Source organism: Streptomyces sp. bgisy100 (assembly GCF_057709105.1).
In genome coordinates this window covers 57,672-112,560 of sequence record NZ_JBYITE010000013.1, presented here as the reverse complement: position 1 = coordinate 112,560, position 54,889 = coordinate 57,672, and the positions used below count along the sequence as shown (strand labels likewise).

The window sequence follows — 54,889 nt, the reverse complement described above, 5'->3', positions numbered from 1 at the left end:
CGGATGCCATCGAAGATGGCGCTGCGGCGGGCGGACGTCGTTCCCCCTGTGGCAGGGGCGCACGCCGGACACAGCAACGGCTCATTCTTCCACGGCCCCGGGCGCCCGCCAAAATCGGCCGTCCGCCCCCTCCTCCCAGCCGAGCTCGGCCAGGATGCGCCGGTCGTGCTTGTCGAGCGCGGCGGGGTCGCAACGCTCGATCAGGTCGGGCCGGTTGCGGGTGGTCCGGCGGAACGCCTCGTCGCGCCGCCACCGGGCGATCCTGCCGTGGTGCCCGCTGACCAGCACCTCCGGGATGCCCCGGCCGCGCCACTCAGGGGGCTTGGTGTAGACCGGGCCCTCCAGGAGGTCGGCCATCGCGCCCGGGGCGAAGGAGTCGTCCGCGTGCGACGCGGCGTTGCCGAGGACGCCGGGCAGCAGCCGGGCGACCGCCTCGGTGATCACCAGCACGGCCGCCTCGCCGCCGGCGAGCACGTAGTCCCCGATGGACACCTCGTGGACCTCGAGCTTCTCGCCGTACTCCTCGATCACCCGCCGGTCGATGCCCTCGTAGCGGGCCGGGGTGAACACCAGCCAGGGCCGCTCGGAGAGCTCGACGGCCAGCTCCTGGGTGAACGGGCGGCCGCTGGGGGTCGGGACGACGAGCACCGGCGCACCGGCCCCGGACTCCCCGGACTCGATGACCGCGTCCAGCGCCTCGCCCCAGGGGTCGGGCTTCATGACCATGCCGGGGCCGCCGCCGTAGGGGGTGTCGTCGACGGTGTTGTGGCGGTCGTGCGTCCACTCCCGCAGGTCGTGGACCCGGACGTCCAGCTGTCCGCGGGCGCGCGCCTTGCCCACGAGCGAGACGTTCAGCGGCTCCAGGTACTCGGGGAAGATGGTGACGACGTCGATGCGCATCAGCCGCCGTCCTCCGTCTTGCGCTGCTCCTCCGCCCGGCCGGGACCGTCGGCCTGCTCGGAACGGCCGCTCGCCACCTCGGCCTCGGCGCCGTCGATCAGACCCGGCGGCGGGTCGATGACCGCCCGCTGCTCCTCCAGGTCGATCTCGGGGACGATCTCGGCGACGAACGGCACCATCACCTCGCTGCCGTCCGGACGCCGCACGATCAGCAGGTCCTGGTAGGGCAGATGGGAGATCTCGGCGATCCGGCCGACCTCGGTCCCGTCGACGGTGACCACGTCGAGGTCCATCAGCTGGTGGTCGTAGTACTCCTCGGGGTCCTCGGGGACCTCCTCGGGGTCGATCTCAGCGATGAGCAGGGTGTTCCGCAGCGCCTCGGCGGCGGTCCGGTCGGCCACGCCCGCGAACCGCAGCAGCAGCCGGCCGCTGTGCACCCGGCCCGTCTCGATGGTCAGCGGTCCGACCGAGGCCGGGTCCGTGGCCAGGACCGCGCCGGGACCCAGCCGCAGCTCCGGCTCGTCCGTGCGCACCTCGACGGTGACCTCGCCCTTGATGCCGTGGGCCCGGCCGATTCGCGCGACTACCAGCTGCACTGTCGGTTCACTCCTCTTCGCGGCTCGACCGCCGCCCCTCCCGAGGTGATTCCTCGCGTCGAGGTTTCTGCATGAATGGTGGCCGTTGACGTTCTGCCTGCATGGTCGCAGTCGACAAAGGCCGGGGACGGTCCACTGGACCCTCCCCGGCCCGTGCCGGTGTTCAACCGCCTGTCAGTGGACCTGGTCCACGTCGACGAGGTCGACGCGGATACCACGGCCACCGATGGCGCCCACGACGGTGCGCAGGGCACGCGCGGTGCGGCCGTTACGGCCGATCACCTTGCCGAGGTCGTCGGGGTGCACCCGGACCTCCAGCACGCGTCCGCGACGCAGGGTGCGCGAAGCGACCTGCACCTCGTCGGGGTTGTCGACGATGCCCTTCACCAGGTGCTCGAGGGCCTCCTCGAGCATCCTCAGGCCTCGGTCGACTCGGTGGACTCAGCAGCCGGGGCCGCCTCGTCCGACTTCTTGTCGGCCTTCTTCGCCTTGGGGGTGATGGCCTCACCCTTCGGCTCCTCGCCGGAGTCCTTCACAGCGGCCTCGAAGAGGGCGCGCTTGTCGGCCTTCGGCTCGGCGACCTTCATCGGCGGCGGGGCGGGCAGACCCTTGTACTTCTGCCAGTCACCGGTGACCTTGAGGATGGCGAGAACCGGCTCGGTCGGCTGCGCGCCGACACCCAGCCAGTACTGGGCACGCTCGGAGTCGACCTCGATGCGCGAGGGGTTCTGCACCGGGTGGTACAGACCGATCTCCTCGATGGCCCGGCCGTCACGGCGGGTACGGGAGTCGGCGACGACGATGCGGTAGTGCGGCGACCGGATCTTGCCCAGGCGCTTCAGCTTGATCTTGACTGCCACGGGAGTGGTGTCTCCTGCTCTATGACGTGTTTGAACGCACGGCTGCCACGTGGGGTTGTGGGATCCGAGTGCTCGATGGACGCGTCAGCCGAGGGAGAGAGGGGTCCGGACCGGCTGCCGAGTACTCAGCGGTCCATTCTGCCACACCACGGCGGCGTCGCCGTACGGCCCCCGGGCGCCCAGGATCGGGAGCCCGGCGGGCCGTACGGCGACGCCGCCGTGGATCAGGCCGCCGCTGCCGCTTCGGGGATCCGGAACGGTTTGCCGCACCCGCCGCAGACGATCGGCGCCTGCGCCAGGACGGACGGAACGACCCGGACATTGCGCCCGCAGTCGCACACGGCCTTGACCCGCACCCCGCCCCCGGAGGAGCCGTGCCGTGCGGCGGGGCCGCGGAAGCTCCGGGCGGAGTCGGTCGCCGTGGCGGCGGTGTGCGCCTTGAGGGCACGCTGCAGCCGCTCGATGGTCGGGCGGTAGCGCTTGCGCGCCTCGGGACTGAGAACGACCAGCGAGAAGCCGCTGCTGGGGTGCGGCTCCTCGGAGTGGTCCAGCCCCATCTCCTCGGCGATCGCGAGGAATCTGCGGTTGTGGTAGCGGCCGGCCCGCGACGTGTCGCGGATCCCGCGGGCCGCGGCGAGACCATGGACGGCTTCGTGGAGAAGCCGCTCGAAGGAGAGCTCGGCGCCACAGGCGGACGAGGACTCTCCGATCAGTGATTCGGGCGCGGCGAGATCCGGCAGCTCGGGGTGGTGCCGTTGAATGTCGGCCCACGCCTGCGCCAGCTCCGCGGCGAGGACAGGTGGTGTCGTGCTCACGTCGTGACAACGAGCCGGAGTGCCCCGGTGTTCCGATTCCGGGGCATCCCAAATAATTTGCACGTACCAGTCAGTTCACACTCATGCGTCGCGACGAGGGCGGGTGCGCCGATCCATGGAGGAGCTGCGCAGCTCCCACCAAGCCGGTACGTACCATCCCGTACGCCGTGAAGCGTAGGGAATCTCCTCACCCCCGGGGACTGGGCGGTTCCGGGGCCGTCGTCCCTGGTCCGCGCGGTGTCCCGGGACCCGGCGGACCCGGCGTGCGCTCAGTACGAGCGCGCGACGATCGCGAGCGTACCGGGGGCGTCGTCGGAGTCCGGCACCGACCCGTCCTCGGCGACCAGACAGCGCACCGTCACCGCCTGCTCGGCGAGCCGGGCCTCGCCCTCGGGGCCCAGATCGGCCCACGGGATCCGCGCCCAGCCGCCGGCGGTCGCGGCCTCGGCCGCCTCGTCGAGGGTGCGCACGTCGGAGGTCCGGGCCTCGCGGCGCTCGCGGGACTGCCGGAGCAGCAGCGCCTGGTCCTCCTCCAGGACCTTCGGCAGCAGGGTGTCCAGCTCGTCGATCCGCACCGGCTCCTTGCCGCCGGGGCTGTGCTTGCCCAGGATCCGGCGGGCCAGGACGGCGGTGCCGCTCTCCAGGTCACGCGGCCCGACCTCGATCCGGACCGGGACGCCCTTGAGCTCCCAGTCGACGGCCCGGCGGCCGAACGGGGTGTCGGTGCGGTCGTCGACCCGGACCCGGATGCCGGCGGCCTTCAGCCGGTCGCCGATCTCGCGGACCGCCGCGATCACCGCGTCGTCGCCCTTGATGGCCAGGACGACGGCCTGGACCGGTGCCAGGCGCGGCGGCACCCGCAGCCCGTCGTCGTCGCCGTGGGACATGATCAGGCCGCCGACCATCCGCGTCGAGGCGCCCCAGGAGGTCTGCCAGACCAGCTCCTGCTTGCCGTCCCGGGAGAGGTACCGGGTGCCGAACGCCTTGGCGAAGTTCTGTCCGAGTTCGTGGCTGGTGCCCATCTGCAGGGCCTTGCCGTCGCCCATCATCCCCTCGAGGGTGAGGGTGTTGATGGCTCCGGCGAAGCGCTCCTCGGGCGTCTTGCGGCCGAGCACCACGTCGATCCCGAGGACATCGGTCATGAAGTCCGCGTAGACGTTGCGGTGGATGTGAGCGGCGTAGTCCCGGGCGTCCTCGTAGGTGGCGTGGGCGGTGTGGCCCTCCTGCCAGAGGAATTCGGTGGTGCGGAGGAAGACGCGCGGGCGCATCTCCCAGCGGACCACGTTCGCCCACTGGTTGATCAGCAGCGGGAGGTCGCGGTAGCTCTGCACCCACTTCGAGAAGTACTCGTTGATGATCGTCTCGGAGGTGGGCCGGACCACGACCGGCTCGTCGAGTTCCTTGCCGCCGCCGTGGGTGACCACCGCGAGCTCCGGGGCGAAACCCTCGACGTGCTCCGCCTCGCGGGTCAGGTACGACTGCGGGATGAAGAGCGGGAAGTACGCGTTGGCGGCCCCCGCCTCCTTGATCCGGGCGTCCAGCTCCTGCTGCATCCGCTCCCAGAGGCCGTACCCGTACGGTCGGATGACCATGGTGCCGCGCACCGGACCGTTGTCGGCCAGTTCGGCCTTGTTGATCAGGTCCTGGTACCAGCGCGGGAAGTCGTCCGCCCGGGGAGTGAGTACGGGAGCCTTTGCCATGGCGGAGATGGTACGGCGGTGCCACCCTGAAAGCTGAATCGGCCGGGCGCGCAGGTGGCGACGGGGGCGCACAAAGGGGGCACGCAAGCATTGCGGCACGCCCCCTGGACTCGGGAAGGGATGCGGAGTTCCCTGGCATACGGGGGAGCGGAGCAGCGCGGTCACGGGGGCGGGTCAACCAGACGGAACGGCTCTCGGCGGATTGGGGCGCATCCATGACACCCACGCTCGTACGGCAGCACCACGTCCACCCGGCGTCCCCGCCTCGTCCGGAGGGCAGCGCGCGCGCCCGCGACTGGGCGGAGATCCAGGAGCGCATGCTGGTGCCGCTCTACGAAGCGGTCTACGAGCGGCTGGAGACCGGTCCCGGCACCCGGCTGCTGGGACTGGGGTGCGGCTCGGGCCTGGCCCTGCTCATGGCGGCGGCGCGAGGGGCGCGGGTGGCCGGCACGGAGCGGGATCCGCGGCGACTGGACCTGGCCCGGGAGCGGCTGCTGCCGCCGTACGACGAGGGCGGGCCGGCAGGGGGCGCGCCCCGGCTGGGCCGCGGGCCGGAGGACGTGGCGGACCCGGGCGGACGGGCGTTCACCCTGGTGACGGCCTTCGACCCGCAGACGTACGCCGGGGGCGACCCGGTGCCGCTGCTCGCCGCGGCGGGCGCGGCGGCGGAGCGGGGCAGCCCGGTGGTGCTCGCCGGCTGGGGCCCCGCCGAACGGTGCGCCACCTCGGCGGTGCTGCGGGTGGCCTCCCGGCCGGCCGACGGCCCGCCCGACGGCGACGGCACGCCGGGCGGCTGGCGCCCCGGCGGCCGCGACGACCTGGAGGACCTCGCGCACCGCGCGGGCCTGCGGCCCGACGGATCGGGGCGGGTGGCCTGCCCGTTCGGCTACGCCGGGATGGAGAGCGCGCTGCGGGGCCTGATGTCGACCGGACTGTTCGACGCCGCGGTGGCGGCGACCGACCCGGAACAGGTCGAGAAGGAACTGACCGAGGCGCTGCACCCACATCTGCGCGCCGACGGCACGGTCTGGATGCCGAACGTCTTCCGTTACCTCATCGCCCGGGTGTGAGGCGCCCCGCCCGGAGGCGGGGCTCCGCGCCCCGGGGCGTGGAGCCGGCGCACCGCCCGGAGGCGTGCCACCGGCACCACGATGCCCGCGGCGTACGCGTCACTTGCCGTCCGGCGGCAGCATGTCGCGGAACTCCTTGGGGAGTTCGAAGGAGCCCGGGCCCTGGTCTGCGCCCGGCGCGCCGAACGCGTTGCCCGCGGACGCCGCCCGGCGCTCTGCCGCCGCCTGCTCCTCGGCCTTGCGCTTCATCGGGTTGCCGCTCTTGCGCTTGCCCTTGGCCTGCTTCTGCTGCTTCTTCTGCCGGCCGGGGCCGCCGCCCATGCCCGGAACCCCCGGCATGCCGGGCATACCGCCGCCCTGCGCCATCCGCGACATCATCTTGCGCGCCTCGAAGAACCGCTCCACGAGGTTCTTCACCGCGCTGACGTCGACACCCGAGCCCTTGGCGATGCGGGCGCGGCGGGAGCCGTTGATGATGTGCGGGTCGTGCCGCTCACCGGGCGTCATCGACTTGATGATCGCGGCGGTGCGGTCCACGTCCCGCTCGTCGAGGTTGTTGATCTGGTCCTTCATCTGCCCCATGCCCGGGAGCATGCCGAGCAGCTTGGAGATGGAGCCCATCTTCCGGACCTGTTCCATCTGGGCCAGGAAGTCGTCGAGGGTGAACTCCTTGGGGCCCTTCGCCAGCTTCTGGGCCATCTTCTCGGCCTCTTGCTGGCTGAAGGTCTGCTCGGCCTTCTCGATCAGGCTGAGCATGTCGCCCATGCCCAGGATGCGGGAGGCCATGCGGTCCGGGTGGAACGCGTCGAAGTCGTCCAGCTTCTCGCCGTTGGAGGCGAACATGATCTGGCGGCCGGTGACGTGCGCGATCGAGAGCGCGGCACCGCCGCGGGCATCGCCGTCGAGCTTGGAGAGGACCACGCCGTCGAAGCCGACGCCGTCCCGGAAGGCCTCGGCGGTGTTGACCGCGTCCTGACCGATCATGGCGTCGACCACGAACAGGACCTCGTCCGGGCTGACCGCGTCGCGGATGTCCGCGGCCTGCTGCATCAGCTCCTGGTCGATGCCGAGACGGCCGGCGGTGTCGACGATGACCACGTCGTGCTGCTTGCCGCGGGCGAACTCGATCGAGTCCTTCGCGACCTGCACCGGGTCGCCCACGCCGTTGCCCGGCTGCGGGGCGTAGACCGCGACGCCGGCGCGGTCGGCCACCACGGCGAGCTGGTTGACGGCGTTGGGGCGCTGGAGGTCGCAGGCCACGAGCAGCGGGGTGTGCCCCTGGCCCTTGAGCCACTGGCCGAGCTTTCCGGCGAGGGTGGTCTTACCGGCGCCCTGGAGACCGGCGAGCATGATCACGGTCGGCGGGTTCTTGGCGAACCGCAGACGGCGGGTCTCGCCGCCGAGGATGCCGATCAGCTCCTCGTTGACGATCTTGATGACCTGCTGCGCGGGGTTCAGCGCCTGGGAGACCTCGGCCCCGAGCGCGCGCTCCTTGACCTGCTTGATGAAGGCCCGGACGACCGGCAGCGCGACATCCGCCTCGAGGAGCGCGATACGGATCTCGCGCGCGGTGGCGTCGATGTCCGCTTCGGACAGGCGGCCCTTGCCCCGGAGGTTCTTGAACGTCGCTGCGAGGCGGTCGGAAAGAGTGTCGAACACGGCGGTCGCGAATCCTCGGATCGGGGGCGGTCTCGGACCTCCCCGGTGGAGCGGGGAAGAGTGCCCCCCAGCGTATCCGTCCGGCCCGGGTACGGTCTGCCCCGCACCCGGGCGGTCCCGCGCCGGCGGGTCAGCGCAGCGCCTCCTCGACGGTCCGCGCCACCTTCCCGGCCTGGGTACCGTCCAGCGGGGAGCCCGCGGCGTCCGTGACGTAGAACGCATCCACGGCGTTCGCGCCGAGCGTGCTGACGTGGGCGCTGCGCACCCGGACGCCGGCCCCGTCCAGGGCCCGGCCGATGCGGTGCAGCAGTCCGGGGACGTCCCTGGCGCGCACCTCGATGACGGTGGCGCGGCGGGAGCCCTCCGGGGCGACGGTCACCCGCGGCGGCGGAGCCGGCACACCGCGGCGGCGCGGATGGGCCGCCTCGCGCTCCGCGAGCCGGCCCGGGATGTCGAGCGATCCGTCCAGGGCACGGACCAGGTCGCTGCGCAGCCGGGCGGCCTGTGGCAGCGAGCCGTACTCGGCGGCCACCCGCCAGGTGAGCAGCAGCACACCGCCGGTCCGGTCGTCGGCGTCCGTGGCCCCCGCCGTGCCCGTCGGCCGGTGCCCTGCGACGCCGTCGGGCAGATCGACGGCGCGCAGGTCGGCGGCGCGCACGGTGAGCCGGTGCATGGCCAGCACCCCGGCCACCGCGGGCAGCACGCCGGCCTGGTCGGGGACGGCGATGAGCAGTTCGACGCCGACCGGCTCGGGGCCGCGGTCGTCCGTGCCGGCCCTCGGCGGCTCCGCGTCCGGCGCGGTGCGCTCCTCCCCCGGCGGCTGCGGCTCGGTCCGGGTGTGCAGCGCCAGCACCGGGCCGCCGGTGCGCCAGGACTCCAGCGCGAGCCGCTCCTGCTCCGCGGTGGGCTCACCGGGGTCGGTCAGATCCTCCACCGGCTCGCCGGCGAGCACCGCGGCGACCCGCTGGACCAGGTCGGTGACGAGCGAGCCGCGCCAGCCGCTCCACGCCGCGGGACCGGTGGCCAGGGCGTCGGCCTCGGTGAGCGCGTGCAGCAGTTCGAGGGTGCTGCCGCTGCCCACCGCGTCGGCGACGGACCGGACGGTCTCGGGGTCGTCCAGGTCGCGCCGGGTGGCGGTCTCCACCAGCAGCAGGTGGTGCCGGACGAGCGTGGCGAGCACGGCCGCGTCGGCCCGGTCGAAGCCGAGCCGTCCGGCCACGTCCCGGGCGATGACCTCGCCCGCGACGGAGTGGTCACCGGGCCAGCCCTTGCCGATGTCGTGCAGCAGCGCGGCCATGAGGAGCAGGTCGGGGCGGCCGACGCGGCGGGTCAGGCCGGAGGCGCGGACGGCGGTCTCCACCAGGTGCCGGTCGACGGTCCAGCGGTGGACGGGGTTGCGCTGCGGACGGCACCGCACCCGCTCCCAGTCCGGCAGCAGCCGGGTGATCAGGCCCTCGGCCTCCAGCGCCTCCCAGACGGCCACCGTGGAGACCCCGGCGCCCAGCAGGGTGACGAGCTGTTCGCGGGCCTCGGCGGGCCAGGGCTCGGGTAGCGGGCGTACGGCCGCCGCCAGGCGCCGTACGGCGTGCCGGGAGAGCGGCAGTCCCGCCTGGGCCGCGGCGGCGGCCGCCCGCAGGGGGAGCACGGGGTCCCGCTCGGGGCGCGCGGTACGGACGAGCACCACCTCGCCGTCCTGCTCCACGACGCCCTCGGCGAGCGGGGTGCGCTCGCCGTACTCCCCAGGCGCGCGGCTGCCGGAACGCGCCCCGCGGCCGCCCAGCAGCCCCCGGAACCGGGGCCTGGCGGCGCGCGACCGGAGCACCCGGCCCACCTCGCGCCAGGTCACGTCCCCCGCGTACGACACGGTGCGCGCGGCCTCGTAGACCTGCCGCAGCAGGGCGTCGCCGTCCAGCAGGCCGAGATCGGCGGCGACCTGGTCCTGTTCCTGGAGGGCCAGCCGGTCGGTGGCCCGTCCGGTGGCCAGATGCAGGGCGTCCCGGGTGTCCAGCAGCCGGCGGCGGGCCTCCTCCAGGCCCTCCCGCGGGGCGTCGGCCAGCCAGGACGCGGCGACGGCCCGCAGGGCGGTCAGGTCGCGCAGCCCGCCGCGGGCCTCCTTGAGGTCCGGCTCCAGCAGGAACTGCAGTTCGCCCTGGCGATGGGCGCGCTCCCGGGTCAGTTCGTGCAGCTCGGGCAGCCGCCGCGGCGCCTGGTTGCGCCAGTCGGCGAGCACCGCGGTGCGCAGCCCGGCGGTGAGCCCGGCGTCGCCCGCGACATGCCGCGCGTCCAGCAGTCCGAGCTGCACCTTCAGGTCCTCGCCCGCGGTACTGCGCGCCTCGGCCGGGGTGCGGACGGAGTGGTCGAGGGCGAGCCCGAGGTCCCAGACCGGGTACCAGATCCGGTCCGCGATCGCCGCCACGGCTCCGGCGTCCGCGGTCCCGTCGTGCAGGAGCAGCAGGTCGAGGTCGCTGCGCGGCGACAGCTCGCCGCGGCCGTAGCCGCCGACGGCCACCAGCGACACCCCCCGCGGCCGGTCGGCGTCGGTCGCCCCGTTCAGCAGCGCGGCCAGCCACTCGTCGGTGAGCGCGGCCAGCCCGGCACGGCGCGGCGGCCCGGACCGCGCCCCCTCCTGGAGGAGGCGCAGCCGGGCCGCCGCATATCCGCCGGGCCCCGAGCCGGCCGGTTCCATCCGCTCTCCGATGCTCTCCGCAGTCACTCGGGCTCCCTGCCGTGGGTCGTGGGTCGTCCGCTCAGGGGTTCTTGCCCTCAGAGCGCGTCCGGGCCGCGCTCGCCGGTCCGGACCCGGACCGCCGACTCGACCGGGACGCTCCACACCTTGCCGTCGCCGATCTTGCCCGTGCGGGCCGCCTTCACGACGAGCTCGATCAGCTCCTCCGCGTCGGCGTCCTCGACCAGCACCTCGATGCGGATCTTGGGCACCAGGTCGACGGTGTACTCCGCGCCCCGGTACACCTCCGTGTGCCCGCGCTGGCGCCCGTAACCACTGGCCTCGGTGACGGTCAGACCATGGACGCCGAAGGACTGCAGCGCCTCCTTGATCTCGTCGAGCCGGTGCGGCTTCACGACCGCGGTGATGAGCTTCATGCGTCCACCTTCTTGTTCTTCCGGTCCTTCTCCACCTGGTGCTGCGCGGCTGCCGGGGCGCTCTCCCTGCCGAGGGCGGGCACCGTACTACGGCCCACCGGCGAGCCCCCGACCGCGCTGAAGTCGTAGGCGGTCTCGGCGTGGAAGGCCTGGTCGACACCGGAGGTCTCGTCGTCCTCGCTCGCCCGGAAGCCGATGGTGGCGTCGACGAACTTGGCGAGGAGCCAGGACACCACGAAGGAGAACGCCATCACCGAGAAGGCTCCGACCGCCTGCTTGCCGAGCTGGGTCAGGCCGCCGACCCCGTCGGTGGCCAGCAGGCCCACCAGCAGGGTGCCGAGGACACCGCCGACGAGGTGGACGCCGACGACGTCGAGGGAGTCGTCGAAGCCCAGCTTGTACTTGAGGCTGACCGCCCAGGAGCAGACCGCGCCGGCGACCAGACCGATGGCGATGGCGCCGAAGGCGTTCACCGCGGCACCGGACGGGGTGATCGCGACGAGGCCCGCGACGGCGCCGGAGGCGGCGCCCAGCGTGGTGAACGCGCCGTGCCGGATCCGCTCGTAGATCAGCCAGCCGAGCATGGCGGCACCGGTCGCGACCTGCGTGTTCAGCGCCATGTTGGCGGCGGTTCCGTCGGCGGCGAGGGCCGAGCCGGCGTTGAAGCCGAACCAGCCGAACCACAGCAGTCCGGCGCCCAGCATCACCAGGGGGAGGCTGTGCGGCCGCATCGGCTCCTTCTTGAAGCCGATGCGCTTGCCGACGACGAGCACCGCGGCCAGCGCGCCGATACCGGCGTTGATGTGCACCGCCGTGCCGCCGGCGAAGTCGATCACTTCGAGCTTGAACAGCCAGCCGTCGGCCTGCCACACCCAGTGCGCGACCGGGAAGTAGACGATGCTGACCCAGAGGGTGATGAAGAGCGCCCAGGCGCTGAACTTCACCCGGTCCGCGAGCGCGCCGCTCATCAGCGCCGGGGTGATGATCGCGAACATCAGCTGGAACAGCGCGAAGGCGAAGACCGGAATGCCTTCCTTGCCGTCGGTCAGCGTCTCGGGGCTGATGCCCTTCAGGCCGATGTGATCGAGATTGCCGATCAGTCCCACGCCGGTGTCATCGCCGAAGGCCAGCGTGTAGCCGAACAGCACCCACAGCACGCTGACGATGCCGAGGGAGATGAAGGACATCATGAGCATGTTGAGGGCACTCTTCACCCGCACCATGCCGCCGTAGAAGAAGGCCAGTCCCGGTGTCATCAGCATGACGAGCGCGGCACTGATCAATACGAATGCGGTATCTGCAGCATTCAATGTCGACGTCTCCTCGTTGCGACGGCCCGTGCGGGCAAGGAACTGCTGTGGGCCGGTTTTCGCCACGAGATTGACTCAGGCCGGTTTCCGTCGATGCCGCACGGTGTTTCGCCGCAGTGACGAAGCGCGGCGGGATGTTACGCACGGGTGAACTGCGCGCGTGCTCCGCGCCGCCCGGTTACGCTCCCGCGATCACGCGGACCGGCCGCGGCCGCCATCCGGATGACCTGGCATGAGGGGAGCCGAGTCGGGCTTCACGGGATGGCCGCCGCGGCCGGGGTCGATGGGCCGCGCACGTCGGTGACCAGGGGTTTTCCCAAGGAACGTCTGGGGCGACTCGCCTCAGACCGCCTGGGCGACCTCCGGGGTGTCGGGCAGGTGGGTGGCGAGCTGCTCGGTGAGCCGGATGACCTCGGCCACCCCGGAGAAGTCCCGCGCGGCGCTGTCCACGGTCTTGCGCAACCGGGTGTTCACCCGCTCCGAGCGGACCTTCCGGGCGATGTCGAGAGCCTTTCCCGCCTGATCGGCGGAGTGCTCCGGCTCCTTCTTGAGCAGGTGGACGGTGGCCATCCCGATCAGATTCAGCGCATAGGACCGCAGGTGCTCCGGGTCCTCGCGGAAGAGCTCCACGGCCTTGCGCATCACCGGCTCGGCGAGCGAGGCATAGGTCGGGCTGCGGCCCGCCACATACGCCAGGTCACGGTAGGAGTGGGCGTTCTCCCCGTTGAGCTCGGCCTCGGAGAAGAAGCGGATCCAGTCCGGGTCGCCGTCCTTCGGCGAGGCGTCGCCGAAGGCATCCTCGGCCATCCGGACCGCGCGGTGGCACTTGTTGGGCTGGCCCATGTTGGCGTACGCCCGGGCCTCCACCGCATACAGCATCGCCTGGGTCCGCGCGGTGGAGCAGTCCCGGCTGCCGTACTGGGCGAGATGGATCAGCTCCAGGGCGTCGTCCGGCCGCCCGAGGTGGATCATCTGCCGGCCCATGTTGGACAGGATGTACGAGCCGAGCGGCTTGTCTCCGGCCTCCTTCGCGGCGTGCAGCGCCAGGACGAAGTACTTCTGGGCGGTGGGCTGGAGCCCGATGTCGTAGCTCATCCACCCGGCCAGCTCGGCGAGCTCCGCTGCGATCTTGAACAGCCGCTGCGACACCGCCGACGGATGCGGCTCCTGCAACAGGTCGGTGACCTCGTGCAACTGGCCGACAACCGCCTTGCGGCGCAGCCCGCCACCGCACTGGGCGTCCCACTGCCGGAACATCACCGTGGTGGACTCCAGCAGGTCCAGCTCCGGCCCGGACAGCCGGGCCGACCGCCGGGGGCCGCCCTGCGCGGGCACCGCGGGCGCGTCCGGCAGGCCGGAGGCCGGGGCGGGGACCAGCCACCGCTGCAGCGGCTCGACGAGGGCCGGGCCGGCGGCGAGCGCCAGCGACGTCCCGAGGAAGCCGCGCCGCGCCAGCATGAGGTCGCTGCGCGAGAAGTCACTGAGCAGCTCGACGGTCTGCGGGCCCGCCCAGGGGAGGTCGACCCCGGACACCGACGGCGACTGGTGCGCGGTGCGCAGGCCGAGGTCCTCGATCGCCACGACACAGCCGAACCGCTCCGAGAACAACTCCGAGAGGATCCGCGGGATCGGCTCACGCGGCTGCTCGCCGTCGAGCCAGCGGCGCACCCGGGAGGTGTCGGTGCTGATGTGGTGGGCGCCCATCTGGCGGGCGCGGCGGTTCACTTGGCGCGCCAGCTCGCCCTTGGACCAGCCGCTGCGCACGAACCACGAACCCAGCTGATCGTTGGGGCGCTTGTCGGCGCTCGTGCCGCCACCGCCACTGCCGCCCACCGAATACGCCCCCATCCCGGCTCAGCCGTTCCGTCCCGACCGCCTCCGGGGTGCCGCCCGCTGCGGCTTCCTGATCCCGGGAAGTGCCCCTCCGGCCGCATGAGCAGACGGGCTGTCATGGCTCCGGCACACCCAACAGAGGGCGCGCTCCCGGCGGTTCGTGCACCGAAAGTAATCCTACGATCACTGCTCCCGCGAGGCGGTTCGCGGAAACGCCACCATTCGCCACCCCTTGGAATGAACTCGGCTGCGGCTCTTCACGCTTCACTTGACACCGGACGATCAGCGAACGGTGGAGCGGTGTGCGCAGAGGCGCACGCGCCGCCGTGCACCACCCGGCGTGCCCCACCACGCCGCCCGCCGCATGGGGTGGAACCGGAGTCACGACGGACGGTGATGGCGAGACTCCATGACGTAACCATCGGCGACTGCGACCCGTTGGAGGGAGCATGGGCTTCACGATCGGCGGCATCCTCGACATGCGGTCCGGCTCGCGGCGGCGCAGCCGCGCGTCCGAGTCCACGGCGGTGGCGGAGTACACCGGCCTGTGGGGGTGGGACGTCGCCCCCGGTGCCCGGGCCAAGCGGCCCGGTGACGGCGGTCCCGCCGAGTGTTCCTGCGGGGAGCCGGACTGCCCCGCCCCCGGGGCCCATCCCCTGGTCTTCGCCCCCGAGGTGAAGGCCGGCGCCACGCTGGAGGAGGTGCTGGCCGCCTGGCGCGAGGTGCCGGGCGCCGCGGTGCTGCTGCCCGTGGGCCGGTCCTTCGACGTCATCGAGGTGGCCGAACCGGTCGGCCGGCACGCCCTGGTCCGCCTGGAGCGGATGGGGCTCCCCGTCGGCCCCGTGGCCGTCACCCCGCACCGGCGCGCGCAGTTCTTCGTCGCCCCCGGGGCCGCGGCCGAGCTCCCCGCGCTGCTCTACCGGATGGGCTGGGACGACGCCGCGGAGCTGGACCTGCGCGGGCTCGGCACCGGCGGCCACATCACCGCTCCGCCGTCCGACCTGGCCGGGCTCGGCCCGGTGCGCTGGCTCCGCCCGCCGACGCTGGACACCGCGGGCCGCCCCCCGGAGGCGCGGATCCTGCTGGGCACCCTGGCGTACTGCTGCCACCGCTCGGCGTTCTACGCCTGAGTCGGCGCGGGCCTCCGCACATGGCCACTGCCGCGGGCCGCCCACGGCTCGTCGCGGACACGAGGCCCAAGGAGTCCTACGGGAATTCGGCCCACAGCACGACGGGGCCCGTGGTCAGCCCACTCACGTGAGTAGGCTGACCACGGGCCCCGTCCGGTCCGTCCGTCAGTCGCCGATCAGCGCGTCGACGAAGGCCTCGGGCTCGAACGGCGCCAGGTCGTCCGGCCCCTCGCCGAGGCCGATCAGCTTGACCGGCACGCCCAGCTCGCGCTGCACGGCGACCACGATGCCGCCCTTGGCGGTGCCGTCCAGCTTGGTCAGCACGATGCCGGTGATGTCCACGACCTCGGCGAAGACCCGCGCCTGCACCAGGCCGTTCTGCCCGGTCGTCGCGTCCAGCACGAGCAGCACCTCGTCCAGCGGACCGTGCTTCTCCACGACCCGCTTGACCTTGCCGAGCTCGTCCATCAGCCCGGACTTGGTGTGCAGCCGGCCGGCGGTGTCGATGAGGACGACGTCCGCGCTCTCGGCGATGCCCTCCTTGACCGCGTCGAAGGCGATCGACGCCGGGTCGCCGCCCTCCGGACCGCGGACCGTACGGGCTCCGACCCGCTCGCCCCAGGTCTGGAGCTGATCGGCGGCGGCGGCCCGGAAGGTGTCGGCCGCGCCGAGCACCACGCTGCGGCCGTCGGCGACGAGCACCCGGGCCAGCTTGCCGGTGGTGGTGGTCTTGCCGGTGCCGTTGACGCCGACGACCATGACCACGCCGGGGACCTCTTCGCCGCCGTCGGTCCGCACCGAGCGGTCGGCCTCCGTGCCGATCAGCTCCAGCAGCTCCTCGCGCAGCAGACCGCGCAGCCCCTCGGGCGTTCGGGTGCCGAGGACCTTCACGCGCTCCCGCAGCCGCTCGACGAGCTCCTGGGTGGGGGTGACGCCGACATCGGCGGTGAGCAGGGTGTCCTCGATCTCCTCCCAGGTGTCCTCGTCCAGATGTTCCCGGGAGAGCAGGGTCAGCAGCCCCTTGCCCAGGGTGCTCTGGGAGCGGGAGAGCCGGGAGCGCAGCCGGACGAGGCGGCCGGCCGTGGGCTCGGGGACCTCGACCGGCGGGACCGGCTCGGTGACGACCGGCGCCTCCGGCGCCGTCGGGGCCTGCGCCTCGGGAAGGCCGACCTCCTCGATGGTGCGGCGCGGTTCGTCGCGCGGCGTCTCGGCTTCCTCGCCGACGTGCGGCTCGGCGGGCGGAGCGGTGATGGTCGGCGTGCTCGACGGCCCGGAGGGCGGCAGCTGCTTCTTCCGGCGGCTGCTGACCACGAGACCGCTGATCGCGCCGATCGCGACCAGGGCGATGACTACAGCAAGGATGACGATTTCCATAACGCACCCAGTATCAGTCACCCTGTGGGTTCTTCCATGTCTCCCCCCTCGGAGTTTTCCGCATGCCCCACACCTCCGACGGCACCGCCGGTGCCGCGAAAGGCGCTATAGAGACCCGCGGTATCGAGCCGGTCCCGGACAGCGAACGGCACGGCCGGGTCAGGGAACTCTTTCCGACCTGGGTCGCCGCGAATATCAGCGTGCTGCTGCTCACGATGGGCGCGGGCCTGGTGGTCTTCAACGGCCTCAACCTCTGGCAGGTCCTGCTGGTGGGGATCTGCGCGGCAGGCGTGTCGTACGGCCTGGTGGGGGCGCTGTCGGTGGCGGGCAAGTGGGGCGGCGCGCCCGGCCTGACGCTGTCCCGCGCGACCTTCGGAGTCCGCGGAAACCTTTTCCCCGGCATGATCATCTGGATCGCCCGGTTCGGCTGGGAAACGATCAACGCCGTGACCGGGGCGTACGCCATTCTGACCGTGCTGGATCTGCTCTTCGCGATCAAGAGCAACACCGTGCTGATCGTGGTCACGCTCTTCGCATTCGTCGGTTGCACCTTCCTGGTCAGCGGGATGGGCCGCACGGTGCTCCAGGTGTGCAACACCTGGTCGACGTATCTCTTCGGCGCCTTCAGCGTGCTGGTGCTGGGCTACCTGGTCACCAACACCGACTGGGACAGCGTCTTCTCCAGGCCCGCGGGCAGCACCGCCACGCTGATCGCCGGGATCGGCACCATCGCGGCCGGCGGCATCAGCTGGGTGCCGTCCGGGCCGGACTTCGCCCGGTATCTGCCGCACCGCGCCTCGGGGCGGCGGATCGTGGCCGCGACGGCCTCCGGCGCCGGCCTCGTGGTGGTGCCGATGGTGCTGATGGGCGCGGTGATGGCGGTGAGCGTGCCGGATCTCGCCAAGGCCACCGACCCCGTCTCCTTCCTGGGCGACGTGCTGCCGATCTGGCTGGCCGTGCCGTATCTCCTCACCGCGCTGGTGGGCATGCTGCTGATCAACAGCCTGTCGATGTACTCGGCCGGCTTCACCGCCCAGACCATGGGCGTGCGGCTGCCGCGGTCCCTGGCGGTCAGCGTCAACGCCGTCATCAGCCTGGTCGGCGGGCTGCTGCTGATGCTCGTGGCCAAGAGCTTCTTCGGCTCCTTCATCACCTTCCTGACCCTGCTGGCCGTCTCCTTCTCGGCCTGGATCGGCGTCTTCGCGGTGGACATGGCCCGCCGACGGAAGCGGGCGGTCCGGTACGACGGGGACGGGCTGCTGGACACCGGCCGGACCAGCCGCTACTGGTACGCGGGCGGCTTCGCCTGGCAGGCGATGCTCGCCTGGGGTGTCGCGCTGGTCGCGGGGCTCTGCTTCACCAAGGTCGACTGGTACAGCGGACCGCTGGCGACGACCTGGATCGGCGCCAACGGCCTGGGCTGGGCGGCGACCATCCTGATCGCGGCGGCGGCGTTCGCGGCGCTGCCGGAGCCCCGGGAGAACGTCCCGGCCGCCGAGCCCGAGGCGGCCGGCGCGGAGGGCATCCCGCAGCAGGTGCACTGACCTGTTCAACTGACGGTACGTCAGCTAACCTCCCCTTCGCCCACCGCTGGTGAACCGTTTCCCCGGTCCGCCCGCGCCCCGGCGAAGGGGAGGTCAGGCATGCCCGTCACGGTCCTCCGGTTCAACCTCGTCGACCCGGCCGCGACGCCGGAGTCCCTGTCGCACCGCTACCGGTCCGCGCTGGAGATGGCCGCCTACGCCGACGACCGCGGTGTGTCCACCGTGCAGACCGAGGAGCACCACGGCGCGGGGAACGGCTGGCTGCCGTCGCCCCTGGTCTTCGCCGGCGCCGTCCTCGGCGGCACCCGGCGGATCTCCGTCACCGTCTCCGCGCTGATCGCGCCGCTGTACGACCCGCTGCGGCTGGCCGAGGACCTGGCCGTCCTGGACCTGGCGAGCGGCGGCCGGCTGGTGACGGTGGCCGGCCTGGGGTACCGCCCCGAGGAGTACGCCGCGCACGGCCGGGACTGGCAGCGGCGCGGCCGGCTCCAGGACGAGGCGCTGGAGACCCTGCTGAAGGCCTGGACGGGTGAGCCGTTCGACCACCGGGGCCGCACCGTACGGGTCATGCCGCGCCCGTTCACCCGCCCGCATCCGCCGCTGTTGGTGGGCGGCGGTTCACGGCCCGCCGCGCGCCGCGCCGCCCGGCTCGGGCTGCCCTTCTTCCCCAGCGCCCACCTGCCGGAGCTGGAGGCGTACTACCTGGCGCGATGCCGGGAGTACGGCACCGCGGGGTGGTGCACCATGCCGTCCGCCGGGACCTCCCTGCTGCATCTGTCCGAGGATCCGGACCGCGCCTGGGCGCTGTACGGCGGACACCTGCTGCACGAGGCGCGCACCTACGCCTCCTGGCAGGCGGGCCCGGGCGCCCGGTCCGCGGTCCGGTCCCGCGCCGCCGACGTGGCGGAACTGCGCCGGGAGGGCGTGTACCGCATCGTCACCCCCGAGGAGTGCCTGGCGCTCGCGGAGCCGGCGGGCGGGGACGCGCTGGTGCTGCATCCGCTGTGCGGCGGCCTGCCCGTGGACGAGGGATGGCGCAGCCTCCATCTGTTCGGCGAACAGGTACTGCCCCGGCTCAACGGATGAGCCGGGGCAGTACCTGTCGTGAGGAGAGGGGCAGCGGGGTTTAGCCCATCTCCTCCAACGCCTTGCCCTTGGTCTCCGGCACCCACTTGAGGATGAAGGGGATCGAGAGCACGGCGAAGACCGTGTAGATCACGTAGGCGCCGGACAGGTTCCAGTCCGAGAGGGACGGGAACGACACGGTGATCACCCAGTTGGCCACCCACTGGGCGGAGGCGGCGACACCGAGGGCCGCGGCACGGATCTTGTTGGGGAACATCTCACCGAGCAGCACCCAGACGACCACACCCCACGAGAGGGCGAAGAAGAGCACGAAGGCGTGGGCGGCGACCAGGGCCACGGTGCCCTGCAGGTCGGGCATGGTGATGTCGGTGCCGGTGCCGGTCTTGAACGAGAAGGCCCAGGCGGCAAGGCCGAGCGAGACCGCCATACCGGCGGAGCCGATCAGCGCGAGCGGCTTGCGGCCGATGCGGTCGACGAAGATCATCGCGATCACGGTGCCGACGATGTTGATGATCGACGTCGTGAAGGAGTACAGGAACGAGCTGCTCGGGTCGATGCCCACGGACTGCCACAGCGACGACGAGTAGTAGAAGATCACGTTGATGCCGACGAGCTGCTGGAAGACCGACAGGCCGATACCGATCCAGACGATCGGAAGCAGGCCGAGACGGCCGCCGAGGAGGTCCTTGAAGGTGGACTTCTCCTCGCTGTGCATCGCGGTCTCGATCTCGTCGACGCGGACGTCGAGATCGACGTTCTTGCCCTCGACCTCCGCCAGGACCTTGCGGGCCGCGTCGTGGCGCCCGGCCGCGATCAGGAAGCGCGGCGACTCGGGGATCACGAAGGAGAGCAGCCCGTAGACGACCGCCGGGACGACCATCACGCCGAGCATCCACTGCCAGGCCTCGAGGCCGGCTATCTCACCGCGCTGGTCACCGTCGGCCGAGTTGAGGATGGCCCAGTTCACCAGCTGGGAGACGGCGATGCCGATGACGATGGCGGCCTGCTGGAACGAGGCGAGCCGGCCGCGGTAGGCAGGCGGGGCGACCTCGGCGATGTAGGCCGGGCCGATGACGGACGCCATGCCGATGGCGACGCCGCCCAGGACGCGCCACAGGGCGAGGTCCCAGAGGCCGGTCGGCACGGCCGAGCCCACGGCGCTCACGGTGAACAGGAGGGCCGCGATCTGCATGACGCGGATGCGGCCGATGCGGTCGGCGAGGCGGCCCGCGGTGGCGGCACCGGCGGCACAGCCGATCAGCGCGGCCGCGATGACCTGGGCGAGCGTCGACGAGCCGACGTCGAAGCGGCCGCGGATGGCCTCGACAGCGCCGTTGATCACCGAACTGTCGTACCCGAAGAGGAACCCGCCCATGGCGGCTGCGGCCGTGATGAAGATGACGTGGCCGAGGTGCTCCGGTCGGGCCTTACGGCCTTCTGTCGCAGGTGGCTGCGCGGTGCTGGTCAACGTTTACTCCTGGAGCCCGGCCGCGTCGCCGGGTTTGGGGGGACTTCCAGTGGGGTGCAATCAGGCAACCACCACTTGAAGGTAAAAGGAACGTTGCAGAGACTATTCCTTCAAGTTTCTAAGTCAATAGGTCGTGACCAAGATGTTTCCCCGATGCCCATCGGGGGTCGTGTTCAAGACTTGAAGGTTGGAGTACGGCTTGAAGGTGAGAACGTGAGCACTCAGCGCAATCGCTGACTGATGACCTTCGAGACGCCGTCGCCCTGCATCGAGACTCCGTAGAGGGCGTCCGCGACCTCCATCGTGCGCTTCTGATGGGTGATCACAATCAGCTGGGAGCTCTCCTGGAGCTCCTCCATGATCCGGATCAGCCGCTGCAGATTGGTGTCGTCGAGGGCCGCCTCGACCTCGTCCATCACATAGAACGGGCTGGGCCGGGCCTTGAAGATCGACACCAGCATCGCCACCGCGGTGAGCGACCGCTCCCCGCCGGAGAGCAGCGAGAGCCGCTTCACCTTCTTGCCGGGCGGGCGGGCCTCGACGTCCACCCCGGTGGTCAGCATGTTGTCGGGGTCGGTGAGGATCAACCGCCCGTCGCCGCCCGGGAAGAGGCGGGAGAACACCCCCTCGAACTGGTGGGCGGTGTCCCGGAATGCCTCGGTGAAGACCTGCTCCACCCGCTCGTCGACCTCCTTGACCACCTGCAACAGGTCGGCCCGGGTCTTCTTCAGGTCCTCCAGCTGCTCGGTCAGGAACTTGTGCCGCTCCTCCAGGGCCGCGTACTCCTCCAGGGCCAGCGGGTTCACCTTGCCCAGCTGCTGGTACGCCCGCTCGGCCGCCTTGAGCCGCTTCTCCTGCTGCGCGCGGACGAAGGGCACCGGCCGGTTGCGCGGGTGCTCCGGGTCCTCCGGCAGTTCCTCGCCCTCCGCCGGCGGCGACGGGGGCACGAGCTGGTCCGGCCCGTACTCGGCGACCAGACCGGCCGGTTCGACACCGAGCTCCTCCAGCGCCTTGGTCTCCAGCTGCTCGACGCGCAGCCGCTTCTCCGCCCCCAGCACCTCGCCCCGGTGCACCGAGTCGGTCAGCTTGTCCAGCTCGCCCTTGACCTCGCGGCCCCGGTTGCGCTCGGCGGCCAGCTCGGTCTCGCGCGCCGCCTTGGCCTGCTCGGCGGCCGCCCGCTCCGCCTCCGCCCGGACCAGCGACACCTCGAGGTGCGCGAGCAGTTGGCGGGCCCCGTCCGCGACCGCGGCGGCGACCGAGGCCTCGTGACGGAGGCGGGCGCGCCGCTGCTCGGCCCGCGCCCGCGCCTCGCGCTCGGCGCGCGCGCCCCGGTCGAGCGCGTCGGCCCGCCCCGCAAGCCCCTTGACACGTTCCTCGTGGGTACGGGCCTGGAGGCGCGCCTCCATCTCCGTCTGCCGGGCGTTGGCCCCGTCTGCGGCCAGCCGGTCCCGCACCGAGGTGTCCGGCTCCTCCCCGTCGGCGAGGGAGGACTCCTCCTCGGCCACGGCCAGCCGCTCGCTGAGCTCCTCGGCCTCCTCCCGGGCCCGCAGCAGCGCTTCCTCGGCCTTGGCCGCGGCCGCCGTCATCCGCTCGGCCTCACCGGCGGCGCCCCGCGCCTGCCCGGCCAGCCGGCCCAGCGACTGGGCGACCGTCGACTTCTCCCGGTCCGCCGCGCTGCGCCGGGCGGCCAGCTCCTCCACCGACGCGACGCACCCGGTGCGCCGCTCCTGGGCCCGGTGCTGCTCCGCCGCCAGTTCCTCGCACCGCACCGCCAGTTCCTCGAGCTCGGCCGCGGCCTCGTCGACGGAGGCCTGGACCTCGAGCAGGCTGGGCGCACCGGCGGAGCCGCCGTGCGCGAAGTGCGCGCCGAGCAGGTCGCCCTCCCCGGTCACCGCGATCAGGCCCGGGTGCGCGGCGACCAGGTCCTCGGCGTCCTCCAGGGTTCCGACGACCACGATGTCGCGCAGCATGCGGCGCACCGCGGGCATCAGCCCGGCCGGGCCGCTCACCAGCTCCGCGGCGTACGGGCAGCCGTCGGGCGGACGGGGAGCCTCCGCCGCGCCACCGGCCCCGTCGGGCTCCGCGCCCAGCAGTATGGCCGCCCGGCCCGCGTCCTGCTTGCGGAGCAGCCGCAGGGCCTCGGCCGCCGTCGCGGTGTCGCCGACGGCGACGGCGTCGGCGGCGGCGCCCAGCGCGGCGGCGATCGGCACCTCGTGGCCCGGCGTGACGGTGAGCAGTTCGGCGGCGGGGCCCAGCAGTCCGGTCAGCCGGTCCCGGGCACCGAGCAGCGCGCCGGTGCCGTCCTTGCGGCGCAGTCCCAGCGCCAGGGCCTCGTGGCGGGCGGCGGTCGCGGCGCGCCGGCGCTCGGCCGCGGTGGCCGCCTCACGGGCGGCGCTCAGTGCGGCCTCGGCGGCGGCGAGCTCCTCCTTGGCCTGTTCGTGGCGGGCGGAGAGCTCGGCGTCGTCCGCGTCGAGCCCGTCGACCTCGGCCCGGAGCTGCTCGTACTCCTCCTGTGCGGTGACCGCCCGCTGCCGGGCCTCGTCCCGGGCCAGCGCCAGCCGGTCGATCTCGGCCTGGGCCGATCCGGCGCGGCTCCGGGCCGCGTTGACCTGGCCGTGCAGCCGGGCCAGCCCCTCCCGCCGGTCGGCGATGGCGCGGGCGGCGTCCTTGAGCCGCCGCTCCTCCTGCAGGAGCTCGCGCTCCAGTTCGGCCCGGTGGGCCACGGTGTCGTCGAGCGCCCGGTGGGCGGCCTCCAGCGCCGCCTCCAGTTCCGCCTCCTGCTCACGGATCCGCGCCGCCTCGCGCTCCATGTCCTCCGGGTCACGGCCGCGGCGCTCCTCCGCGGGAGCCGCCGTCGCGCTCTTCACCCGGGCGTCGGCGAGGCTGATCGTGCCGCGGACCCGCTCGGCGAGCTGCTGCATCTCGAACCAGGTCTGCTGCGCCCGCTGGAGCCGCGGCGCGAGCGCGCGGACCTCCTCCTCGAGCGCCGCCTCGCGCTGCTGCGCCGCGCGCAGATCGGCCTCCGCGGCCTCCTTGCGCTCCTTGAGGGCCGCCTCGTCGGCGACCTCGGCGCGCAGCGCCTCCCGGAGGCCGACCAGGTCGTCGGCGAGGAGCCGGAGCCGCGCGTCCCGCAGATCGGCCTGGATGACGACGGCCCGGCGGGCCACCGCGGCCTGCCGGCCGAGCGGCTTGAGCTGGCGGCGCAGTTCGTCGGTCAGGTCCTGCACCCGCGCGAGGTTGCCCTGCATCGCGTCGAGCTTCCGCAGCGCCTTCTCCTTGCGCTTGCGGTGCTTGAGGACCCCCGCGGCCTCCTCGATGAAGGCCCGGCGGCCCATCGGGTCGGCGTGCAGCACGGAGTCGAGCTGGCCCTGGCCGACGATGACGTGCATCTCCCGGCCGATTCCGGAGTCGGAGAGCAGCTCCTGGATGTCCAGCAGCCGGCAGGTGTCCCCGTTGAGCTGGTACTCGCTGCCGCCGTTGCGGAACATGATCCGCGTGATGGTGACCTCGGCGTAGTCGATGGGCAGCGCGCCGTCGGCGTTGTCGATGGTCAGGGACACCTCGGCCCGGCCGAGCGGCGGGCGGCCGGTCGTCCCGGCGAAGATGACGTCCTCCATCTTGCCGCCGCGCAGCGACTTGGCACCCTGCTCGCCCATGACCCAGGACAGCGCGTCCACGACGTTCGATTTGCCGGAGCCGTTGGGGCCCACCACACAGGTGATGCCCGGTTCGAAGCGGAGCGTCGTGGCCGAAGCGAAGGATTTGAATCCGCGCAGGGTCAGGCTCTTCAGGTGCACGCCGTCGGACTCTACCTTCGGGGTCGGGTTTCACCAGGGAGTTTCACCGTGGGAAACGCAGGGCACATCAGTCGAAGAGAGGAAGGCGCCCCCCGGACCGGGCGGAAAAGAAAGAAGGGACGCCTGAGGCGTCCCTTGAAGATTCTTCAAGCGGCTGACGTGCAGCCCGACCGGCCTGGGGCTGAGGTCAGGTGAGCGCAGGCTCCGCCTGGGGTACGTCGATGTCAATGCTGTCGAGCAGCGAGTCACCGTGGTGCGCGGCGGCAGAGAGCGCGTCGTTCTCGGCCTGAATCCGTACGAGCTCGGACTCGAGGTCCTGTACGCGCTGCTGGAGCCGTCGCATCTCGGCGAGGAGTCGCGGGTCGGAGCCGCCGACGTAACCGAGAAGCGCCTTTGCCATGATGGATGGTCCTCCACACTGAGTGACCGACCGTAGCGGTGGTGGGTCGTGAGGGATTCGCACCCGCATGTCCGTCATCAACGCGGATCTCGATGTCAAACAGGTAGGGTGCGCGGGGATTCCAGAGTCTCACCAAATGGTTTGAGGGTCAACACGATCACACCCCGTATCCTCGGGCGGCCTGGGAGCACGCGGCGGGGAAGGCGCGGCGCTGCTCTCTCCAGGGGGCCCGCAGGGCGTGGAGATCAACTCTTGGGACGGCAGCCTTGCACGACCTGGCGTTCTTGGCAACCACCAGGTCATCCGTCCCCTGCGCACATGCCCAGGGCATCTCTCGGGCCGTCGCCGCCCGGCCCGGGAGCGTGGGCCGACGGGGTCTCTCAGCGAATCGCGAAGGTGTCGTAGACGCCCCGGGGTGTGTCCCAGATCTCGGTGACTCCGTCGACCCGGCCGGGCGTGTCGCCGGTGCTGAGCCAGGCGAGCAGCTTCTCGCAGCTGGGCCGGGGGCCCTCGGCGACGACCTGGACCCGCCCGTCGGGGCGGTTCGACGCGAAGCCGCGCAGGTCACCGATCTCCAGGGCGTTGGCACGGGTGAACCAGCGGAAGCCGACGCCCTGGACGCGGCCGCGGACCCATGCGGTGAGGCGGACATCTTCGTTCATGACCGGCACGCTAACCGGCCAATTGCCCGCGGGGCCCGGCGGCCCCATCCCCCATGGCGTACAGTCCCCGGTCAATGAACCTCACCCGGAGGAGTGAGGGACCGGGATCACGTGGAGGAACGCAGCGATGGGCCGCCACCGACGCACCGCCCCCGAGGCGCTGCCCGCCGGGAACCCGGCGCGGCACCGGGGCGGGCAGCGGGTCGCCGCACCGGTACGGACCGGTCTGCTGGGGGTGTCCGCCGCCGTCGCGATGGGGGCCGCGGCCGTGACCTCCGGACTGCTGCCCGGCCAGGGCGGCGAGTACACCGTCGGGAGCGAGACGCCGGGCAGCCGGGTGCGGACCGGGGACCTGCCCGAACAGCAGCCCCGGGACACGCCCGCCACGCGGCCGGCCGGCCGGAGTTCGGCACCCGCGGACCGCGGAAGCGGGCGCAGCGAGGCCCCCGGCGGGCCGTCCTCCCACCCCGGCACCCCGTCCGCGCCGTCCGGGAAGGCGCCCGAGCGGCCCTCCTCGTCCACGCCGGCCGAGGACTCCCCCGCCGCCCCGGCCGAGACCGCCGGCGAGAAGAAGGAGAGGGGGAAGCCCGCTTCCGCCGCGCCGGAGCGTCCGGTCAGCGAGGAGGCGGCCGAGGCCGAGGTGCTGAAGCTGGTCAACCACGAGCGGGCGAAGGCGGGCTGCCGACCGGTGAAGGCCGACCGGAGACTCGGCGGGCTGGCCGACGACTTCAGCGAGGACATGGCGGACCGGGACTTCTTCGACCACACCGACCCGGACGGGGCCACCCCGTGGGACCGGGCCAAGGGGCTGGGCATCGGCGCGCTGCTGGGCGGCGAGAACATCGCGCGCGGGCAGCGGGACGCCGCGGCGGTGATGGACGCCTGGATGGACAGCCCGGGGCACCGCGCCAACATCCTCAACTGCGGCTACCGGACCCTCGGGGTCGGAGCGCACTACGGGGACGGCGGCCCCTGGTGGACCCAGGACTTCGGCTACTGACCGGCCCCTGCCCGCACTGCCGGCCGGCCCTCGCCCGCACTGCGCGGACGCCCTCCGCCGGCCGCCGCCCTCCGGGGTGAGCCGCCGGGCTACGGCACCGTTGCGGGGCGGGCGGACCGGCGGCGCGGGACGGTCGCCCGCCACAGCCGGACGCAGGAGAGCAGCGCGGCCGCCAGGAGCAGCAGGTTCCGCAGGCCCAGTACCGCCACCCCCTGCCAGGAGCTGTTGAGCACCGCGCCGAAGAAGAGCGGGTAGTCGACCGTGGTCAGCGCCGCCACCAGCAGCAGCAGGACGGCGACGGGGCGCTGGGTGGTCCGGCCGACGGTGAGGCAGACCGCGGCGAGGCCGATCAGCCAGATCAGATACTGCGGGCTGATCACCCGGCTGGTGGCGGTGAAGAGCAGGACGGCCGCGAGGGCCGCGTCGTACGGAGTGGCGTCGGTCCAGCGGCGGGCCCGTACCCGCCACAGCAGCAGCCAGCCGAAGGCCACCCCGGTGAGCAGCACCGAGGCCAGGGCGACCGAGGAGACATAGGGCCCGACGAACTCGAACGATCCGTACTGGTGCCGCACCTCACCCGGCCAGCCCAGCACCCGCGCGGCGTGCAGCACGGCGCCGCCCATGGACTCGATCTCCACGCCCCGCTCCTGCTGGGCGAAGAGGAAGTCGAACGCCCCGCGGAAGCCCGCGGCGAGCGCCAGCAGCAGTACCCCGGCGGCAGCGGTGAGCGCCAGCCAGGTCTCCCGGGTGGTCCGGCCGCGCGGGGTGCCGAGCACCGTCAGCACCGGCCACACCTTGATCACGGCGGCCAGACCGGCCAGTACCCCGCCCAGGCGCGGCCGGCCGGCGAGGGCCAGCAGTGCCAGGACGGCGATTCCGGTGACGAGGACGTCGTAGCGGGCGTACGGCAGGCTGAGGAGCAGGGGCAGTCCCAGGACCCAGATCCAGGCGCCGCCCAGGCTGCGTCCGCCGCCGCGGTGCGCGGCCCGTACGAGGGCCAGCCCGACCACGGCGTCGGAGGCCAGCATCAGCAGCACGAAGCCCTGGAGGTAGGTGAGGAGGGGCAGCAGACCGGGGGCGATCATCACCATCGCGGCACCGGGCGGGTACTGCCAGGCGACGTCCCCCACGGGGAACGTGCCGTCCCGGAGCCGGCCGTCCCAGCGCTGGTAGAGCACGTGGACCTCGCCGGCGATGTCGCCGTGGCCCTGCCGGAGCAGGGCGAGCATCACCAGCCGGGACGCCGCCCAGTACCCGGCGAGCAGCAGCCAGTCGCGCGGCCAGGTACGCGGCCGGTGCCAGCGCACGGCCGGCTCCAGGGGTACGGGAGGCGCTGCGGGGTGGCTTCCTCGCGGCGTCGGCGGTGTTTCGCTCGCCGTCCTCGGCTGTTCCGGGCCAACCACCGTGGGAGCGTCCGTCACCATCGCCTCCGCATACGCATATGAGGAATCCCTAAAACGGGACAAACCTCATTGAATATAGGCAATCTGCGACGGTGGTTGGCTCACCCGCGCCGGGACCGGCCCCCGGCCTCAGCGCGGCGGCAGGACGCGGCGCGCCGGAGGCCGCTGGCAGCGGGGGCAGTAGTAGCTGGAGCGGTTCATCCACGGGCGGCGCCGGATGGCCGTACCGCACCGGCGGCAGGGCTCGTCCTCGCGGCCGTACGCGTCGAGGGAGCGGTCGAAGTACCCGGACTCGCCGTTCACATTGACGTAGAGGCTGTCGAAGCTGGTGCCGCCGACGGCGAGAGCCGCGTTCATCACGTCCCGGATGTGCCCCAGCAGTTCGGCGGTGCGGGGCCGGGTCATGCCCGCTGTCGGCCGCTCGTAGTGGAGCTTCGCCCGCCACAGCGCCTCGTCCGCGTAGATGTTGCCGACGCCGCTGATCAGCGACTGGTCGAGCAGGGCCCGCTTCACCGTGGTCCGGCGGCGGCGCAGCGCGGCGTGGAAGGCCGGCTCGTCGAACGCCGGGTCGAGCGGGTCCCGGGCGATGTGCGCGATGGCGTCGGGCAGGCCGTCCGGATCGCCGGGGACCTGGGTGTGCAGCGAGAGCCCGCCGAAGGTGCGCTGGTCGACGAAGCGCAGCTCGGTGGGGTCGTCGTCGGCGAACTGCACCCGGATCCGCAGATGGGTCTCGTCGGGGGCGTCGTGCGGCTGGACGAGCAACTGACCGCTCATCCCGAGGTGGCCCAGGACGGCGGTGCCGGTGTCCTCGACGGGTATCCACAGGTACTTGCCGCGGCGGTGCGCGGGGCCGAGACGGCGGCCCACGAGCCGGTCGGCGAAGTCGGCCGGCCCGGCCAGATGACGCCGGATGGACCGGGCGTGCCGGATCTCGACCGCGGAGACCGTACGGCCGGAGATCCAGCGCTGGAGTCCGCGGCGGACGACCTCGACCTCGGGCAGCTCGGGCACGGGGCGCTCCTCGGGGAAAAAATCGACGGGTGCACGGCGCCGTCCGGCGGGAACGGGCCGGAACGTACGCCGCCCATCCACCCCCTGGGGATGGATGGGCGGTTCACGTCACGGGCCCGGGGGCCCGCACGCGGAGGTCCGCACCCCGCCACAGGGGCGGTGGTGCGGACAGCGGTCCTACTGCGCCTGGCGCGCCGCGCCGGAGCCGGCGGCCTCGCTGTCGGCCGCCTCCCCCGGTGCGCCGGACTCGGCTGCCGCGACGGCCGCCGCGTCGGCCGCCTCGCGGATCGCGAGCCAGGCCGCCTCGGCAGCCTGCTGCTCGGCTTCCTTCTTGCTGCGGCCGGTGCCGGTGCCGTACGCGACACCACCGACGCGGGCAGCAGCCGTGAAGGTCTTCTCGTGGTCGGGTCCGGTCTCGGTGACCAGGTACTCGGGAACGCCCAGCCCCTCGGTGGCGGTGAGTTCCTGGAGACTGGTCTTCCAGTCCAGGCCCGCGCCGAGGTTCGAGGACTTCTCGATCAGCGGGTCGAAGAGCCGGTGCACCAGCTCCCCCGCCGCTTCCAGTCCCTGGTCCAGGTAGACCGCGCCGATCACCGCTTCGAGGGTGTCGGCGAGGATCGACGCCTTGTCCCGGCCACCGGTGCCCTCTTCACCCCGGCCGAGCCGGATGAAGGAACCGAGTTCGAGGCCGCGGCCGACCTCCGCCAGCGCACGCGAGTTGACCACCGCGGCCCGCAGCTTGGCCAGCTGGCCTTCGGGCAGGTCGGGGTGGATGCGGTACAGCGTGTCGGTGACCACCAGGCCGAGCACGGAGTCCCCGAGGAACTCCAGCCGCTCGTTGGTGGGCAGACCGCCGTTCTCGTACGCGTAGGAGCGGTGGGTCAGCGCACGCACCAGAAGGGCGGACTCGAGGTGATACCCGAGCCGCCCTTCCAGAAGCGTGTGGGACGAGGCCGTGTCCGCCTGCTGCGCCGCTGCACCCCCGCGTTTGCGGGGAGGGTTCGGCGAATTGGCGTCTGACATGGAGCCTGTCACCCGCCGATCAGACCTCGAGGACCTGACGACGGTTGTAGGTGCCGCAGCTCGGGCACGCGATGTGCTGCTGCTTCGGCTCGTGGCAGCGCTCGCACGCCACCAGGGTGGGGACCGCAGCCTTCCACTGCGACCGGCGGTGGCGCGTGTTGCTGCGCGACATCTTCCGCTTCGGAACAGCCACGGCTACTTCTCCTGCTTCTCGTCGACGCCCGCTTCGGCGCCGCTCATGTCGTCCTTCTCGCCGCCCTGGATGGTCTCGGCGAGTCCCTGCAGTGCCGCCCAACGGGTGTCGACGGCGTCGTGGTGGTGGTCCGGGTCGTCCGCCAGCCGCGCCCCGCATTCGGGGCACAGACCGGGGCAGTCCTCCCGGCACACCGGCTGCAGCGGCAGTGCGAGCACCACCGCGTCCCGCAGCACGGGCTCGAGGTCGAACAGGCCGTCCTCGAGGAAGAGCATGTCCTCGTCCTCGGCGTCGTCGCCGGACTCCGTCTCGCGGTTCCGGTCATCGGCGTCGGGGTAGGAGAACATTTCCTGGAAGTCCGTCTCGAGCTCACGCTCCAGCGGCTCCAGACACCTTACGCATTCGCCCGTCAGCGGCGCACGGGCGGTACCCGTGACGAGTACCCCCTCCATGACCGACTCGAGGCGGATGTCCAGCTCGACCGTCGCGTCGCCGGGCACTCCGATGACCTCGACACCGAGGTCCGCGGGAGCGTCGACGGAGCGGGAGAGGCGCTGCAACGCACCCGGACGCCGCCCCAGCTCATGTGTGTCGAACACGAGTGGGTTGCGGTGGTCGAGGCGGGCGTTCAGAGCTTCCTGCTTTCTACGCTGCGGTACTGGCGGCCCGATGCCGAGGCAATGCGGGCAGCCGAGATCGCGGACGTACGCGCGACCGAACAGCCAGGATACTGGACGGGCCGCGTGAGGCCCAATCCGCTCCCGGATCCCCGGTCAGCGGCCCTGCTCGTACTCCCGGAGCCGGTCCAGGTCGATCATGCCCGTGTCGAAGAGGCTGGTCTCGTCCAGGGCTCCGGCGGGCTGCTGCTGCTGCTGCGGCTGCCCCGGCTGGGCCGGGTAGCCGGTGTTCGGGTCGTACGCCGGCTGGTAGCCGTAGCCCGGGTCCTGCTGCGGGTAGCCGTAGGCGTCCTGGCCGGCGTAGCCCTGGTACCCGTACGGGTCCTGCTGATAGGCGGCGGCCGGGGTGTAGTAGTCCTGCTCGGGCCGGCCCTGGTGGGGCAGCTGCACCGGCTCCCCGGGCTGCTGCGGGACGCCGGGCTGCTGCGGGACGCCCGGTGCGGGCTGCTGCGCGGGCGGGGCGGCGGGCTGCTGCGGGAAGGGCGCCTGCCCGTCGCCGCCGGCCAGGCCGGCCAGGTAGTCGGCGTCACTGGTCTGCGGCGCCTGGACCATCCCGTCCTGGGCGGCCAGGTGCGCGCCCAGGTCATCGACGGTCTGGCGGCCGTGCAGCTTCTGCCGGCCCCGGCCGACGGCCTCCAGGGTCTTGGCGAGCACGGCCTCGAAGGCACCCAGCTTGGTGTCCACGTAGGCGTCGGCGCGGTCCCGGAGGGTCGCCGGGTCGGCGCTGCGCTCCGGGGCGTCCTCGTCCTCGTAGCCCTGCTCGTCGAGGCCGGGACCGCGGCCCAGGAGCTTCTCCCGGCCGCGGTCGACGGAGCCGATGGTCTTGGTGAGGACGACCTCGAAGTTGGCGAGCTTGCTGTCGACGTAGTCGTCGGCCTCGGCGCGGATCTCCTCGGCCTCGCGGCGCGCGTCGGCGAGGATCCGGTCGGCCTCGCCCTGGGACTGCCGGGCGACCTCGGTGTCGGAGATCAGCGAGCCGCGGTGGGCGTGCGCCGACTCGATGATCCGCTCGGCCTCCCGCTGCGCCTCCTCGACCATCCGGTCACGGCCGCCGATCAGGTCCCGGGCCTCGGCCAGGGAGCCGGGGAGGGCGGCGCGCACCTCTTCGAGCATGGCCAGCAGCTCGGCGCGGTTGACCACACAGGAGGCCGACATGGGCATGGACCGGGCGCTGCCGACGGTCTCGACGATCTCGTCGAGCTTCTTCTGCACGTCCACTGAGGCTGCTCGCAGTCTTGTCTGGCCGGGGTTCCGGGGCGACGGCCGCCGGGCGTGCGCGGTGCCGGCCGGCGGTTCGGGTCCCAACGACTGTACGGCCATGCGCCACCCCGCCGACACCGCTTGAGGGAACGTCAGCGGGGCACAGGTGTCACTTCCGCTCGGCGAGGCGCTCGGTGAGGGCTTCCAGCACCAGCGGCGGCACCAGGTGGGAGACGTCGCCGCCCCAGGCCGCGACCTCCTTGACCAGGCTGGAGGAGAGGAAGCTGTAGGTGGGGTTGGTGGGCACGAACAGCGTCTCGACGCCGGAGAGCCCGTTGTTCATCTGGGCCATCTGGAGTTCGTAGTCGAAGTCGCTCACCGCGCGGAGGCCCTTGACGATGGCCGGGATGTCGCGCTGCTTGCAGAAGTCCACGAGCAGGCCGTGGAAGGCCTCGACCTCGACGTTGCCGTACTCGGCGGTGACCTGGCGGAGCAGGTCGATCCGCTCGTCGACGGTGAACAGGCCCTTCTTGGACTGGTTGATCATCACGGCGACGTGCACCACGTCGTACAGCTTGGAGGCACGGCCGATGATGTCGAGGTGTCCGTTGGTGACGGGGTCGAAGGACCCCGGACAGACTGCGCGGCGCAACAGTGGTTCCTCGCTCTCCGGTCCGTTCATGACACGCTGACGGATGACTGGTCGGTGCGCGTCGGGGCGGCGCGACCGTACCAAAGCGTGCCCTCGCCGTATCGACGGGCCCGTAGCCCCTCGAACCCGGCGGGCCACCGGAATTCGCCGCCCCTGGTGCTGCGCTCCACGGTGGCGAGGGCGTCCTCGGTGAGCCAGCCCCTGTCGCGGAGTGTGATCAGAATCTCGCGGAGATCGTCGTCCGTCACCACGTACGGCGGGTCGAGGAAGACCACGTCGTACGGGATGGCGGGGGCCGGTCCGGCGACGATCTGCTCCGCCTTCCCGGCACGCACCTCCGCGCCCGGCATGGCGATCACGCCGACGTTCTCCCGGATGACGCGGGCGGCACGGGCGTCGGCCTCGACGAGCAGCACATGGCCGGCGCCCCGGGACAGCGCCTCCAGGCCGACGGCTCCCGAACCGCCGTAGAGGTCCAGCACCCGGATGCCGTGCAGATCGCCCAGCAGCGACCCCCAGGTGGAGAACAGCCCCTCGCGCGCCCGGTCGGAGGTGGGCCGGGTTCCGGTGCCCGGGGGTACGGCCAGGCGGCGTCCGCCGGCTTCTCCGGCGATCACGCGGGTCATGGGGTCCGGCCCTTCGTCACGGTGGGTGGAGCTGCTGCCGCGGAGCCTGCGGCTGCTGGCTCCCACGATATGGCGTCGGGTGGGCCGCCGGTGGCGCGCCCGGGCGACAGGGAGGGGTGCGACGGCCGGTCCGGGCGGCGTTCGCGGCCCGGGCGGCGTTCGCGGTCCGGGCGGCGTTCGCGGTCCGGGGCAACGGGGCGGGGTGGCCCGTTGCCGAGGGTGCGCGCGGGGTCGGCGGCGCGGACGGTGGCGGACGGGCGGGCGGAGAACGGGGCGGTGGCGGGCGTTCGGGCGGAGAGCGGGGCGGTGGCGGAGGCTCGGGCGGAGAAGCTGGGCGGAGCAGTGGCGGACGCTCGGGCGGAGAAGCTGGGCGGACGTTCGGGCGGGGCGGGGCGGTGGTGGGCGGGCAGGAGCGGCGAGGTGCGGGCGGCGCCCGGAGGAGCGCGGTTGGGCGGACGGGCGCCCCGGCGTGCCGTCGCGCGGCCACGCCCCCGGCCCAACTCGGCCCGGCCGCCCGCGGATCGGCCCGGGCGCGACGGGGCCCCTCCCCCGGGCGGACGGCGTGCGAGGAGGCCCGGGCGCCCTCAGCCCTTGTCGAGGTACTGCTCCCGCTCGGCGTCCAGCAGGGCGTCCAACGCGGTGCGCAGCTCCGGGAATCCGGTGAGCTCCGGGTCGTCGGCGACGATCGCCACGGCCTCCTCGCGGGCCGCCGCGATCACCTCCTCGTCCTCGATGACCGCGAGCATCCGCAGGGACGAGCGGACCCCGGACTGGGCCTGGCCGAGGACGTCGCCCTCGCGCCGCTGTTCCAGGTCGATCCGGGACAGTTCGAAGCCGTCGAGCGTGCCGGCGACCGCGTCGAGCCGGGCCCGTGCGGGGCTCGCCTCCGGCATCTCCGTGACCAGCAGGCAGAGTCCGGCGGCGCTGCCCCGGCCGACCCGGCCGCGGAGCTGGTGCAGCTGGGAGACGCCGAACCGGTCGGCGTCCATGATGACCATCCCGGTGGCGTTGGGGACGTTCACGCCGACCTCGATGACCGTGGTGGCCACCAGCACGTCCACCGCGCCCGCGGCGAAGCGGCGCATCACGTCGTCCTTGGCGTCGGGGTGCATCCTGCCGTGCAGCACCTCCACCCGCAGTCCGCTCAGCGGGCCCTTCACCAGGCGGTCGGCGACGTCCAGCACGGCCAGCGGCGGCCGGCGCTCGGCGCCGTCCTCGGGGGCCGGGCCGTCCGCGGCGTTCCTGCCCGCCTTCCGGGCCGCCGCGTCGTCCTCCTCGTCGCCGATGCGCGGGCACACGACGTACGCCTGGTGGCCGTTCCCGGCCTCCTCCCGCAGCCGCTCCCAGGTGCGTTCCAAAAAGTGCGGCTTGTCCGCGGCCGGTACGACATGGCTGGCGATCGGCGAGCGGCCGGCCGGCAACTGGTCGAGCACCGAGGTCTCCAGGTCGCCGAAGACCGTCATGGCGACGGTGCGCGGGATCGGGGTCGCGGTCATCACCAGCAGGTGGGGCGGCTGCTTGCCCTTGGAGCGCAGGGCGTCGCGCTGTTCGACGCCGAAGCGGTGCTGCTCGTCGACCACGACCAGGCCCAGGTCGTGGAACTGCACCTTGTCCTCGATCAGCGCGTGGGTGCCGATGACGATCCCGGCCTCGCCGGTGGCCAGGTCGAGCAGCGCCTTGCGGCGGGCGGCGGCGCCCATCGAGCCGGTGAGCAGCACGACCCGGGTGGCCCGGTCGGCCCCGCCCAGCATGCCGCCCTCGGCCAGTTCGCCCATCATCTCCACGACGGACCGGTGGTGCTGCTGGGCCAGGACCTCGGTCGGCGCGAGCATCGCGGCCTGCCCGCCCGCGTCGACGACACCGAGCATCGCCCGCAGCGCGACCATGGTCTTGCCGGAGCCGACCTCGCCCTGGAGCAGCCGGTGCATGGGGTGTTCGGTGGCCAGGTCGCCGAAGATCTCCGCGGAGACCTTCCGCTGGCCGTCGGTGAGGGTGAACGGCAGCTTCGCGTCGAAGGCGTCCAGCAGACCGTCCTCGCGGGGGACCCGGGGCACGGCCGGGGCCTGTGCGTCGGCGTACCGCCGCCGGGCCAGGGCGACCTGGAGGACGAACGCCTCGTCCCACTTCAGCCGGGCGCGGGCATCGGCCAGATCGGCCCTGGTGCGCGGCCGGTGGACCTTGCGGAGGGCGTCGGGAAGGGTGCTCAGGCCCCGGTTCTCCCGGAGCGCGGTGGGCAGCGGATCGGTGAGATCGCGCCAGCCGTCGGCCTCGAAGGTGTCCAGCAGCGCGCCCAGCGACTTGGCGATCCGCCAGGACGGCAATTGCTTGCAGGCCGGGTAGAGCGGCAGCAGCTGGTTGGCGAAGCCCTCGACGGCGTCGGTCCCGCTGTCCCGGTCGAGCAGTTCGTAGTCGGGGTGGGCGAGCTGCCGGGTGCGGTTGAAGACCGAGACCTTGCCCGCGAACATGCCGCGGCGGCCGGGCAGCAGCTCGCGCTCGTGGTGGTGGGCCGCACGGCCGAAGAACACCAGGGTGAGCGAGCCGCTGCCGTCGGTCACCACGACCTCCAGGCGGACGCCCTTGCCGTGGTTGAAGGTCTTCTTCGCGGCCTTGGCGACCTGGGCGACGACGGTGACGTGCTCGTCCAGGGGCAGGTCGGCGAGCCGGGTCAGCTCGCCGCGCTCGGCGTACCGCCGCGGGTAGTGGTGCAGCAGGTCGCCCACGGTGTGCAGGCCGAGCTGGTCGGCCATCACCTTCGCGGTGTTGCCGCCGACCGTCTTCTTCAGGGATTCATCCAGCGCTGGCACGCAGTCCATTGCACACCATCGGTGTGACAGGACGGGCGCCACGACATGGGCGCGGCGGGGAGGGGACGGCCGGGCGCGGGCTCCGCGCACACCGCGCCGGGTCGGTGACCGGCCGCGACGGCCGACTTGCCGACGCGCTGCCGCGGCTCCTCGGGCGGGGTCGGCGCCGGGCGTCCGGACGACGGCAGACACAACAACGGGCCCCTCCGGCGGGCCGGCTTCCGGACCGACGGCTCACACCCCCGCCGGCTGCGCCTCACTCGACGCCGATGAGCAGCGGCACGGTCGGCTGGCCGCCCCGGTAGACCACGGTGTCGACGGCGAGATGGCGCTCGCGGACGTGCGCCTGGAGGCGGTCGGCGAGGTCGTCGGGGATCCCGGAGCCCAGGACGAGGGTCACCATCTCCCCGCCCGCGGCCAGCATCCGGTCCAGTACGGTCGCGGCCGTTCCGGCCAGGTCGGGCCCGATGACCGCCACATCGCCGTCGATCAGGCCGAGGACGTCCCCCGCCTGGCAGACCCCGGCCATCGTCCACGACTGGGCCTCCGCGACGGCCAGTTCGGCGTACCGGGTGGCGCCGGCGGCGGCGGTCATGGCGACGACGTCCTCGTCGAAACGGCGGCCGGGCTGGTGGACGGCGAGGGCGGCGATGCCCTGGACGCTGGAGCGGGTGGGGATCAGCGCCACCCGGACCCCCTCGGCGCGGGCCTGCTCGGCCGCGGCCGCCGCGGTGTGCCGCAGCTCCCCGTCGTTGGGCAGCAGAACGACCTCGTGGGCGTGCGCCCGGCGGATGGCCTGCACGAGTTCGTCCCCGGCGGGGCGCTCCCCGGGGCGGCAGGACACCACGTCCGCGCCGGCCTCACGGCACAGCGCGGCGAGCCCTTCGCCGGGCACGACGGCGACGACCGCGCGCTGTTCCCGTTCCCCGCGCCGCTCCGGGCCGGCAACGGAGCCGGCCGGCGTCGTGCCCGCCGCGGCGTCCGCGGGGCGGGCCGGGGCGGCAGGGGCGAAGTGGGTGATGGCGATCCGGTACGGCCGCCCGGCGACGACTCCGGCCTCGACCGCGGCGCCCGCGTCGTCGACGTGCACATGGACGTTCCACAGTCCGTCACCGCCGACCACGACGAGGGAGTCACCGAGCCCGTCCAGGGTCCCGCGCAGGGTGGCGACGGCCTCGTCGGACGCCTCCAGCAGGTAGATCACCTCGTAGGCGGGCCCCGGGCGGGGTTCCTCACCGGGCCGCCCGGGAACCAGCTGCCCCGGGACGGAGAGCGCGGGACCGCAGGGCACCGCGGGGGCGCCCGGGGCGGGGTGCGGTGCCGCGGGCCGGTGCGCCCGGGTGTGCGGGCCGCCGAGGAGTCCCATCGGCAGCTCTCCGGAGACCGCCTCCGCGAGCGCGCGCAGCACGGCCACCAGGCCGCTGCCACCCGCGTCCACGACGCCCGCGCGCGCCAGCACGTCCAGTTGTCCGGGGGTGGCGTCCAGCGCGGCGCACGCCCCTTCGTACGCCGCGCGCGCCACGGCTCCGGCGCTGCCCTCGGCCCGCCCGGCCGCGTCGGCGGCGGCGGTGGCCACGGTCAGCACGGTGCCCTCCACCGGGTGGGCCACCGCGCGGTAGGCCGACTCCGCGGCCCGCCGGAGCGCGCGGCGCAGGGCGTCCGCGGCGGGGTCCGGTGCCGGGCCCGTCGTGGGAGAGGCGGACGGGCACGTCGTCGGAGAGGCGGCCGGGGCGGCTGCGGCGTCCGGCAGGGTGCCGGTGGTCGGTGCGGGGGCCGCGGTGCCGGGGAGCGAGGCGGCGTCGTCCGTCCTCGTCTCCGGCGGGCTCCCCACGGAGGGGGCGGTTCCGGACTCCGGCCGACGGTCCGCGGAGGGAGCGGCTCCGGACTCCGGCCGACGGTCCGCGCCGGGGTGCCCGTCGGCCAGGACCTCCGCCATCCCCCGCAGCAGCTGCGCGAGAATCGTGCCGGAGTTGCCCCGCGCCCCGATCAGCGCGCCGTGCGCCATCGCCCGGACCGCGTCGGCCAGGGCCGGGCCGGTGCCGTCGGGCGCCGGGTCCCCGGCGGCGAACACCGCGTCCACCGCGCGGGCCGCCGACTCGACGGTCAGATAGAGGTTGGTGCCGGTGTCACCGTCCGCGACCGGATAGACATTGATCGCGTCCAGCCCCTCGCGGGCCTGCCCCAGCTCCTCGAGAGCCAGCTCGCACCACGTGCGCACCGTCGTGGCGTCGAGGGTGTGCGGCACCTGCGTCCTCCTCGGGCCGGGCGGAAGAATTGCCACCGCAGAGTAGTCGCGGGACCGGGGAACGGCCGGGGCGGGGGCCCGGGCCGCCATGGTAGTTTCGTTGTACGGGAGCGGTCGTTGTATGCTGCTCCGGTTGCCCGATGAGAATCGGGCCATTCCCACCCTGGCACCGCCGGTCATCACTGATCTCGGCGCGCCGGGATTCACCGTAAGTGCATCTGAAGTCTTTGGAGTGACCCGTGGCTGCCAACTGCGACGTCTGCGGCAAGGGGCCGGGCTTCGGCAACAACATTTCGCACTCGCACCGCCGCACTCGCCGTCGTTGGAACCCCAACATCCAGACGGTGCGCGCTGTGGTCGGGCGGACGCCGAAGCGGCTCAACGTCTGCACCTCGTGCATCAAGGCCGGCAAGGTCTCGCGCTGACGTTCCCGTCGTAGCGCAGCCTTCGCCGGTTGCCGGAGCCGGTCCACTGAGAAGTGGGCCGGCTCTCTGCTGTGCCCGGGCGGTTCCGTGCCCGTTGCCCCCGGGCACGCGAGGTGTTCCGCGCGCCTCCCGATCGGTCCCGGTCCCTTCGGGCGCGGTCTCCCGCCTCCCTCCGGACCGGCTCCCTGCGGCGGCGCACCCGGATGTACCGCCGTGGGACCCGGGGCCCGTGACCCGGCCCCCGGCCCGTCCAACCCGCCCTCAGCGCCACCGCCAGGCGTGATCCACCGGGCCGATGCCCTCGCCCAGCGGGAAGCCCGCGGCGATCGCGCCCGTCACGTACTCCTTGGCGTCGGCCACCGCCTCCGGCACCGTCCGCCCCGTCGCCAGCCGTGCGGCGACGGCGCTCGCCAGGGTGCAGCCGGTGCCGTGGGTGTGCCGGTTGTCGTGGCGCACGGACCGCAGCCAGTGCTCCTCCGTGCCGTCGGTGAGCAGGTCCACCGCGTCGCCCCCGAGGTGCCCGCCCTTGATCAGCGCCCAGCGCGGCCCGAAGGCGAGGACCGCGTCCGCCGCGCGGCGCAGGTCCGCCTCCGCCTCCACCCGGACTCCGGTGAGCTGGGCGACCTCGTCCAGGTTGGGGGTGGCGACGGTGGCGGCCGGCAGCAGCTTCGTCCGGACCGAGTCGAGCGCCGACGCGGCGAGCAGCGGGTCACCGTGTTTGGAGACCCCGACCGGGTCCACCACGACCGGGACGCCGGCATCGGCGACGAGCCCGGCGACGGTCTCGACGAGTTCGGCCGAGGCGAGCATTCCGGTCTTGACCGCGTCCACCCCGATGTCGTCGACGACGCTGCGGAACTGGGACCGTACGGCGTCGGCGGGCAGCTCCCACGCGCCCTGTACGCCCTGTGAGTTCTGTGCCGTGACCGCGGTGACCACGCTCATGCCGTGCGTGCCGAGGGCGAGCATCGCCTTCAGGTCGGCCTGGATGCCCGCGCCGCCGCCGGAGTCGGATCCGGCGACGGTGAGGACGCGGGGCGGGGTCTTCCGGGGCAGCTGCGGGTCCGTCTCCATGGGCCCGAATCTACTGGGCGTCCTCGATGTCGCCGAAATGGTCCCAGCCGGCCTTGTCCCAGGGCGCCCCGTCCACCGTCACCTGCGGCAGCGCCGAGGGGTTGAGCACCTCACCGATCACCTGCCACCGCGCGGGGAGCTTCACGTCCTGCGGGAAGGTCGCCACGATGGCGTGGTCCTCGCCGCCGCCGAGCACCCAGGTCAGCGGATCCACCCCGACGGCCTGCCCGATGTCGCACATCTGCGTGGGGACGTCGATCGCGGCCGAGCGCAGGTCGATCCGGACCTTGCTGGACTCCGCGATGTGCCCCAGGTCGGCGACCAGGCCGTCGCTGACGTCGGTCATCGCCGTGGCGCCCAGCCCCGCGGCGGCCGGACCGGCGTGGTACGGCGGCTCGGGCCGGCGGTGCGCCTCGACGAAGGCGCGCGGTGAGCGGAATCCCCGGGAGAGCACCGCGTGTCCGGCGGCGGACCAGCCGAGCCAGCCGGTCACCGCGACCACGTCGCCCGGCTGTGCCCCGGCCCGGGTGACCGGCTCGTGGTTGCGCATGTCGCCCAGCGCGGTGATGGCGACGGTGATGGCGTCCCCGCGGACGACGTCACCGCCGACCACGGCCGCGCCCGCCACCTGGCACTCGTCCCGGATGCCGTCCATCAGCTCCACGGGCCAGGTCACCGGGAGTTCGGCGGGGACCACCAGGCCGACGAGCAGGGCGGTGGGGACGGCGCCCATGGCGGCGATGTCGGCGAGGTTCTGGGCCGCGCTCTTGCGGCCGACGTCGTAGGCGGTGGACCAGTCGCGGCGGAAGTGCCGGCCCTCCAGCAGTACGTCGGTGCTGGCCACGACCCGGCGGTCCGGTGCCGCGACCACCGCGGCGTCGTCGCCGGGCCCGAGCCGTACGGCGGGGGTGGTGGTGAGCCGTGAGGTGAGCTCCCTGATGAGCCCGAACTCCCCCAACTCGCCCACGGTGCCCTTCATCGGTGTGCCCCTTCTGCCCCAGTGCGATTGCCCTCGCGGCCCGGCAGTGGTGCCGGGGCCGTCGACCTGTCCTTGCTGTCCACGGCTCCGAGCACGCCGACGGCTGCGCGGGTCTCCCCCTGCCGCTCGGCGACGCGGTACCGTGGCGTCCCTTCTCCCCACATGATCCTCGTGGCCGCCCTGGAGGTTCCGTGGTACAGGCGTACATCCTGATCCAGACCGAGGTCGGCAAGGCGTCGACCGTAGCCGAGACGATCGGTGCGATCCCGGGGGTGATCCAGGCCGAGGACGTGACCGGGCCGTATGACGTCATCGTGCGCGCGCAGGCCGAAACCGTCGATGAACTGGGCCGCATGGTGGTCGCCAAAGTCCAGCAAGTGGACGGCATCACGCGTACGCTGACCTGCCCGGTGGTCCATCTGTAGCCCCCGTCTATGCTCGGCCGGTGAGCGCTTTTTCTCGCCGGATCCTCTGCCTGCCCGCCGCCGCCCTGCTGACCGCCGCCGCCGGCTGTTCCTTCTCCGACAGCGACGGCACCCGTCCGGTTCCCACCCCGGCGGCCGCGGCCGCCGGGATGTGCCGGACGCTCCAGGGGCATCTGCCCGGAACCGTCGACGGGCTCGACCGGAGTTCCACCGGGCCCGATTCGGACTTCGCCGCCGACTGGGGCGACCCCGCGGTGCAACTGCGCTGCGGGGTGGCCCGGCCCACCGTGCTGACGCCCGGGAGCGAACATTACAACCCCACGGCGGACGCGGTGGATGTCAACGGTGTCACCTGGCTGCTGGAGAAGCAGGACGACGGTTACCGGTTCACCACCACCGGGCGCAAGGCCTTCGTCGAGCTGACCGTGCCGGGGAAGTACGCCCCCGAGGTCAATGCGCTGACCGATCTCGCGGGTGCCGTGAAGAAGAGCGTGCCGAGCGAGCTCTAGGCCCGCACCCTCCCGGGCGGGTCGTCCGGGCCGTGCGCGGTGGAACGGCGCGGAACCGGGGGCGGGCGGGGGCACCGTCGCCCACCGCCCGCGCGCGGGTTCAGCGCAGTCCGGTCGGGCGGCGCAGCGCGGCCTGGATGAGCCGGTCCACCAGCTCGGCGTAGCTCACGCCGCTCTCCTGCCACATCCGGGGGTACATCGAGATCGGCGTGAAGCCCGGCATGGTGTTGATCTCGTTGATCACGAACTCCCCGTCGTCCTGCAGGAAGAAGTCCGCGCGGACCAGGCCCTCGCAGGAGACGGCGTCGAAGGCCCGGACGGCGAGCTCCTGGACCCGGGCGGTCTGCTCCTCGGTGAGCGGCGCGGGCACCAGGCCGGTGGCGGAGTCGATGTACTTGGCCTCGAAGTCGTAGAAGTCGTGCGACTCCACCGGCGGGATCTCGGCGGGGACGCTCGCCCGCGGCCCGTCCTCGAACTCCAGGACGCCGCACTCGATCTCCCGGCCGCGCAGCAGCGACTCCACGATGACCTTGGGGTCGTGGCGGCGGGCCTCCTCGATCGCCGCCTCCAGGTCCTCCAGGCGGTCCACCTTGGTGATGCCCATCGAGGAGCCGGCGCGCGCGGGCTTGATGAACAGCGGCCAGCCGTGCTCGGCGGCGAAGTCCACGATCCGCTTCCGGGCGGCGGACGGGTCCTGCTCCCACTCGCGCGGCCGGATCACCTCGTAGGGGCCGACGGGGAGCCCGAAGCCGGTGAACACCCGCTTCATGTACTCCTTGTCCATGCCGACGGCGGACGCGAGGACTCCCGCGCCGACGTAGGGCACCCCGGAGAGCTCCAGCATCCCCTGGAGGGTGCCGTCCTCGCCGTACGGCCCGTGCAGCACCGGGAAGACGACGTCGACCTCGCCCAGCACCTTGGGCACCGCACCGGGCTCGCTGTAGACGACCTCACGGTTGCCCGGGTCGACCGGGAGCAGCACGGCGCCCTCCCCCGGCTCGGTGAGCTGCTGGACGCTCGGCAGCCGCCGCTCGGTGATCGCCATCCGCTCGGGGGCGTCGGCGGTCAGCGCCCAGCGCCCGTCGGTGGTGATGCCGATGGGCAGCACCTCGTACCGGGAGCGGTCGATGGCGCGGAGCACGGCCCCGGCGGTGACCACGGAGATGGCGTGCTCCGAGCTGCGCCCGCCGAACACGACGGCGACGCGCGGCTTGCGGGCGGGGCTGGGGGAAGAGGACTCGCTGCTCATATCGCGTTGAGATTACCTTGCCTGAACTCGATGGTCCGGGGCCGTCCCCCCGGAATGTCGCGGTGGTGCGGGTGGGTGCGATCCGCCGCACCGGGTGCCGTCCGTCCTGCCCGCCCGGAGGGACGGAAGCGATTCCTAGTGCCGTTCCGCCTTGGCGGTGCGGCCCATGAGCTCCTTGAGCGCCACGAGCGGTGCCTTGCCCTCGTGCACGATGCCGACGACGGTCTCGGTGAGGGGCATCTCGACCTCGTGCCGGCGGGCCAGATCGAGTACGGACTGGCAGGACTTGACGCCCTCGGCGGTCTGCGCGGTGGCCGCGATGGTCTCCTCCAGGGTCATGCCCCGGCCGAGGTTGGTGCCGAAGGTGTGGTTGCGGGACAGCGGGGAGGAGCAGGTGGCGACCAGGTCGCCCATGCCCGCCAGGCCCGCGAAGGTGTGGGCGTCGGCGCCCATCGCCAGGCCCAGCCGGGTCGTCTCGGCGAGACCGCGGGTGATCAGCGAGGCCTTGGCGTTGTCGCCCAGGCCCATGCCGTCCGCGATGCCGACGGCGAGCGCGATGACGTTCTTCACGGCGCCGCCCAGCTCGCAGCCGACGACGTCGGTGTTGGTGTAGGGCCGGAAGTAGGGGGTGTGGCAGGCGGTCTGGAGCCGTTTGGCCACCGCCTCGTCGGCGCAGGCGACGACCGCCGCGGCGGGCTGCCGGGCCGCGATCTCCCGGGCGAGGTTGGGGCCGGTGAGCACCGCGACCCGCCGCCGGACGTCCTCGGGGCCGGCGCCGCCGGGCGCCTTGCCGACCACTTCCTCGACGACCTCGCTCATCCGCTTGGCGGTGCCGAGTTCGACGCCCTTCATCAGGCTGACGTAGACGGTGTCGGCGGGGAGCAGCGGCGCCCAGGCCGCGAGGTTCTCGCGGAGGGTCTGGGAGGGCACGGCGAGCACCGTGAACTCGGCGCCGCGGGCGGCCTCGGCGGGGTCGCCGGTGGCCCGGACGGAGGCGGGCAGCACGGCACCGGGCAGGTAGTCGGGGTTGGTGCGGCCGGTGTTGATGGTCTCGGCCAGCTCGGGGCGGCGGCCCCAGAGGGTCACGTCGCAGCCCGCGTCCCCGAGGATCATCGCGAAGGCGGTGCCCCAGGAGCCGGCGCCGTAGACGGCGCAGCGCGTCACGGGGTTCCCCCCTGTTCCTCGGCCTTGAGCTGCCGGGTCTTCTGCCGCTGCTCCGCGCGGGCCGTGCGGTGGTCGTACGCCTCGGCGGGGGCCGGCTCGCCGCGCACCTCGGCGAGCTGCTCGGTGATGGCGGCCATGATCGTGTCGGTGGCGGCACGCAGTACGTCGGCGGTGGGCTCCATGCCGTAGTAGGCGGAGAGGTCCACCGGGGGCCCGGCCTGCACCCGCAGCGTCTTGCGCGGCAGGAGGCGGAGCTTGTCCTCCTTGGCGTACGGCGGCATGGCGTGGTTGGCGCCCCACTGGGCGACCGGGATGACCGGGGCCTTGGTCTCCAGCGCGACGCGGGCCGCGCCGGTCTTGCCCTGCATCGGCCAGTGGTCGGGGTCGCGGGTGAGGGTGCCCTCGGGGTAGAAGGCGACGCACTCCCCGCGGTCGATCGCGTCGATGGCGGCCCGGAAGGCGCTGACGGCGTCGCTGGACTCGCGGTACACGGGGATCTGGCCGGTGCCCCGCAGCATCATGCCGACGAACGGGGTCCGGAAAAGGCCGGCCTTCGCGAGGAATCGCGGGACGCGTCCGGTGTTGTACTGAAAGTGCGCGTAGGAGAGCGGGTCGAGATACGAGTTGTGGTTGACCGCGGTGATGAATCCGCCGTCGGCCGGAATGTGCTCCATTCCACGCCAGTCCCGTTTGAACAGCACCACCAGCGGCGGTTTTGCGATGACCGCGGCCAAGCGGTACCAGAAGCCGATTCTGCGGCGGGACACTCGGACACCCTCCTCGTGGGACCTGCTGAGCTGCGGACGGGCAGCCGCACAAGTGTCGCCCCAGGTCCCCGGTCTGTCGAGAACACCGTAACCCCGGTCCTCCCGGGCGGCCGCGGCAGCAGGCGAGAATGAGGCCGATGCGAAGAATCGGAAAGGGCGTCGCGGGCGGCGCGTGGTCGCTGGTGGTTCCGCTGAAGCCGCTGGCCCGGGCCAAGAGCAGGCTGGCCGGTGCGACGGGCGACGGGCTGCGGCCGGGACTCGCACTGGCCTTCGCGCAGGACACCGTGGCGGCGGCGCTGGCCTGCTCCGAGGTCGGGGATGTGGTGGTCGTCACGGACGATCCGCTGGCGGGGGCGGAGCTGACGGCGCTGGGGGCCCGCACCGTGCCCGACCGGCCCGCCGGCTCGGGCGGGGTGCCGGCGGACGGTCTGAACGCGGCACTCGCCCACGGTGCCCGTACGGCCCGCCGGGTGCGTCCGGCGGCCCCGGTGGCGGCGCTCAACGCGGACCTGCCGGCGCTGCGCCCCGGGGAACTGGCCCGGGTTCTGGCCGCGGCGTCCGCATTTCCCCGGGCATTTCTGGCGGATGCGGCAGGAGTGGGGACGACATTCCTCTCGGCGGCCCCGGGAGTGGAGCTGGAACCGGTATTCGGCGGCCCCTCGCGGGCACGGCACCGGGCGTCGGGGGCGGTGGAAATCACGCTGCCCGGTGTCGATTCCGTACGCCGGGACGTGGACACCGGTGAGGATCTGCGCACGGCGCTGGCGCTGGGGGTGGGTCCGCGTACGGCAGCCGTGGCGGCCGGGCTGCTCATCCCCGAATAACGGACGCCCGGTCCGGGCGGAATGGGCGGCGGAAAGGCGAGGGCGGGCGCGCGCCGCGGGGATTGCCGCCCGGCCCCGACGGGACAGCCCTTAGGCTGGTGCGTATGCAGGCGACCGCTTATACGTACGACTCCGATACCCGCACGGGCAGTGTGCTGCTCGACGACGGCACCCCGGTGCCGTTCGGAGCCGAGGCCTTCGACGCCGGCGGGCTGCTTCTGCTGCGGCCGGGCCAGCGGGTGCGGATCGACGTGGAGGGCGAGGGCGAGGGCCGCCGGATCACCCTGGTGACCCTGCAGACGCTCTGACCACGGGCGCCGCGACCGCGGGCCCTGCGCCAACCCGAACGGGGCGGGGCACCGGGCACCCGGTGCCGCCGGCCGCCCGCCACGGGTGCGGACACACCGCGGGCCGGGCTCCCCGAAGGGAGTCCGGCCCGGCGCGTGAGGTGCTACTTCTTCCTCGCGGTCGTCTTCTTGGCGGTGGTCTTGCGGGCGCTGGCCTTGCGGGCGGGGGCCTTCTTCGCCGTGGCCTTCTTGGCCGGTGCCGTCTTCTTGGCGGTGGCCTTCTTCGCGGTGGTCTTCTTGGCCGCGGTCTTCTTCGCTGCGGTCTTCTTCGCCGTCGTCGTCTTCTTCGCCGCTGCCTTCTTGGCCGCGGTGGTCTTCTTCGCCACGGTCTTCTTGGCCGCCGCGGTCCGCTTCGCCGCCGCCTTCTTGGCCGCCGCCTTCTTGGTGGTGGCCTTCTTGGCGGTAACCCCTCCGCTGAGGCTGCCCTTGGGGGCCTTCTTCACCGAGACCTCGCCGCCCTTGGGCAGCTTCTTCGTCCCGGCCACCAGGTCCTTGAAGCCCTGGCCTGCACGGAAGCGGGGCACCGAGGTCTTCTTGACCCGGACGCGCTCGCCGGTCTGCGGGTTCCGGGCGTACCGGGCGGGGCGGTCCACCTTCTCGAACGATCCGAAGCCGGTGACGGAGACCCGTTCCCCGGCGACAACTGAACGCACCATGGCGTCCAGAACCGCGTCGACAGCATCGGCGGCCTGCTGCCGCCCGCCGAGCTTGTCGGCAATTGCTTCTACGAGCTGCGCCTTGTTCACGTCTTCCCCTTCGGAGACATTGCCGGAACGAAAGTGTTCAAGCTTTTTCGCACGTTAGGCAGATATATACCGCAAATCAAACACGAAACGGGCTAATCACCCTTGTGCCGCAACGAACTCGACCGGCACGGAGTTCCGTCGGCCTCAGCCGCCTTCGGGGAAACGACCTTCGTCGAGGTCCTTCATGAACCGGTCCAGACGGCTTGCCGCTCGGGCGAGATCATGCTTCGCCCCCGCCGTGATGACCAGCAGCTTCCGGGACAGCGCCATCCGTACGCCCTCCGGGACTTGCAGCGAGCGCACCCTGCTGTGCGCTTCCTTGAGTCGGGCGGCGACGGCCTCGTAGAGCTCGAGTTGGCTGTCGCGTTCCATGCACCGATTGTGCCATCTGCGGCGAGTTGTCGCTTGATGGGGCCCCAACAGTGTCCCGGAACGCCGGAGCGCCCCCTGTCGGTCGACAGGGGGCGCTCCGGGGGGTGCCAGGCGGATCAGACCACCACCGTGCGGGGCTTGAACGCGGGCCGCGCGGCCTCGTAGGCGGCGATGTCGGCCTCGTTCTTCAGGGTGAGGCTGATGTCGTCCAGTCCCTCCAGCAGCCGCCAGCGGGCGTTCTCGTCCAGTTCGAACTCCGCGGTCAGCACGGAGCCGTCGGGGCGCGGCGCGCGGACCTGGCGTTCGACCAGGTCGACGGTGATCTCGACCGCCGGGTCGGCCTCGGTCAGCTCCCACAGCCGGTCCACCGTCTCCTGCGGCAGCAGCACGGTGAGCAGGCCGTTCTTGAGCGAGTTGCCGCGGAAGATGTCCGCGAAGCGGGACGAGACGACGGCCTTGAAGCCGAAGTTCTGCAGCGCCCAGACGGCGTGTTCACGGGAGGAGCCGGTGCCGAAGTCGGGGCCCGCGACCAGCACGGACGCCCCCTGCCGCTCGGGCCGGTTCAGCACGAACCCGGGGTCCTTGCGCCAGGCCTCGAACAGCCCGTCCTCGAAGCCGTCCCGGGTGACCTTCTTCAGCCAGTGGGCGGGGATGATCTGGTCGGTGTCGACATTGCTGCGGCGCAGCGGGACGGCCCGGCCGGTGTGCGTGGTGAAAGCTTCCATGGTTTCTCAGGCCCCCACGGGAACGGTTGCGGCGACGTCGGACAGATCGGCCGGGGAGGCGAGGTGCCCCAGGACCGCGGTGGCGGCGGCGACCTGCGGGGAGACCAGATGGGTGCGGCCGCCCTTGCCCTGCCGCCCCTCGAAGTTCCGGTTGGAGGTGGAGGCGGAGCGCTCCCCCGGTGCCAGCTGGTCCGGGTTCATGCCCAGGCACATGGAGCAGCCCGCGTGCCGCCATTCGGCGCCGGCCGCGGTGAACACCTTGTCCAGCCCCTCCTCGACGGCCTGCAGCGCGACCCGCACCGAGCCGGGGACGACCAACATCCGGACGCCCTCGGCGACCTGGCGACCGTCGAGGATCGAGGCGGCGGAGCGCAGGTCCTCGATCCGCCCGTTGGTGCAGGAGCCCACGAACACGGTGTCCACGGAGATCTCGCGCAGCGGCTGACCGGCCGTCAACCCCATGTAGTCCAGGGCCTTTTCGGCGGCGTAGCGCTCCGAGGCGTCCTCGTACGAAGCCGGGTCGGGCACCGCGGCCGACAGCGGCGCGCCCTGGCCCGGGTTGGTGCCCCAGGTGACGAACGGCGCCAGCTCGGTGGCGTCGATGACGACCTCGTGGTCGAAGACGGCGTCCTCGTCGGAGCGCAGCGTCTTCCAGTACGCGACGGCGGCGTCCCAGTCCTCCCCCTGCGGGGCGTGGTCGCGGCCGCGCAGGTAGTCGAAGGTGGTCCCGTCCGGGGCGATCATGCCCGCCCGGGCGCCGGCCTCGATCGACATGTTGCAGATGGTCATCCGGGATTCCATCGAGAGCTTCTCGATGGCGGAGCCGCGGTACTCCAGGACGTAGCCCTGGCCGCCGCCGGTCCCGATGCGGGCGATGATCGCCAGGATGAGGTCCTTGGCGGTGACGCCGTCGGGGAGCTCGCCCTCCACGGTGATCGCCATGGTTTTGAAGGGGGCCAGCGGCAGCGTCTGGGTGGCCAGCACGTGCTCGACCTGGCTGGTCCCGATACCGAAGGCCAGCGCGCCGAACGCGCCGTGCGTGGAGGTGTGGCTGTCGCCGCAGACCACCGTGGTGCCCGGCTGGGTCAGCCCCAGCTGCGGTCCCACGACGTGGACGACACCCTGCTCGACGTCGCCCAGCGGATGCAGCCGTACACCGAAGTCCGCGCAGTTCTTACGCAGCGTCTCCAACTGAGTACGGGAGACCGGGTCGGCGATCGGCTTGTCGATGTCGAGGGTGGGGGTGTTGTGGTCCTCGGTGGCGATGGTGAGGTCGGTGCGGCGCACCCGGCGACCGTTCTTCCGGAGGCCGTCGAAAGCCTGCGGGCTGGTCACCTCGTGCAGCAGGTGCAGATCGATGAAGAGGAGGTCGGGCTCGCCCTCGGCGCGCCGGACGACATGGTCGTCCCAGACCTTCTCCGCCAGTGTCCGTCCCATCGCTTCCCTCCGGCCGGCCGCATTGCCGGCCCCGCTCGATTCCCTGTGCCCCGCCCGAACCCCCAGTGCCGGGTGGGGCGTACGGGTCGTGGTCCACGGCCCGCCATTCCCAGAGTGACGGGTTCCGCAGAAAATTGAACTTGCGTTTCACAGAGTGAGACGCGAATATCGTTGCATGGACAACTCTAGCGGCGTCGGCGTTCTCGACAAGGCAGCGCTGGTACTGAGCGCTCTGGAGTCCGGTCCGGCCACCCTCGCCGGGCTGGTCGCGGCGACCGGTCTCGCGCGCCCCACGGCCCACCGGCTCGCGGTGGCACTGGAACATCACCGGATCGTGGCCAGGGACATGCAGGGCCGGTTCATCCTGGGCCCGCGCCTGGCCGAGCTGGCCGCGGCGGCGGGCGAGGACCGGCTGCTCGCCACGGCCGGACCGGTCCTCACCCACCTGCGGGACGTGACCGGTGAGAGCGCGCAGCTCTACCGGCGCCAGGGCGACATGCGCATCTGTGTGGCGGCGGCCGAGCGGCTGTCCGGACTGCGGGACACCGTGCCGGTCGGCTCCACCCTGCCGATGAAGGCCGGGTCGGCGGCCCAGATCCTGATGGCCTGGGAGGAGCCGGAGCGGCTGCACCGGGGTCTGCAGGGTGCCCGGTTCACCGCGACGGCGCTCTCCGGCGTACGGCGGCGGGGCTGGGCCCAGTCGATCGGCGAGCGGGAGCCGGGCGTGGCCTCGGTCTCCGCGCCGGTGCGCGGGCCGTCGAACCGCGTGGTGGCCTCCGTGTCGGTCTCCGGACCGATCGAGCGGCTGACCCGGCACCCGGGCCGGATGCACGCCCAGGCCGTGATCGACGCGGCGGGCCGGCTGAGCGAGGCCCTGCGCCGCTCGGGCTGAGGCGTCCGGCCGCGCCGCGGCCGGGCCGCACTACGGGGTCCGGGCCGCGCCGGGGCGCGATGACCGGCGGAAACCTCACCGGCGGGGCCGAGGGCTGCCCAGGGGTGCCCGTTCGCGCCGTCCTCCACGTTCGCGCCGTCCTCCACGAGCGCGCCGCCGTCCACGAGCTGCCCTCCACGAGCCGACCGGCCGGCGCCCCGGTCCTCGACCGCCCCGGTCCGTGATACCCAGCGGTACGGCAGCCGGCCCGCCCGGGAGATCCGCCGGAACCGCCCCCGGACACGCGAAAGCCCCTCCGCGAGGAGGGGCTTTCGTTGCGTACCCCCGACCGGATTCGAACCGGCGCTACCGCCTTGAGAGGGCGGCGTGCTAGGCCGCTACACAACGGGGGCTTGAGCTGGGGTACCAGGACTCGAACCTAGACTAACTGAACCAGAATCAGCCGGGCTGCCAATTACCCCATACCCCATGGGGCGCGCAAAAGCCTCCCACAATGATGCGGGAGGCTCCCACGTACCTGTACCCCCGACCGGATTCGAACCGGCGCTACCGCCTTGAGAGGGCGGCGTGCTAGGCCGCTACACAACGGGGGCCCTGGCGATCCTTGTCTCGTCGCCGCCTCCGGGAGCGACCCGGATGGTGACGGAAGGAAAGGATCTGTACCCCCGACCGGATTCGAACCGGCGCTACCGCCTTGAGAGGGCGGCGTGCTAGGCCGCTACACAACGGGGGCTCAGCACTGCTGATCAAGAGATTCGCTGGGCGTATCTCTCGCTGGGGTACCAGGACTCGAACCTAGACTAAGTGAACCAGAATCACTCGTGCTGCCAATTACACCATACCCCACCAAAACGCAACCCCCTGGGGGGCTTTGTTTGGGTTACGCTTCCCGGTCCGGCCTTTTCGGCCCGCTCGGGCGGCGCAGGAAGAACATTACCCGATGGTGGACGGCGCTCCAAAACGCGTATCGCCACGGAGCAGCGCGGGGAGCTGAGCGAGGCCGGTGATCCTCGGGAGCCCGCTCGCGTCGCCGGTGTCCGCGCGGTCCAGCCAGATGCCCAGGAGCCCGGCCTCGGTGGCCCCGCGGGCGTCGACATCGGCCCGGTCACCCACGTACGCCACCTGCTCCGGGGGCAGGCCGAGCGCGTCACAGCCCGCGAGGAACGCCTCGGCCGCGGGCTTGGCGCAGCCCAGTTCGTCGGCGCAGAGCAGCACCTCGAAGCGGTCGCGGAGTCCGAGGATCCGCAGCTTGCGGTCCTGGTTGGGGAGGCTGGAGTTGGAGAGGACGCCGTGCCGGTAGCCGTCGGCCAGGGCGTCGAGCGCGGGGAGGGTGTCGGGGAACAGCGTCCAGGCCGCCTCGTAGTGGGCGATGTACCGGCCGAACCAGGCGTCGGCCTCGTCGTCCGACAGCGGTTCGCCCAGGAAGCCCCGGGCCCGCTCGCGGCGGTGCTCCGGAAAACCGAGCTCCCCGGCGAGGAAGCGGCCGAACGCGCTCTCCATGGCCTCGCCCCAGAGCCGCAGGGCGTCCTCCTCGCTCTCCCGGGCGGTGAGCAGACCCTCGGCCGCCAGGTGCCGGAGCACACCGGTCCGGTCGGATCCCGTGTAGTCGAAGAGGGTGTCGTCGATGTCCCAGAGCACCGCACGGATCGCCATGCGGCCGACGCTACCGCGAGCGGGCGGCCGGCCGTACGGCCCGCGAGGGTGCGCGTTCCGTACGGTCCCGTGCGCGCCGCCGGGGTGAACCCCCGGCCCGGGGCTCAGGGGTTGCCGATCTCGACCGTCCACGCCCCCGTGCCGTCGTAGGCCTCGGGAACGGCGGTCAGCACCTGCCCGCCGGCCGGGTCCGCGACGGCGGCGTACATCGCGTGCGCGAAGGCCCAGTCCGCACCGGCGGACACCGCCTGCTCGACGGCCGTGGCCGCGGCGAAGTCGAGCGGCAGGAACTCCAGGCCGGGCAGCGCGCCGACATGCGCCGCGATACCCGGCAGTTCCAGCCCCGCGGCGACCAGGCAGAGAGCGGGAACGTGCGCCCGCTTCGCCGGATCGTCGACCTCGACCACGGCGATGCCCGCGAGCAACCGGTGCCCCTTGCACAGAGCGATGGCGGCGGTGTGGTCGAGGATGATCACCGCTGCCTCCCGACGCGGCCCTCCGCGATGGCGTTCCGCCACGCCTCGCCCTCGCTCAGATCCTCGTCGGTGAGCCCGACTCCCAGATGGGCCCGGAGGTAGGCGATGCCGCGGGCGGTGCGTTCGGTGCGCTCGGCCTCCGTCGGCGTCGTCTCGGCCAGGCGCTCGACCAAGGCGCGCGTGCTCAGCCCGCGCTCCTCCGCGAGCAGCCGCAGCCGGTCCCGGACTTCCTCGGAGATCTTTATCGTCGTGTCCGCCATGGCGCGAGAATACAACTGAATACACCCCTGACCGGCGGGTTACGGGATCACCTCGGCGCGGACCGTCTTGCCCGGGGCTCCCGGGCGGGGGACGACCTCCCAGCGGGCCGCCAGCCGGGAGACCAGCCACAGTCCGCGGCCGGACTCCGCCTCCGGGCCGGGCTCGGACACCTCGGTGGGCGGCAGGCGGTCGCCGCGCGCGTCGCTCACCTCGATCCGTACGCACTCCGGGCCGGCCGTGAGGACGAGCCGGAAGTCGCGGCCGGGGACGTGGCCGTGCCGGACGGCGTTGCCGGTGAGCTCGGCGGCGATCAGGGTCACGGCGTCGTTCAGCCGGGTGCCGTGCGGATACCCCCAGTCGTCCAGCCGCTGCGCCGCGAGCCGTCGCGCCAGGCGCGCGCCACGGGGCGTGGAGGTGAAGGACATGGCGAAGTGGTGTGAGGGTGTGGGGAATTCGGCGCCCGCTGCGTCGGGGACGCACTCGGACGAGGGAGATCGGGTGGTCATGCCCCCGAGCCTGGCCGGAGACACCTAGCGTCACCAGTGACGACACCCTCACACAGCGTGGCTGTCCAGCGGGGGCCGCCCGCTGTCGGGCACCGAAAGGGGACGCTGATGACACGGATTCCGGAGCAGGCCGGGGCGGGGCAGCGTGAGGACCCGGCCGATGAGCTGCTGCGGTCCTTCGGCCGCCAGTTCAAGATCTTCCGGGAGAAGGCCGGGCTCACCCAGGCCGAGGCGGGCCAGCGGCTGGGGTACGGAGAGGCGCTGATCGCGGCGGTGGAACAGGGCCGCCGGATCGCCCGGCCTGAGCTGATCGAGCTGGCGGACGAGGTACTGGACGCGGGCGGGGTGCTGCTCGCGAGGAAGAAGGAGGTGAGCCGGGCCCGGTATCCGGCGTTCTTCCGGGATGCGGCGCGGATCGAGGAGGAGGCCGTCGAGTTCCATCAGTACGCGCCTCTGGTTGTTCCGGGCATGCTCCAGACCGAGGACTACGCACGGACGATGTTCACTGTGCGTCGCCCTCGGCGCGCCGACGCGGAGATCGAGCAGATGGTGTTGGCTCGGCTGGCCCGTCATGCGCTCTTTGACCGCAAACCCGCACCCACGCTCAGTTTTGTGATCGAGGAAGCAGCGCTCCAGCGACCATTCGGCGGGGTGCAGGTGCTGCGGGGGCAACTGGAACAGCTGCTGCTTGTCGGGGACAACCCGAATGTCGAGATCCAGGTGATGCCGACCCGAGTGACCGATCACGCGGGTGTGGACGGCCCGTTCACCCTGATGACTCCGAAGAGCGAGGAGCAGGTGGGCTACCTGGAGAGCCAAGGCAGCGGACGGGTGATCACTGACCGGGAAACCGTACGCGGGTTCGCGGTGCGGTATGGAATCCTGCGGGCTCAGGCACTGTCCCCACGCGAATCCCTGTGCCACATCGAGAAGTTGCTGCAAGGAGAGCTATGAAGAACGAGCAGTCCATCGGCCGTCCGCTCGCCTGGTTCAAGAGCAGCTACAGCGGCGGAGCGGGCGGCGAGTGCGTCGAGATTGCCGCTGAGTGGGTCAAGAGCAGCTACAGCGGTGGCGCAGGCGGCAACTGTGTCGAGGTCGCCGCCGCGTGGGCCAAGAGCAGCCACAGTGGTGGCGAAGGCGGCGATTGCGTCGAGGTAGCCGCCGCCCCCGCCGCCGTGCACGTCCGGGACTCCAAGGACCCCGACGGCGGGGTTCTGTGCTTCGCCCCGGACGCCTGGTCGGCGTTTGTCGAGTACGCCCGGCACAGCAAGCCGTAATCCAGGGTGGATGCGAGAGGCCCGGAAGCCGTCGGCTTCCGGGCCTCTCGCGTGAGCGGCGGTGCGGTTACGCGGCGAGCTTCGCCAGGGCCGCGTCCACCCGGGCCAGGGTGCGCTCGCGCCCCAGGACCTCCAGGGACTCGAACAGCGGCAGGCCGACCGTACGGCCGGTGACCGCGACGCGGACCGGGGCCTGAGCCTTGCCGAGCTTGAGACCGTGCTCCTCACCTGCGGTGATGACGGCCTGCTTGAGCGCTTCGGCGTTCCAGTCGGCGTCGGCCAGCTTCTCCCGGGCGGTCTTCAGCAGGGCGTCGGCGCCCGGCTTCATGGCCTTGGTCCAGGACGCCTCGTCCTCGACGGGCTCGTCCAGGAAGAGGAAGTCGACGTTGGCCGTGATGTCGGAGAGGACGGTCAGCCGGGTCTGGGCCAGCGGGGCCAGCTCCCCGAAGGCCTTGGCGTCGAACGCCTCGGGCGCCCAGGGGGCGTGCGGGGCCTTCAGCCACGGCTCGCAGGCCGCGACGAAGTCCGCCACGTCCATCATCCGGATGTGGTCGGCGTTGATCGCCTCGGCCTTCTTGAGGTCGAAGCGGGCCGGGTTGGCGTTGACGCCGTCGATGTCGAAGGCGGCGACCATCTCGTCG

52 protein-coding genes, 5 tRNA genes and 1 pseudogene (1 of these 58 running past the window's edge) are annotated in these 54,889 nt (G+C 72.7%); 13 read left to right on the top strand and 45 right to left on the bottom strand.

From position 1 onward, the window contains the following. Positions 1 to 81 precede the first annotated feature (81 nt). The 6 genes from trmD to proS all read right to left on the bottom strand — a co-directional run bounded on the left by trmD (position 82) and on the right by proS (position 4,871). Positions 82 to 900 carry a tRNA (guanosine(37)-N1)-methyltransferase TrmD gene (gene trmD, locus AC3EQ1_RS12155; RefSeq protein ID WP_432094326.1) on the bottom strand — a complete coding sequence of 273 codons (819 nt, stop codon included), beginning with the start codon at positions 898 to 900 and terminating at the stop codon, positions 82 to 84. Next, positions 900 to 1,496, bottom strand: coding sequence for a ribosome maturation factor RimM (gene rimM / locus AC3EQ1_RS12150; RefSeq protein WP_432094325.1), 597 nt, complete (start codon positions 1,494 to 1,496; stop codon positions 900 to 902). The genes trmD and rimM overlap by 1 nt, the downstream gene beginning before the upstream one ends. Before the next feature lie 174 nt (positions 1,497 to 1,670). Then, complete coding sequence (locus AC3EQ1_RS12145; protein WP_073726853.1) at positions 1,671 to 1,910, bottom strand: RNA-binding protein; 240 nt, start codon at positions 1,908 to 1,910, stop codon at positions 1,671 to 1,673. Positions 1,911 to 1,912: 2 nt separating this feature from the next. After that, positions 1,913 to 2,356 (bottom strand): 30S ribosomal protein S16, encoded by a 444-nt coding sequence (gene rpsP, locus AC3EQ1_RS12140; protein ID WP_388850596.1) that lies wholly within the window; start codon positions 2,354 to 2,356, stop codon positions 1,913 to 1,915. A 224-nt stretch (positions 2,357 to 2,580) separates the two neighbouring features. After that, entirely contained in the window at positions 2,581 to 3,171 is a 591-nt protein-coding gene (locus AC3EQ1_RS12135) for a hypothetical protein (protein ID WP_388850599.1), read from the bottom strand. Between the two features lie 269 nt (positions 3,172 to 3,440). After that, on the bottom strand, positions 3,441 to 4,871 hold the full coding sequence (proS, locus tag AC3EQ1_RS12130; RefSeq protein ID WP_432094324.1) for a proline--tRNA ligase: 1,431 nt from the start codon (positions 4,869 to 4,871) through the stop codon (positions 3,441 to 3,443). Between the two features lie 215 nt (positions 4,872 to 5,086). On the opposite strand from proS, the gene AC3EQ1_RS12125 reads away from it, so the two are divergent. After that, positions 5,087 to 5,941 (top strand): SAM-dependent methyltransferase, encoded by an 855-nt coding sequence (locus tag AC3EQ1_RS12125; RefSeq protein ID WP_432094323.1) that lies wholly within the window; start codon positions 5,087 to 5,089, stop codon positions 5,939 to 5,941. A 99-nt stretch (positions 5,942 to 6,040) separates the two neighbouring features. Here the strand turns inward: AC3EQ1_RS12125 and ffh are convergent, their stop codons facing one another. The 5 genes from ffh to nsdA form a co-directional block, all read right to left on the bottom strand. Continuing rightward, a complete protein-coding gene (ffh, locus tag AC3EQ1_RS12120) occupies positions 6,041 to 7,600 on the bottom strand; it encodes a signal recognition particle protein (RefSeq protein WP_388850608.1) in 1,560 nt (519 codons plus the stop codon). 130 nt (positions 7,601 to 7,730) lie between these two features. After that, positions 7,731 to 10,286, bottom strand: coding sequence for a [protein-PII] uridylyltransferase (locus AC3EQ1_RS12115; RefSeq protein ID WP_432094367.1), 2,556 nt, complete (start codon positions 10,284 to 10,286; stop codon positions 7,731 to 7,733). A gap of 77 nt (positions 10,287 to 10,363) precedes the next feature. Next, positions 10,364 to 10,702 carry a P-II family nitrogen regulator gene (locus AC3EQ1_RS12110; RefSeq protein WP_351511463.1) on the bottom strand — a complete coding sequence of 113 codons (339 nt, stop codon included), beginning with the start codon at positions 10,700 to 10,702 and terminating at the stop codon, positions 10,364 to 10,366. Further along, the gene (locus tag AC3EQ1_RS12105; protein WP_432094322.1) at positions 10,699 to 12,012 is read right to left on the bottom strand and encodes an ammonium transporter; all 1,314 of its coding nucleotides are present in this window, start codon (positions 12,010 to 12,012) and stop codon (positions 10,699 to 10,701) included. Before AC3EQ1_RS12105 ends, AC3EQ1_RS12110 begins: the two co-directional genes overlap by 4 nt. A gap of 342 nt (positions 12,013 to 12,354) precedes the next feature. Continuing rightward, the gene (nsdA, locus tag AC3EQ1_RS12100; RefSeq protein ID WP_432094366.1) at positions 12,355 to 13,845 is read right to left on the bottom strand and encodes a transcriptional repressor NsdA; all 1,491 of its coding nucleotides are present in this window, start codon (positions 13,843 to 13,845) and stop codon (positions 12,355 to 12,357) included. 449 nt (positions 13,846 to 14,294) lie between these two features. Here nsdA and AC3EQ1_RS12095 point away from each other — a divergent pair, with 449 nt between their 5' ends. After that, complete coding sequence (locus tag AC3EQ1_RS12095; protein WP_432094321.1) at positions 14,295 to 14,975, top strand: bifunctional DNA primase/polymerase; 681 nt, start codon at positions 14,295 to 14,297, stop codon at positions 14,973 to 14,975. Positions 14,976 to 15,140: 165 nt separating this feature from the next. Here the strand turns inward: AC3EQ1_RS12095 and ftsY are convergent, their stop codons facing one another. Beyond that, positions 15,141 to 16,349 carry a signal recognition particle-docking protein FtsY gene (gene ftsY, locus AC3EQ1_RS12090; protein ID WP_432094320.1) on the bottom strand — a complete coding sequence of 403 codons (1,209 nt, stop codon included), beginning with the start codon at positions 16,347 to 16,349 and terminating at the stop codon, positions 15,141 to 15,143. A 62-nt stretch (positions 16,350 to 16,411) separates the two neighbouring features. Between ftsY and AC3EQ1_RS12085 the strand changes: the two genes are divergently transcribed. Next, positions 16,412 to 17,893: a purine-cytosine permease family protein gene (locus AC3EQ1_RS12085; RefSeq protein ID WP_432094319.1), complete on the top strand. Its 1,482-nt coding sequence runs from the start codon at positions 16,412 to 16,414 to the stop codon at positions 17,891 to 17,893. 99 nt (positions 17,894 to 17,992) lie between these two features. After that, entirely contained in the window at positions 17,993 to 18,979 is a 987-nt protein-coding gene (locus AC3EQ1_RS12080) for an LLM class flavin-dependent oxidoreductase (RefSeq protein WP_432094318.1), read from the top strand. A gap of 40 nt (positions 18,980 to 19,019) precedes the next feature. Here the strand turns inward: AC3EQ1_RS12080 and AC3EQ1_RS12075 are convergent, their stop codons facing one another. From AC3EQ1_RS12075 to AC3EQ1_RS12060, 4 genes are all read right to left on the bottom strand, one after another. Then, complete coding sequence (locus AC3EQ1_RS12075) at positions 19,020 to 20,447, bottom strand: sugar porter family MFS transporter (protein WP_432094317.1); 1,428 nt, start codon at positions 20,445 to 20,447, stop codon at positions 19,020 to 19,022. A gap of 221 nt (positions 20,448 to 20,668) precedes the next feature. Beyond that, positions 20,669 to 24,244, bottom strand: coding sequence for a chromosome segregation protein SMC (smc, locus tag AC3EQ1_RS12070; RefSeq protein ID WP_432094316.1), 3,576 nt, complete (start codon positions 24,242 to 24,244; stop codon positions 20,669 to 20,671). 187 nt (positions 24,245 to 24,431) lie between these two features. Further along, positions 24,432 to 24,644, bottom strand: a complete 213-nt coding sequence (locus AC3EQ1_RS12065; RefSeq protein ID WP_388850633.1) for a hypothetical protein — start codon at positions 24,642 to 24,644, stop codon at positions 24,432 to 24,434. Between the two features lie 380 nt (positions 24,645 to 25,024). After that, positions 25,025 to 25,306: an acylphosphatase gene (locus AC3EQ1_RS12060; protein WP_432094315.1), complete on the bottom strand. Its 282-nt coding sequence runs from the start codon at positions 25,304 to 25,306 to the stop codon at positions 25,025 to 25,027. 127 nt (positions 25,307 to 25,433) lie between these two features. Between AC3EQ1_RS12060 and AC3EQ1_RS12055 the strand changes: the two genes are divergently transcribed. Beyond that, the gene (locus AC3EQ1_RS12055) at positions 25,434 to 26,306 is read left to right on the top strand and encodes a CAP domain-containing protein (RefSeq protein ID WP_432094314.1); all 873 of its coding nucleotides are present in this window, start codon (positions 25,434 to 25,436) and stop codon (positions 26,304 to 26,306) included. 89 nt (positions 26,307 to 26,395) lie between these two features. On the opposite strand, the gene AC3EQ1_RS12050 is transcribed toward AC3EQ1_RS12055, so the two are convergent. The 10 genes from AC3EQ1_RS12050 to AC3EQ1_RS12005 all read right to left on the bottom strand — a co-directional run bounded on the left by AC3EQ1_RS12050 (position 26,396) and on the right by AC3EQ1_RS12005 (position 38,140). Beyond that, positions 26,396 to 27,613 carry a glycosyltransferase 87 family protein gene (locus AC3EQ1_RS12050; RefSeq protein WP_432094313.1) on the bottom strand — a complete coding sequence of 406 codons (1,218 nt, stop codon included), beginning with the start codon at positions 27,611 to 27,613 and terminating at the stop codon, positions 26,396 to 26,398. 225 nt (positions 27,614 to 27,838) lie between these two features. Continuing rightward, the gene (mutM, locus tag AC3EQ1_RS12045; protein ID WP_432094312.1) at positions 27,839 to 28,720 is read right to left on the bottom strand and encodes a bifunctional DNA-formamidopyrimidine glycosylase/DNA-(apurinic or apyrimidinic site) lyase; all 882 of its coding nucleotides are present in this window, start codon (positions 28,718 to 28,720) and stop codon (positions 27,839 to 27,841) included. 177 nt (positions 28,721 to 28,897) lie between these two features. After that, complete coding sequence (rnc, locus tag AC3EQ1_RS12040; RefSeq protein WP_432094311.1) at positions 28,898 to 29,743, bottom strand: ribonuclease III; 846 nt, start codon at positions 29,741 to 29,743, stop codon at positions 28,898 to 28,900. Between the two features lie 19 nt (positions 29,744 to 29,762). Next, a complete protein-coding gene (rpmF, locus tag AC3EQ1_RS12035) occupies positions 29,763 to 29,936 on the bottom strand; it encodes a 50S ribosomal protein L32 (RefSeq protein ID WP_009714764.1) in 174 nt (57 codons plus the stop codon). Between the two features lie 2 nt (positions 29,937 to 29,938). Further along, positions 29,939 to 30,568, bottom strand: coding sequence for a YceD family protein (locus AC3EQ1_RS12030; protein ID WP_432094365.1), 630 nt, complete (start codon positions 30,566 to 30,568; stop codon positions 29,939 to 29,941). 141 nt (positions 30,569 to 30,709) lie between these two features. After that, on the bottom strand, positions 30,710 to 31,831 hold the full coding sequence (locus AC3EQ1_RS12025; protein WP_432094310.1) for an ATP synthase subunit B family protein: 1,122 nt from the start codon (positions 31,829 to 31,831) through the stop codon (positions 30,710 to 30,712). 151 nt (positions 31,832 to 31,982) lie between these two features. Next, complete coding sequence (coaD, locus tag AC3EQ1_RS12020) at positions 31,983 to 32,465, bottom strand: pantetheine-phosphate adenylyltransferase (protein WP_388850653.1); 483 nt, start codon at positions 32,463 to 32,465, stop codon at positions 31,983 to 31,985. A 26-nt stretch (positions 32,466 to 32,491) separates the two neighbouring features. Further along, positions 32,492 to 33,091 carry a 16S rRNA (guanine(966)-N(2))-methyltransferase RsmD gene (gene rsmD / locus AC3EQ1_RS12015; protein WP_432094309.1) on the bottom strand — a complete coding sequence of 200 codons (600 nt, stop codon included), beginning with the start codon at positions 33,089 to 33,091 and terminating at the stop codon, positions 32,492 to 32,494. Positions 33,092 to 33,675: 584 nt separating this feature from the next. Beyond that, positions 33,676 to 35,904: an ATP-dependent DNA helicase RecG gene (gene recG / locus AC3EQ1_RS12010; protein WP_432094308.1), complete on the bottom strand. Its 2,229-nt coding sequence runs from the start codon at positions 35,902 to 35,904 to the stop codon at positions 33,676 to 33,678. Positions 35,905 to 36,151: 247 nt separating this feature from the next. After that, the gene (locus tag AC3EQ1_RS12005; protein WP_432094307.1) at positions 36,152 to 38,140 is read right to left on the bottom strand and encodes a DAK2 domain-containing protein; all 1,989 of its coding nucleotides are present in this window, start codon (positions 38,138 to 38,140) and stop codon (positions 36,152 to 36,154) included. Between the two features lie 239 nt (positions 38,141 to 38,379). On the opposite strand from AC3EQ1_RS12005, the pseudogene rpmB reads away from it, so the two are divergent. Next, positions 38,380 to 38,490, top strand: a pseudogene (gene rpmB / locus AC3EQ1_RS12000) (50S ribosomal protein L28); the annotation flags it as partial. A gap of 336 nt (positions 38,491 to 38,826) precedes the next feature. On the opposite strand, the gene thiD reads toward rpmB, so the two are convergent. After that, positions 38,827 to 39,639 carry a bifunctional hydroxymethylpyrimidine kinase/phosphomethylpyrimidine kinase gene (thiD, locus tag AC3EQ1_RS11995; RefSeq protein WP_432094306.1) on the bottom strand — a complete coding sequence of 271 codons (813 nt, stop codon included), beginning with the start codon at positions 39,637 to 39,639 and terminating at the stop codon, positions 38,827 to 38,829. 10 nt (positions 39,640 to 39,649) lie between these two features. After that, on the bottom strand, positions 39,650 to 40,618 hold the full coding sequence (locus tag AC3EQ1_RS11990; RefSeq protein ID WP_432094305.1) for a thiamine-phosphate kinase: 969 nt from the start codon (positions 40,616 to 40,618) through the stop codon (positions 39,650 to 39,652). Between the two features lie 191 nt (positions 40,619 to 40,809). Here AC3EQ1_RS11990 and AC3EQ1_RS11985 point away from each other — a divergent pair, with 191 nt between their 5' ends. Both AC3EQ1_RS11985 and AC3EQ1_RS11980 read left to right on the top strand, forming a co-directional pair. Further along, a complete protein-coding gene (locus tag AC3EQ1_RS11985; protein ID WP_351511422.1) occupies positions 40,810 to 41,043 on the top strand; it encodes an Lrp/AsnC family transcriptional regulator in 234 nt (77 codons plus the stop codon). Positions 41,044 to 41,063: 20 nt separating this feature from the next. Beyond that, a complete protein-coding gene (locus AC3EQ1_RS11980; RefSeq protein WP_432094304.1) occupies positions 41,064 to 41,552 on the top strand; it encodes a DUF3515 domain-containing protein in 489 nt (162 codons plus the stop codon). 100 nt (positions 41,553 to 41,652) lie between these two features. On the opposite strand, the gene AC3EQ1_RS11975 is transcribed toward AC3EQ1_RS11980, so the two are convergent. From AC3EQ1_RS11975 to AC3EQ1_RS11965, 3 genes are all read right to left on the bottom strand, one after another. Next, complete coding sequence (locus AC3EQ1_RS11975) at positions 41,653 to 42,801, bottom strand: D-alanine--D-alanine ligase family protein (RefSeq protein ID WP_432094303.1); 1,149 nt, start codon at positions 42,799 to 42,801, stop codon at positions 41,653 to 41,655. 135 nt (positions 42,802 to 42,936) lie between these two features. Then, complete coding sequence (locus AC3EQ1_RS11970) at positions 42,937 to 43,965, bottom strand: NAD(P)H-dependent glycerol-3-phosphate dehydrogenase (protein ID WP_432094302.1); 1,029 nt, start codon at positions 43,963 to 43,965, stop codon at positions 42,937 to 42,939. Continuing rightward, positions 43,962 to 44,732: a lysophospholipid acyltransferase family protein gene (locus tag AC3EQ1_RS11965; RefSeq protein WP_432094301.1), complete on the bottom strand. Its 771-nt coding sequence runs from the start codon at positions 44,730 to 44,732 to the stop codon at positions 43,962 to 43,964. Before AC3EQ1_RS11965 ends, AC3EQ1_RS11970 begins: the two co-directional genes overlap by 4 nt. A gap of 128 nt (positions 44,733 to 44,860) precedes the next feature. Between AC3EQ1_RS11965 and cofC the strand changes: the two genes are divergently transcribed. Continuing rightward, positions 44,861 to 45,556 (top strand): 2-phospho-L-lactate guanylyltransferase, encoded by a 696-nt coding sequence (gene cofC / locus AC3EQ1_RS11960; RefSeq protein ID WP_432094300.1) that lies wholly within the window; start codon positions 44,861 to 44,863, stop codon positions 45,554 to 45,556. 104 nt (positions 45,557 to 45,660) lie between these two features. Further along, complete coding sequence (locus AC3EQ1_RS11955; protein WP_388850689.1) at positions 45,661 to 45,864, top strand: hypothetical protein; 204 nt, start codon at positions 45,661 to 45,663, stop codon at positions 45,862 to 45,864. Positions 45,865 to 46,007: 143 nt separating this feature from the next. On the opposite strand, the gene AC3EQ1_RS11950 is transcribed toward AC3EQ1_RS11955, so the two are convergent. The 4 genes from AC3EQ1_RS11950 to leuC all read right to left on the bottom strand — a co-directional run bounded on the left by AC3EQ1_RS11950 (position 46,008) and on the right by leuC (position 49,183). Beyond that, entirely contained in the window at positions 46,008 to 46,649 is a 642-nt protein-coding gene (locus AC3EQ1_RS11950; protein WP_432094299.1) for an HU family DNA-binding protein, read from the bottom strand. 144 nt (positions 46,650 to 46,793) lie between these two features. Beyond that, positions 46,794 to 47,021: an SCO5555 family protein gene (locus tag AC3EQ1_RS11945; protein WP_351512490.1), complete on the bottom strand. Its 228-nt coding sequence runs from the start codon at positions 47,019 to 47,021 to the stop codon at positions 46,794 to 46,796. Between the two features lie 116 nt (positions 47,022 to 47,137). Continuing rightward, positions 47,138 to 47,746, bottom strand: a complete 609-nt coding sequence (leuD, locus tag AC3EQ1_RS11940) for a 3-isopropylmalate dehydratase small subunit (RefSeq protein WP_432094298.1) — start codon at positions 47,744 to 47,746, stop codon at positions 47,138 to 47,140. 6 nt (positions 47,747 to 47,752) lie between these two features. Beyond that, positions 47,753 to 49,183, bottom strand: coding sequence for a 3-isopropylmalate dehydratase large subunit (gene leuC, locus AC3EQ1_RS11935; RefSeq protein ID WP_351512494.1), 1,431 nt, complete (start codon positions 49,181 to 49,183; stop codon positions 47,753 to 47,755). A 175-nt stretch (positions 49,184 to 49,358) separates the two neighbouring features. Here leuC and ndgR point away from each other — a divergent pair, with 175 nt between their 5' ends. Further along, the gene (ndgR, locus tag AC3EQ1_RS11930) at positions 49,359 to 50,075 is read left to right on the top strand and encodes an IclR family transcriptional regulator NdgR (protein WP_351512496.1); all 717 of its coding nucleotides are present in this window, start codon (positions 49,359 to 49,361) and stop codon (positions 50,073 to 50,075) included. A gap of 319 nt (positions 50,076 to 50,394) precedes the next feature. Here the strand turns inward: ndgR and AC3EQ1_RS11925 are convergent. The 9 genes from AC3EQ1_RS11925 to AC3EQ1_RS11885 form a co-directional block, all read right to left on the bottom strand. Further along, positions 50,395 to 50,467 (bottom strand) — tRNA-Glu (locus tag AC3EQ1_RS11925). 5 nt (positions 50,468 to 50,472) lie between these two features. Then, positions 50,473 to 50,544: transfer RNA gene (locus tag AC3EQ1_RS11920), tRNA-Gln, on the bottom strand. A 51-nt stretch (positions 50,545 to 50,595) separates the two neighbouring features. After that, a tRNA-Glu gene (locus AC3EQ1_RS11915) sits at positions 50,596 to 50,668 on the bottom strand. Between the two features lie 67 nt (positions 50,669 to 50,735). Beyond that, positions 50,736 to 50,808 (bottom strand) — tRNA-Glu (locus AC3EQ1_RS11910). Between the two features lie 41 nt (positions 50,809 to 50,849). Further along, positions 50,850 to 50,921, bottom strand: a tRNA-Gln gene (locus AC3EQ1_RS11905). Positions 50,922 to 51,008: 87 nt separating this feature from the next. After that, positions 51,009 to 51,728: an HAD family hydrolase gene (locus AC3EQ1_RS11900; protein WP_432094297.1), complete on the bottom strand. Its 720-nt coding sequence runs from the start codon at positions 51,726 to 51,728 to the stop codon at positions 51,009 to 51,011. A gap of 104 nt (positions 51,729 to 51,832) precedes the next feature. After that, positions 51,833 to 52,204: a PIN domain-containing protein gene (locus AC3EQ1_RS11895; RefSeq protein ID WP_432094296.1), complete on the bottom strand. Its 372-nt coding sequence runs from the start codon at positions 52,202 to 52,204 to the stop codon at positions 51,833 to 51,835. Further along, positions 52,201 to 52,464, bottom strand: coding sequence for a hypothetical protein (locus tag AC3EQ1_RS11890; protein WP_432094295.1), 264 nt, complete (start codon positions 52,462 to 52,464; stop codon positions 52,201 to 52,203). Before AC3EQ1_RS11890 ends, AC3EQ1_RS11895 begins: the two co-directional genes overlap by 4 nt. Positions 52,465 to 52,503: 39 nt before the next feature. Continuing rightward, on the bottom strand, positions 52,504 to 52,971 hold the full coding sequence (locus AC3EQ1_RS11885) for an ATP-binding protein (protein WP_432094294.1): 468 nt from the start codon (positions 52,969 to 52,971) through the stop codon (positions 52,504 to 52,506). 108 nt (positions 52,972 to 53,079) lie between these two features. Here AC3EQ1_RS11885 and AC3EQ1_RS11880 point away from each other — a divergent pair, with 108 nt between their 5' ends. Both AC3EQ1_RS11880 and AC3EQ1_RS11875 read left to right on the top strand, forming a co-directional pair. Then, positions 53,080 to 53,925 (top strand): helix-turn-helix domain-containing protein, encoded by an 846-nt coding sequence (locus AC3EQ1_RS11880; protein WP_432094364.1) that lies wholly within the window; start codon positions 53,080 to 53,082, stop codon positions 53,923 to 53,925. Then, complete coding sequence (locus AC3EQ1_RS11875) at positions 53,922 to 54,248, top strand: DUF397 domain-containing protein (protein ID WP_432094293.1); 327 nt, start codon at positions 53,922 to 53,924, stop codon at positions 54,246 to 54,248. The genes AC3EQ1_RS11880 and AC3EQ1_RS11875 overlap by 4 nt, the downstream gene beginning before the upstream one ends. 67 nt (positions 54,249 to 54,315) lie before the next feature. Here the strand turns inward: AC3EQ1_RS11875 and gltX are convergent, their stop codons facing one another. Beyond that, positions 54,316 to 54,889, bottom strand: partial view of a glutamate--tRNA ligase gene (gene gltX / locus AC3EQ1_RS11870; RefSeq protein ID WP_432094292.1) — the 3' portion only. Its footprint extends 902 nt past the window's final position; only the last 574 of its 1,476 coding nucleotides appear in the window; its start codon lies off the right edge, out of view; the stop codon is at positions 54,316 to 54,318.

Bases quoted from the DNA above. Each gene is read 5' to 3' on its own strand.
- AC3EQ1_RS12110 (WP_351511463.1), bottom strand. From the start codon at position 10,702: ATGAAGCTCATCACCGCGGTCGTGAAGCCGCACCGGCTCGACGAGATC.
- AC3EQ1_RS11890 (WP_432094295.1), bottom strand. From the start codon at position 52,464: ATGGCGGACACGACGATAAAGATCTCCGAGGAAGTCCGGGACCGGCTG.
- AC3EQ1_RS12145 (WP_073726853.1), bottom strand. From the start codon at position 1,910: ATGCTCGAGGAGGCCCTCGAGCACCTGGTGAAGGGCATCGTCGACAAC.
- AC3EQ1_RS12125 (WP_432094323.1), top strand. From the start codon at position 5,087: ATGACACCCACGCTCGTACGGCAGCACCACGTCCACCCGGCGTCCCCG.
- AC3EQ1_RS12095 (WP_432094321.1), top strand. From the start codon at position 14,295: ATGGGCTTCACGATCGGCGGCATCCTCGACATGCGGTCCGGCTCGCGG.
- ftsY (WP_432094320.1), bottom strand. From the start codon at position 16,349: ATGGAAATCGTCATCCTTGCTGTAGTCATCGCCCTGGTCGCGATCGGC.
- AC3EQ1_RS11990 (WP_432094305.1), bottom strand. From the start codon at position 40,618: ATGAAGGGCACCGTGGGCGAGTTGGGGGAGTTCGGGCTCATCAGGGAG.
- AC3EQ1_RS11955 (WP_388850689.1), top strand. From the start codon at position 45,661: ATGCAGGCGACCGCTTATACGTACGACTCCGATACCCGCACGGGCAGT.
- AC3EQ1_RS11885 (WP_432094294.1), bottom strand. From the start codon at position 52,971: ATGACCACCCGATCTCCCTCGTCCGAGTGCGTCCCCGACGCAGCGGGC.
- AC3EQ1_RS11945 (WP_351512490.1), bottom strand. From the start codon at position 47,021: ATGGAACGCGACAGCCAACTCGAGCTCTACGAGGCCGTCGCCGCCCGA.
- AC3EQ1_RS12065 (WP_388850633.1), bottom strand. From the start codon at position 24,644: ATGGCAAAGGCGCTTCTCGGTTACGTCGGCGGCTCCGACCCGCGACTC.
- trmD (WP_432094326.1), bottom strand. From the start codon at position 900: ATGCGCATCGACGTCGTCACCATCTTCCCCGAGTACCTGGAGCCGCTG.
- AC3EQ1_RS12115 (WP_432094367.1), bottom strand. From the start codon at position 10,286: ATGGAACCGGCCGGCTCGGGGCCCGGCGGATATGCGGCGGCCCGGCTG.
- AC3EQ1_RS11900 (WP_432094297.1), bottom strand. From the start codon at position 51,728: ATGGCGATCCGTGCGGTGCTCTGGGACATCGACGACACCCTCTTCGAC.
- recG (WP_432094308.1), bottom strand. From the start codon at position 35,904: ATGGACTGCGTGCCAGCGCTGGATGAATCCCTGAAGAAGACGGTCGGC.
- AC3EQ1_RS12080 (WP_432094318.1), top strand. From the start codon at position 17,993: ATGCCCGTCACGGTCCTCCGGTTCAACCTCGTCGACCCGGCCGCGACG.
- AC3EQ1_RS12060 (WP_432094315.1), bottom strand. From the start codon at position 25,306: ATGAACGAAGATGTCCGCCTCACCGCATGGGTCCGCGGCCGCGTCCAG.
- cofC (WP_432094300.1), top strand. From the start codon at position 44,861: ATGAGGCCGATGCGAAGAATCGGAAAGGGCGTCGCGGGCGGCGCGTGG.
- AC3EQ1_RS11975 (WP_432094303.1), bottom strand. From the start codon at position 42,801: ATGAGCAGCGAGTCCTCTTCCCCCAGCCCCGCCCGCAAGCCGCGCGTC.
- AC3EQ1_RS11875 (WP_432094293.1), top strand. From the start codon at position 53,922: ATGAAGAACGAGCAGTCCATCGGCCGTCCGCTCGCCTGGTTCAAGAGC.
- proS (WP_432094324.1), bottom strand. From the start codon at position 4,871: ATGGCAAAGGCTCCCGTACTCACTCCCCGGGCGGACGACTTCCCGCGC.
- rnc (WP_432094311.1), bottom strand. From the start codon at position 29,743: ATGTCAGACGCCAATTCGCCGAACCCTCCCCGCAAACGCGGGGGTGCA.
- leuD (WP_432094298.1), bottom strand. From the start codon at position 47,746: ATGGAAGCTTTCACCACGCACACCGGCCGGGCCGTCCCGCTGCGCCGC.
- AC3EQ1_RS11880 (WP_432094364.1), top strand. From the start codon at position 53,080: ATGACACGGATTCCGGAGCAGGCCGGGGCGGGGCAGCGTGAGGACCCG.
- AC3EQ1_RS12085 (WP_432094319.1), top strand. From the start codon at position 16,412: ATGCCCCACACCTCCGACGGCACCGCCGGTGCCGCGAAAGGCGCTATA.
- leuC (WP_351512494.1), bottom strand. From the start codon at position 49,183: ATGGGACGGACACTGGCGGAGAAGGTCTGGGACGACCATGTCGTCCGG.
- thiD (WP_432094306.1), bottom strand. From the start codon at position 39,639: ATGGAGACGGACCCGCAGCTGCCCCGGAAGACCCCGCCCCGCGTCCTC.
- rsmD (WP_432094309.1), bottom strand. From the start codon at position 33,091: ATGACCCGCGTGATCGCCGGAGAAGCCGGCGGACGCCGCCTGGCCGTA.
- ndgR (WP_351512496.1), top strand. From the start codon at position 49,359: ATGGACAACTCTAGCGGCGTCGGCGTTCTCGACAAGGCAGCGCTGGTA.
- AC3EQ1_RS12055 (WP_432094314.1), top strand. From the start codon at position 25,434: ATGGGCCGCCACCGACGCACCGCCCCCGAGGCGCTGCCCGCCGGGAAC.